The sequence below is a fragment of the Oceanobacillus luteolus genome (genome assembly GCF_023715655.1).
Classification (GTDB): domain Bacteria; phylum Bacillota; class Bacilli; order Bacillales; family Amphibacillaceae; genus Oceanobacillus; species Oceanobacillus luteolus.
Genome location: NZ_JAMBON010000024.1, coordinates 1 through 52,742, shown reverse-complemented (window position 1 = coordinate 52,742; position 52,742 = coordinate 1). Strand labels below are relative to the sequence as shown.

Genomic DNA, 52,742 nt, shown 5'->3' with positions numbered 1-52,742 from the left:
CACTTGATTAGCCTCCTGGTTTATAAGTTTGTCCTATAAATGCCTGCAAGCTTTTGGACTCTCTTATTCTATCAGGAGGTTATTTTTTTACACAACCCGCATTTTAGTTCATTACAGGAATGCTGCCCCGTTAGTTTAAGAACAATCTTTCACATACTTATATTTATTTCCATATATTTCATATCTACCTTTTAAATTTACTTTCCTACATCTATTTTAGCAAGTGTTTTAACAACGTCACAGAACTCTAACTAAAAAAGCGATATACAATAAAAACCCTAACTATAAAAACTTCTTTAATAACTTCACTAATAACCTTACATCTGTTTAATCATTTTCCTTTTTGAATTACCCCGTTTCAAAAAGTACAAAAATCCACACAGCCTATATTTAAGGCTTTCTTTTATGTAAGAATAATTTATTTCCCCTTCTCTACTGCCCGCCGCTTTATATTAAAATTCCTATTGTCCCACATGTCCAGACTTTTTAATTTAAAAATCAGATACATCATCTGTCACTACTATCGTAATTTCCTCAACATCTGTGTTATGAGTTATGCTTATTAAAACCTCATCATTGCTTTCACCTTCAAGCAAGGTAGCTTTTATTGTATTATTTATTTTTCCCTCAACATCCTCATACGTGTATGATACCTTGGCTTGATTGTACCCCTTACCATAAACGTACTCTGATCCATCATCTGAACTAAGGTGATACAAACCTGCTTCATTATCATCTTTCGCATTTTTCAACCAGTCATTAACTTCATCTGAATACTCTTCGTCGAGAGATAAATACTCATACTCAACGATGGAATCACTATTAGTATCATCATCCGAACCTTGTTGACACCCAACTAAAAATAACAAAAAAAATGTAGTGAACCCTACAGCTAATCGTCTTAGTAACATTCTTATCCCGCTCTCGTTTACATTTCTTTCCTCTATCATGTAATAACTTCTTCACCATTTACAGATCTATGAATGATACGACAATGGCAAGCACCATTATTTCCATTAATAATAAAGCAATGAACCCCCGAACTGAATGAAACCTAACCTGAAGATAATAAAAAAAAGACCATACGATAGCTACTGACAATGGAAAAACAAGAATGCGCAAATACTCAAGACCCCCGAAAGCCAATACACCCCACGCAAAATACAGACTAAATCCTATGGTGATAATTCCAAATAAAATATTGAACACATGAATAACAGTCTTACTCATGGAATCCCCCTCAGTTTGTATGTTCTCTCCCTTAAAAGATTAAATCCCTCGAGCGTTTTACCGCTTTCATTTTAACATTAATTTCCAATGCATTCATCGGAATTTCAAAAAATATTTTTTATTATTTTAATGTAGTAAAATTTTAAACTTATATCGAATATATGCTGCTTGAAAAATAATATGGAACGGACATAAAATGGATAAGAGATGATAAAAAAGCAATAATCCTTCTTGGACTACTGCTTCTGTTAATTTAATATTCGTATTGTAAGATCAAAAAGTTATACTAGAAAATATATTGCAACTCCCACAATACCAGTTGTGATAACCCCAGTAACAAGCGTTATTAAATATTCTTTAGAATCTTTTAGGTAGATTTTTTGCATGACGGAACGGAATGTAAATAGAGAAAGCGCAAAGATGATGATGGCTGTTATATTGCCTACGAAGTTGTATGTATCGTTTACAAAGATGAGGACAAATAAAATAACAATTAGCAAAGTATGTAAGTTGGCATGTAATTTATTAACATGGAAATCTGAATTAGATTCCTTTTTAACTCCTAAGACAGTTCTTGTTATCTTTTCAATACCATATAAACAAGCTACTAGAATTAAAGTAATCATAAAAATACCAATTAAATCCTGCAACGTTTACACCACCTGTGACTATTTTCTACAGACCTATCCCCCATACTAACACAATAATAAGTTAATAATGATGACGTCCAAATAAAAAAGGACGATCTGTTAAGATCGCCCTCTATATCTCTCCCTAATATTTTGTTTCAATTAACCTTTGAATTTACTTCTTCCAGTATTGCAACTGGATTGAATCCGGAAATCCATTTTCCATTAATATGAATTTGAGGAACTGTAAACCTACGTGTTTTTCCTATCAATTTCAAGAGTTCTATTGGATGCAAGTCCACATTAACTTCTTTATATTCGATTCTCATACTGGTTAAAAATTCTTTAACCATGCCACATACTGGACAAGTCATAGTGGTATAGACTGTTATATCATTATTCATTACTGACTACCTCAATTTCCATTGATTAATAGGTTCCGGAAAATCGTTTTAAATCCAGGCACTCATGCCACCCTTTACGTTGTAAATCTTCTCAAATCCTTGCTTTTTCAGCATCTTGGCAGCTTTTGCACTGCGCATACCACTTTGGCAGATGACAACAACTTCTTTCTCTTTATCTAGCGCCTCGATCTTACTGGAAAGATGATTCAAAGGGATGTTTATAAACGGTTTGCGATGATTAGTTTTATATTCACCCGGCGTCCGAACATCAATAAACTGTACATCGCTATTCTTAAATTTATCCTTCGCCTCTTGGGTACTTATATTCGTAATACCTTTAACAGGCAGGAATCGATTAGCGAAAAATACAACCACGATAAGCAGGAAAATCCATTCCATTACTCTGTTTCCCCTTTCCAATCCAACATGCCGCCGGCCATATTGGTTACTACATAACCATGTTGGCTGAGAAACTCACACGCTTTACCGCTTCTGCCACCGGACCGACATACGATGTAGTAATGTTCGTCTTTTTCCAATTCACCTACGCGGTCTGGGATTTCACCGAGCGGAATATGTTTTGCACCAGGAATCTTACCAGCAGCAACCTCCACGTCTTCTCTTACGTCGATAAGATTTATTTTATCGTCTGCTGCTAGTTTATCTTCTAATTCTTTTGCTGTAATTTCTTTCATTATTATGCCTCCAATTATCTCACCATACCCTCATGGGTATTATTTCATTTAAAAAGAAAAGTTCACCAACTCTTCTTTCTGTCCCATGAATGGTGAACTTATCTACTTTTGACCAACAGATTGATAGCTTCCTTCACTACCTCTGATGTATTTTCGCCTTTTTCTATATTTTCCCGGACACATTGCTCCAGGTTCGTACTGACAATCACTCCAATGGTGCGGTCAATCGCACTTCTTGAAGCAGACAGCTGTGTAACGACATCACGACAATCTTCATTTTTCTCAATCATCGCTAAAACACCTTTAATTTGTCCTTCAATCCGTTTTAATCGATTTACAATTGATTTATCGTACTCCATTTATGTCACTCCTTCACATGGCAACGAAGATCATGATCTATCTGATATCCTTTGCTTATATATAAGTTAAGCTCTGGCCTAGAGGAATTCAGTTGTAGAACTTTACATAGAGTTATTTTCTCTACAGGGAGATACCCAGAATAACTCCCACTAAGCCTATCAAGATTCATTTTATACCCCACAAGGTATATCGTCAAGCCAACTACATCAAGATATCAAGCCAGATCTTGACAGCTGTACCTGCTATCATCATTGCTAAAATGACTTGTAATATACCTGTTTTCATCCGTTTACCAACCTTTGCCCCCAGTGGCGCTGCTAGTATGCTTGCGATGATCATAATGAGAGCTGGCCAATAGTCCACTTGTCCGGTAACTAGTTTACCAGCGCTTCCCCCAATCGAGGATATCAACGTCACAGCCAGACTCGTCGCAATAGTCATCCGTGTTGGAATGCGGAGGACAGTCAACATGATAGGTACAAGCAGAAAACCTCCTGCTGCCCCTACTACTCCAGAGGCGATTCCTACCACGAAAGCTAAGACTGCTGCAAGTGGTTTATTAAAAGTCACTTCATCTAGTGGTACATCATCCACTTGTTTCTTCGGTATAAACATCATCACCGCGGCAATAACAGCAAGGATACCATACACGATATTCACTGCCTGTTCAGTCAAGTAGCTGGATCCAAAACTACCAATCAAACTACCTATCAGGATGGCTCCACCCATATAAAGGATGAGTTGTTTATTCAAGTAACCGCCTTTTCTGTATGCCCACACTCCTGCAATCGAAGCGAACAACACTTGTACGGCACTGATTCCAGAAACTTCATGGGCTGTGAATGCCGCGAGACCGAACAACGGCGGTATATACAACAGCATCGGATATTTAATAATCGAGCCGCCGACACCGAGCATCCCTGATATAAATGAGCCAATAAATCCAATTGCAAATACGACAATAATAAAAGTTATCTCCATTAACAGTCCTTCTTTCTACTATAGAAAAGCGAGTAGGAACTGCTGCTCTCTATCTGGTTTTTACGTTGCTTTCTGTATATAAAAGTAAAGAACATCGGCTTCTGTTTTTTGCTGGATGATGGTATGACCACCTGCTGTTGCCCATGCAGGGATATCGTTTATTGCACCTTTATCTGTTACAAGTACTTCAAGCACTTCCCCAGAAGAAATGCTATCCATCGCCTTTTTCGTTTTCACGATCGGCATCGGACATGCCAAGCCTTTAGCATCCAATGTTTTCGTAATGTTCATATCGCATTGCTCCTTTATCATTTAAAATGTTTGGTGTAAAAAACCAAATTGGTCTTTTACACCAAACGATTATGACTTTCTAGCGAACCGCACAACGATTCGGTCCGATTTCCATTTCGGTTTGTTCGTCTTCATCAGGAGCGATTTTACCCATGTTTATTTGACGAATCTGTTCATGTGCATTTGGTTGTGGTGGCAGGTTATCTGTCACAGTACGGCGGAATTCGGCTTCGTCTTCGATATTTAAACCATGATTCTCTTTAAATAAATCGCCTAATCTTCTCGCTACGGTACCATCTTCATTCAACTCATCGATGATCATAAAGTGTGCAGGTAATACGACCAGGTCTTCCGCCAACTCACGGTAACGCTTATACAAGGTTTCACGCAGATCGCCGACCCAATCTTCTGCCTTACCAGCTAAATCTGGCCGACCGATGGAGTCCATAAATAAAATGTCACCTGTCAGTAAAAATCGATTATCAATGACAAATGATGTGGAACCGATAGTATGCCCCGGTGAATACAAGGCTTCTACATTGATTTGTGAAGCCCCTACCTTCACGTTTAAACGCTCTGTTAAGGGTGTGTACGGAAATACTACTTCTGTCGCATCCTTAGGCGGCAAATAATACGTTGCACCTGTTTCAGCGGCAATATGACGCCCTCCTGAAATATGATCGGCATGCAGGTGGGTGTCAAACACATGCTTAATATCCACACCTTTTTCTTTTGCAAAATCTAGGAATACATCGGTGAAACGCACCGCATCTATAATGGCAGCCTCTCCATCAGAAATAATCATGTAGGATAAACAGCCTTTCCCAAGGCGAACAAATTGATAAAGTTCTCCGCCATTTTTTAAATCCGCAACTTTAATAGGTTCCAAATAGCTGCTCCAAGCTCGCATTCCACCTTCCAGATAGCCTACTTCACGCCCAGCTTCCGACAGCATTTCTGCCACCATAATGGAAGATCCTTCTTTGGCACATACGACCAACACTTCTTTGTCTGCTGGAATTTTCGTGAGAACCTCATCGACGCCATCCAGCAATTCAAAATAAGGAATGTTTACATACTCAAAGTTTTGTCCTTCTATTTTCCAATCTTCAAATGCATCGGTGTTACGCACATCTAAGATAAAAAGTTCTTCCTGGTCAATTACCTTTCGAGCAACTTTTGCTGCTGTCCATTTGTTTACTGTCATACTTCCCTTTACCCCCCTAGGTATATTTTCCACCAAAATATTTACAGTAGATCATTGCTCTACTGCATGAGTTTTTTCGGTAATCCATTAGAACGTCAGTGTCGGTGCTGCATCTTTCGAAAACTCCAAGAAAGTGACCGCTCCACCAACTTCAATGCCATCCACGAAATCTTCTTTCGTAAGTCCCATGACATCCATCGTCATTTGACAAGCGATGAATGTTACACCCAGTTCTTGCGCCATTTCCACTAATTCTGGGATGGAAGGGATGTTGGCTTTTTCAAATCCTTCCGCAAAATGTTCTTTTCCTTCCGGCATTTCCAAGTTATGCATCGCTTGTTTGTGGATCAAATTCAAACCTTCAAACGTGAAGAAAATCTGCACCTCTTTATCCGAAGCCGCTGCGGCTGTTGCAATATTAAATACTTTGTATGCATCAAACAGTCCACCGTTTGCTGCGATAATAGCTACTTTATTAGACATATTGTATTCCTCCTATATTTCCTTTTCTATTTTTCCGTCCCACTCCGTCATACCTGGCAGAACGTTATATACTTTTTTGAAGCCATTCTTCGCTAAAAGTTGTGCAGCCAAATCAGAGCGTTTCCCTGTCCGGCAAATCACATATACTTCTTTTTCTTTATCTAATTCCGTCATACGAGAATCTAATTCTCCGAGTGGAATGGATATGGCACCTTCGATATGACCAAAGGAATATTCCGCTGCCTCACGAACATCTAAGATTAACCCTTCCTGAGATTGTATTTCATCTAGTGGAATCGTATGTTCAAATGTTTTTTCCACTTCCGGTTCATTCGTACCTTTGCGGATATAATGATAAAGAACATCAGCTTCTTCCACTGTTCCTAAATACTGATGTCCTACTGAACTTGACCAAGCAGCTAAATCTGCTATCGACCCTTTGTCAGTGGCCTGAACTTCCAATACGTGTCCTTCTTCCAGATCGTTCATTGCTTTTTTTGTTTTCACAATCGGCATGGGACAGGCAAGTCCTTTCGCATCAAGATATTGATTAGCTTGAATCATTCGTTTACCCCCCAAGGTATTATTTTGATAAAGCATCTCCACATACCCCGCAGGGTATGTGAGTTAATAAAAAAATATAGTCGTTCGTAACGACGTTTTAAGTTTCCTTGATTTCTCCGCGGGAAATCTATTACAAGATTTATAATATACCCCCGCGGGTATATTGTCAACCTCTATACATTTCTTCCATTTATGATGACTATACAACTGCTTCTAATTTCAACAAAAAAGGGCGCATTTCCTTCCTTGAAATGCTACCCATCTATTCAGCGGATTTAATTAACAAGAGCATTGCCGACCATAATGGAGAACATGACGGTCAATAATATACCAATCAAACTACAAATAATACCTGCAATAGCTTTTCCTTTTCCAATTTGATTGGATTGGTTAACATCTTTTAACCCTAATAATCCAAAAATCAATCCAATAATACCAACTATTACTCCCAATCCAAAAAGAGAAGTAATCATAGAAAAAATACCTAGAATCAGTGCTGCCATACATTTTTTATTATTCTTGATCTCACTATCATATGAAACATCTAAATTGCTCAATTTACCCACCCTTTGTTCTTTCTTTTGTCTTTTACAATAATATCACTTCTAACCGTATTCTTTAACTCTTACAGACTATCAAAAGTAATCTCTTTACTCGGAAGAACATCAGCAAACCACCGCAGCACACCGTTATGATGATCAATAATTTGCTGGGCAGTAATGTCTTCAGAATCCCATGTACTGTGCGTATCAGAAGCTAGCGTGACCTTATATCCCAAACTGAATGCTCTTCTACAAGTCGTATCAATGCACACTTCTGTTTGAATTCCCGAGATTACTAGATGTTCAATCCCCCGTTTTTTAAGTTCTTGATCTAATGAGGTGTCCAGAAAAGAATCAGGATTATGTTTTTGGATGATGATATCCTGATTTTCTGGCATGATATCAGAATGAATCTCCCAAGCCTTCGTGCCATGTTGTAATTCACCATTTGGTTCATTATGCTGGATATAAAAAATTGGTGCATCCGTAGAACGTGCTTGCTTAATCAAATACTTAACATGTTGCAGTAAACTTTCCCCTTTGTAGACAACATCACCTTCTAGAAACATTCCATTCTGAACATCGATAATCAGTAATGCTTTTTTCATATTCTCCTCCTAAAATACTGGCTTGTTTTCTCTTCTTACAAGGGACGCAACCATTAAGAAGGTGCCTGTAATTCTTCTGACTGCAGTACCAAAGCTGTTAAGCCCTTCTCACTCCCGCTTCTATGACCTTCACCTTTGTTCCAAAATACACCGTCTCCACTTTTTAGATATACTCTTTGTTCATCTTCCCCTTCCACCCATCCTTCGCCATTTACTACGATGAATAACTGCGGGACGGGTGCTTGGTGATACCCAACGACACCACCTTTTTCGATATGTATAAATCCTATATTGGTCGGTTCTTCCGTCCGTAACACCTTTGAATAACTAGCTAATATCGAATGATACTTACTAATTTTATTCCCTGCTTCTGATCGAAATGTATATAATTGCAATCTTTTTCTCTCCTTCTCCTGAATGCCCTAAATAAATAATTCGACAAACATGCCGATTCCCCTTTTAGAAAAAGTCCGTTTTAGAAATAATTTCCATCTTCCTCTTGACAGAAGGGAAAAACTAGATTATTCTTTACCTATAAATTTTAAAAATTAAATTAGTTTGATTTTCTTATCCAGAGAGGTGGAGGGACTGGCCCTTTGAAGCCTCGGCAACAGACTTGCTTCATGCAAGAACTGTGCTAATTCCAGCAGGCGTGTGCCTGAAAGATAAGAAGAGCCGTTCGACTATTTTTGTTGAATTCACCCTCTTCTTATATCGAGAAGAGGGTTTTTATTTTATTGAAAACAATCAGGATTGGAGGGTTAATTTTTTTTATAAATCATATTTCGATGGGGAGGTTGGGGCTTGAATAAATATGACCGCACCAAAATTGAACATATTTTAGCGAAGTTGGAAGAGCTCGAATACGGAAGTTTAACGATCACCGTACATGATGGGAAAATTACTCAAATTGACACGACAGAGAAAAAACGGTTTCCATTGCAGGAAAAAGCAATCCGTAAATAAGGCGATTGCATCAACCATGATAGACAATAGCGTTTCCCAGTATGATCGACTTTCCATACAACTTCATTGCCGATTCGACAACGAAAGGTACTTGTGATGAGGATACATTTCTATCCTAATTGCAATGTGCCTTTTTTATATGGCTGAAGTTACGGAATGGGGCGTTTCAAAATTACAGTAATGACGAGGAGAGGATTAGATTGAGTACAACATTAACAACGAAAACCGGGCAATTGGATATTTATTCGGAAGCTTTTGATGAGGTCATTGAGGCGATTCGGGCGGATTATGATTGGAGAAATAAGAAAGGTGGCAGGCAACATCCATGGACAGGGGTGCAGATACTAAAAGATTTCCGGTTCGGCGCCATTACACTGCCGAAGGAGTTGGGTGGTGCCGGAGCTTCTATCGAAGAACTATTTACGGCAGTCATTCGGGTTGCGGAGGCAGATCCGGAGCTTGCACATATTTTCCGGGCACATTTCATGACCGTGGAATTTCTATTGAGAAATAAAACTCCTCATCGAGAGCATTTCTTAAAGGAAATTCGCCAAGGAGCGATCATCGGCAATGCATATACCGAGAATTCGAAACACCAAGCTGGCGGCGGGAAATACGACACCCATTTGGTGAAAGAGGGAGACGGATATATTTTACAAGGGGAAAAAGCGTTTACGACCGGAACATATTATGCGGATTTCACAGAAGTTACTGCGATGCTTGGTGATGCCCCTGTGAATGTGATTGTCCCGGTTAAACGAGACGGAGTGACGGTGCGCGATGACTGGGATGGATTCGGCCAAAAAATGACGGGCAGCGGGACGACAAGCTTTGATCGTGTGCGTGTTTCGGCAGAGGAAATATTTGATTCGAATGACAAAAATAATACCTATGCCCCGATTCCACATTTATATCTTCAAGGGATCATTGCCGGGATTTTGAATCGGATTGTTACGGATGCGGTCGAGCTGATTGGCAAGCGGAAGCGGTCCTTTTCACACGGAAACACGACAGACTTAAAACAAGATCCGCAGTTGCAGCAGGTTGTCGGGGAATTATCGAGCTATGCTTTTGCAGCAGAATCCATCGTGCTCACCGCTGCAAGAAGCATCGATACTTCTCGTGCGGACTACAACAATGCTGAAGCAGATCATACGGCCGCACTGAACGGGTCGCAAGTAAAGGTTGCCATAGAAAAACTTGCGCTCGAGGCAGCATCATTACTCTTTGAAGTCGGCAGCGCATCGGCAACAAAACAATCTGCCAACCTGGATAGACATTGGCGCAACATTCGTACCCTTGCTTCCCATAATCCGACACTGTACAAATCAAGGCTGATTGGAAACTATCATATCAACGGAGAATCATTGCCGACAACGGCTTACTTTTAAAAGAAAAAGGAGAGAAATAACATGAGTAAAACATTATCACTTACTGCATTTGTCATGAATACAGCTTCACATATTGTCCATGGTACGTGGCGCGATCCAAGAGGAAAACAGCGGGATTTCAATGATTTAAGCCTCTGGACCTCACTTGCGAAAGAATTGGAAGACGGCGGATTTGACACGATTTTTCTGGCGGATGTCGTTGGTCTGTACGGTGATTATGAAGGCGGCTGGGAAGCTCACGTTCGAAATGGCCTGCAGGTTCCGAGCAATGATCCGTTTACGCTGGCATCAGCCATTGCAGCAACGACAGAACGGCTTGGAGTAGCAGTGACAGCTGGTGTTTTTCAGCAACCTCCCTACAATTTTGCCAGACAAATATCAACGCTCGACCATCTTTCCCGCGGCCGTGTCGCTTGGAATATTGTGACCGGGTATTTGGAGAACGGCTTTAGAAATTACGGCTACGAAGGGATGCTTCCACATGACGAACGATATGATACGGCGGAAGAATATCTCGATGTATTGTACAAATTATGGGAAGGCTCCTGGGATGATGAGGCGTTGAAAAAAGATCGGAAAACTGGGATTTACGCAGATCCGGCGCATGTTCATAAAATTCATCATGAAAGCAAGCATTACAAAGTCGAAGGTCCGCACCTTGTTTCCCCTTCCCCACAACGGACACCGCTCCTATTCCAGGCGGGTGCTTCAACAAGAGGAAAAGCATTTGCGGCAAAACATGCGGAAGCGATTTTCATTAACACACCGAGTCCGAAAGTTGCGAAAAGCCTTATCGCTGAAGTAAGAGAAATAGCGGTGGAAAACGGAAGAAATGGTGAAGATATTCAATTTTTCCAGGGACAATCTTTTGTGATTGGTGAGACCGAAGAAGAAGCGCAGAAAAAGGCAAAGGAGCTGGATGAGATTACCGATCACAAGATGATGATTGCCCACATCGGCGGAGGCATGGGAATCGACTTCGGCAAATGGGATTTGGATACACCGATTGAGGATATTGAAACTGAGGGTGTGCGCGGCATCTTCAACTGGATAAAACAATCGGTCGAAGGACGAAAACCAACCTTACGTGATGTAGCCGACCACCACGGCAAATCAACAAGAATTGTCGGTACTCCAGAACAAATTGCCGACCGGCTGGAAGAGTGGCTGGATGCCGGGGTATCGGGTATTAATGTAATAAACGCCTTTATCCCAAGTTCTTATACGGAATTCATCGAAAAAGTCGTACCAGTATTAGAAGAGCGCGGGTTGCTGAAAGAGAGGGAAGCAAAACCAGAAACACTACGCGGAAGATTGTTCGGCCAGGATCGTCTGAGCGAGCGTCATCCTGCAGCGAAGTATCGCGGAGCTTTTGGAGGAGTGAGAAGTTAAGTTTGGATCGCGGCTCAGTAATTCTATACGACGCATGGAATCACACCTTGATTCCATGCGCTTTTCATTCTTTTTAAAAGCTCGATACCGTTAGCTCATGAAAAACCCCAATAGAAATGGCATGGCAAACAACAAGATAGAACTTAACACCAGTGTCCTAGTGACAATTTTTGAAAGCTTCATCCTACCTTCTCCTTTATACCACCCGGAGAATTGCAGCTTATTTCGATACAAAACAAATAGAAGTATTAAAATGGCAATTGCACCAAACCAAGAATAAACCTCTGTAACTTCATTAATTCTATAAATATTGCCTACAATGAACCAGCCTAATGCACCCAATAAACTCAATAGTAATATTACCCGAATTAATTCTAAGATTGTCCTCATTTGATTTCCCCCAGATGTTTATTCATAAAAATATTTTACCATTAACTTCAACAAAAAGAGCGATAATCCTTCTTGATATGCTCCCCTTAAAGTAGACAGATTAAAAAATAAATATCTGTTTACTATTGGGGGAGTTTTTTTATGTCTAATATTTACTATTCAATTGATTTTAAATATGAAGTAGTCATGGCTTATAAAGGTGGAGGATATTCACTTTCAAAAATCTGTTCAAAGTATCAAATTCAGAAGAATACCGTGTATAGGTGGAATGAGAAATTTGAATTATTTGGGATGGAGGGATTAGCTGATACAAAAATCCGGAAACAGTATTCAAAAGAATTAAAAGAAGCTGCAGTAAGAGATTACTTATCAGGGGAATATTCTCAAAATGAAGTTCTACGAAAGTATGAGATAGCTAGTATGGGGGTACTCGGAAGATGGATTAAAAAGTATAATAGTCATAGTGAATTAAAAGACACGGGAAAAGGGAGATCGAGCACTATGACTAAAGGGAGAAAAACAACTTGGGAAGAAAGAATTGAAATTGTACAAGATGCTTTAACTAACGGAAAGAATTATCAAGAAACAGCCGGAAAGCACCAAGTATCCTATCAACAAGTATACCAATGGGTACGTAAATATGAAGCTGGCGGATGGGATGCGTTAAAAGATGGACGAGGACGTTCTAAAAGTAAAGAAGAATTAACATCTGAAGAGAAAATGAAGTTAGAGATTCTTCGAATCGAAAAAGAGAATGAGCGTTTACGTGCAGAAAATGCTTTTCTAAAAAAGTTAGACGAGATCGAAAGGAGGCGAAAATAAACCAAGTAAGATATGAAGATAGGTATGTCGCAATTAAAGAACTGTATGAGAACGAGAATCTAAGTATTGTTTTACTATGCGATATCGCAGATATTTCACGTGCTGCTTATTATAAATGGTTAAAACGTAAACCTTCTACGAGAGAGCTTGAGAACGAAGAAATCTTAAAAGAAATGAAGACCCTCCATAAAAAAGTAGAGGGCATCTATGGCTATCGTCGAATGACCTTAAATATCAATAGAATGTTTAATCATCAATATAATCATAAACGTATTTTTAGACTAATGAATATTGCAGGGATTCAATCCGTGATACGGAGAAAGAAACCACAATATCAGCGCTCTATTCCTCAACACATTGCAGAGAATGTATTGAATCGTGAGTTTACTTCTGAAAAGCCGAATGAAAAATGGGTAACGGACGTTACCGAGTTCAAATATGGCTCAAGAAAGGCTTATTTAAATGCCATTTTGGATTTACATGATGGTTCAATTATTAGCTATGTTTTAGGACATTCCAATAATAACAAACTTGTATTTCAAACACTTGATGAAGCAATTGGCCAACTAGATGGTGAACATCCACTCATTCATAGCGATCGTGGATTCCAGTACACTTCTCACGGGTTTAAACGAAGATTGAATCAAGCTGGAATGACACAGAGTATGTCTCGTGTAGGAAAATGTATTGATAATGGACCAATGGAGTCTTTCTGGGGAACTCTTAAGTGTGAAAAATATTATTTACATAAGTATGAGTCATTTGAAAACCTCACAAAAGCAATTGATGAATACATTTACTTTTATAATCATGAAAGATATCAAGAAAAACTAAACGGCCTTAGCCCTGTTGAATACAGAACTAAAGCCGCTTAGACTAAATTTTATTATTTCCACTGTCTACTTGACAGGGGGCAGTTCATCTCAGATTAACGCACCCACTAGTTCAGTAGTTTAATTTTTTAAAGCGCCTTTACGATTTTTATTTACTGTCTGTCCATTATTTCCGGTTATTTCAATACTTCTCTCTACCGAAATAAATATGCTTATAAGATTGAACATATTCCTGCCTAATGATAGATATATACTTGAAGAGATTCATCACCGGCTTTCCGGTATATATGGCCTATGGTTTCATTGCTAGAGGTTACTTTTATTTCTATGTCGTAATAATTATCAAATATATCGTATACTAGGTCGGATACGTGCTGCATAAACCCTGTAAGCTCGGAATTACCAAAGAGCTCAATTGGAATTTCTATTGATAGAGTCTGGAGTTGTTTATTAGTAGAAAATCCGCTCCCAGTCAATCCAGTATAATTTGGAAAATATTGTGCAATTTTATCGCCAAAGCGCTTTACGTTCTCATGTTCTTCCAAATGTTTATGTTCGCTTTCCTCGGAAGGAAAGAGAATATATTCCTCATCAATGGTTTCCCAGTTCGTAATTGTATTTTTATCTGTAACGATTGTTCTTGCTACATAATTTCCAGGTATAGGCGAAGACGGCTCGGACTCGCGATATAAAGCGATCATAATAGGGATGTCAGAAAGTCCTTCCAATTCTCTTATATCATCCACTACTCTTTGTGCTACCTCATATCCCTTCCTCATCATACGATTCATATCAATCTCTTCGGTAAAAGATTCACCATGTAGTGGTGCTTGGAAGCTATATACGGACTTTAACGCAATCCCGATGGAGATTCCTGCCAACTCAACCTCTTTTTCACCAACTCTTTTTAAGTAATTTTGTTCTAGAACATGTGAGAAAACCCGTGGATTTTCCCTATGTTTTTTTCACTCCAATTATCCTTTCTTGCCGGATTAAGTTCGGCAATCCAATTTATAATCGTGTCGTCCGATAAATACTGCCCCTCTTGGAAATAGAATTCACTCGGGTCGAATACATCCATAGAATGACGCCTTAGTCCCACTTCCAATTCATCTATATCTACGCGATTGGATATCTGCGTTGTAATTCTCCCCCTTGCAGCCCCTGTTTTATAGGGAGTAATCATCCGGTACGTTTCTTCTGAGGATTGGCTTCCTAAAACAGGCAGATTTTCCTTCTCATTATCATCTTTTGGTTCTTCCCCAATTTGTGCGCAACTGGATAGGACTACTAAAGCACCTAAAAACCAGATAAGTATCTTTTTCATTTGTAACACCCCTAAGTTTGTCTTTAAAAACTTTATCCCCACAATTCCCCTAGCATCCCAATAATGAGTACTCTAAGGTTTTTTACATACGATTTTAGAGTTTACATTTTTTCCGTTTTTTTCCACACTTCTAATTTACCAGACGGCTATCTAATAATCTATAAGTATATTATTTACTAATTAAAAAACATAATCTATCCTTTCCTCTTTCACTATACTGCCCCTTTTTGCTAAAGAACAATATTTCACAAACACTATATAAATTAGATGCGAATTTCAACAAACATCTTTAGGATAACATCTACACTTTGCTTAAAAACCTGTATGATTTATGGAGCCCATCTCACAAAAACTCCCCTTAGATAAAAATCTAAAGGGAGAGACCGATGCTACTTTCCTATTCGAGAGGAGAAAATATTAGGGACAGAAAAACATCCCTGACGATCAATCAATTCAACAAATCCTTATCTTGCTGTCGAACACAATGAATAATCGGTAAACTGATACAAATAACCAGCAGAAGAATTCCTGTATATATTTCAATCATCGGTATTTTTGTCCATTGATACAATTCATTTTTGAGATAAAATGCATCTTTAAGCACTAGGTTAGCAATGTAAATAAATACAAACCCCACCGGAATGATTTTCATTAGTAATGATAAATAATGTTGACTCGTTTGAGAGAGGAATAAGAGAACTCCGCTAAAAGCCATCCCAATCAAATAAACCAACAAGACAACGTTCACCATCCATTGTGCAAATGTCCATTGATAAAAAGATAGTAATAGAGGATCTTCATTACCGATAAAGAATGAGTTCAATCCATTTGAGAAGTATTGTGTGAAATCAGTAAAATACAGCAAACTTCCAAAAAATCCTACGATACAAGTAATCAATAGGAAACTAGCAATTATGCCACTAGCAAACTGTGTCCAAAGTATTTTTCGTCCATGACGACTGCTCCATTGAATTGTTTGTACTCTTAACAAGCGATCTCTAACAAAAACAGCAGGAATCAATAAAGACGATAGAAAAATAAAAAGTTTAAGAATATCTTCGAAATAACCAGCAAAGGTACGCGATAATTCAGTAGGCAATATGTTGCGCCAACCTTCCTCGGTAAATAATGTTTCCGAAAGTCTTTCTTTTTCATTTTCTGTATAGTATTCATTGCTGAGGAATATGTCCGATGCATCAAATTGCTCCATAGAGTGAAGTAAGCCTTGTAAGACGAAGATTTGACTCACCATTGAATCACCTGTATCCTCTAATAGATCTTTCAGAATTGCATCTTTTTGTTTAACAATTTCTAACTCTTCTTCATTCATTTCGTTGATGGCCCCACCGGAAGCATTTTCTTGATACCATGACTCAAACTCCGCATATTTACCAAGTTGAAGTTGTTTGGCAATAGGGTTCTCCGAGACAATCTTGTCTGCTTTTTTGATAAGGGTACTATACTCCGTTTCTATTTCTGCTATTTCCTCCTCCTCAAGCGTTTGCCCAAAACGATTTTGCCAATCGGAAGCGTGATTATAAATAGGAATCGCATCACCATTCGGCCAATACGTATGGATGAAACTCAGATCTATATTGTAAGACACAATCGTTATCAAGAGTGCTACAAGAAATAACATCGGTTGAAATAACTTTTTAAACTCAACAGAAAACACTATTTTACCTCCTTTGTGGCATAGAACTTACTTGTTAAAAGACCGCCTAATATTAAGAGAAATAGGTTAATGATCGTCGCAATCGATTCTTGCCAAGGAATGATTGAGTAAGGCCCCATTTCTGTAAACCAGTAGCCTTGTACTCTCCATAAGGAAATTGGATGCCACATCAATAGTGAATGCATATTCCACCAACCGAATTGATAAATGAATTGTTCCAATCCCAGAAAGACAACATAAATGACAACGAATACAATAAATCCGCGAAATAGATGATTTGTCCAGATGCCTACAAGAAAATTAAACCCATGACAGAGAATGACCAATAAACCTCCTAATAAAATAGACAATATTGTATAGTTTACCAATGTCATTGGTTGCCAAGTTATAAAGGGGACTTCCAGCAAATAAGGAATATAAACATTTATATGAAATAGTGTCGACATACTCGTTTGCCATAATGATCCAATAGGGTGTAGATGATTAAAAATACCAAACGTCAATATGACCATCATTATGTAAAAAAGACTTGTGATGATAAGGCTCGCTATGTATTTACTTATTTGTGTTTTTCGCCCTGTTTTTGAGGTCATCACTAACATATCTGTTTTCGTGAAACGCTCTGAAGTACTGCCATACAACCCTAGTAATATAGCAAAGATTAGACTCTCTCCTAAAATCGCACGAAATAATCGATTTCTTATAAAGGTGAAAAAGCTCATTGTTTCTCCTGCTGCTCCCACTTCCAAGGCAGCTTGCTCTTCGCCTAATTCACTTGCAACGGGGGTTAATTTCTCGTATTTTGTCTTCATCCTTTCAGCAACTGCACCTTGAATTTTATAAAAACCGATGATCTGTTGTCCCATTGCTTCTGTTGAGTAATCTTGAAAAATATTTTCTAGTTCAGCTGTTTCTGTCAGTAACCGCTGTTGTTTTCTACTCGTAGACTGATTGGAAAGTTTTTCACGGAAATCAGATGTAACTAAATTTCCTGTTTTCAATTCTGTTTCCTGAACATAATTTAAATAGGATTGGTCGAGTCCCGCTGTTAAAATATAGATTGTATTTAACGATAAACAAGCAATAAAAAACAAAAGAATCATAGGCTGTTCAACTAGTTTACGAATTTCAAAGGGGATAATTCGCAACATCCTCAGCCACCCCATCTCGATAAATGTACAGAAATGCATCTTCCAAACTTGGGCGTACTTCCAGTCCTTCCTTTGGGGTGAATGGACTGGCTATTCTCAGTAAATGACCTTCATCGCTTTCTGTCTCACTTAATAGCAATTGCTCCCCCGTTAATTGATAAGTAGCAGGAACTTCAAAAATTTTCCCTTGTACCGATCGAGTAATTTGCGAAGGTGTATCACAACAGTACAAACGATGATTCTTAATCATAATGATTTGTTTGGCAATCGTCTCCACATCCGAAACGATATGTGTAGACAAAATGACAATCCTGTCTTGAGCAAGACGATGGATTAAATTACGAAAACGAACACGTTCTTTTGGGTCTAAGCCTGCTGTCGGCTCATCTAAAATGAGTAACTTCGGGTTATTTAACATCGCTTGAGCAATTCCTACCCGTTGGATCATCCCTCCTGAAAAACGTTTCATTTTCTTGTTTTTCACATCGGAAAGTGCAACAAGTTCTAGTAGCTCATCAATCTTTTCTTTTGCTTCTTGCTTATTCATTTTCTGTAATGCTGCAATATATAATAAAAATCTTGTAGGAGTATAATTGCCGTAATAACCAAATTCTTGTGGCAAGTATCCTATTTTTCCCCGATAGTCCGCTCCAAGTTCTGTAATCGCTTGTCCATTCCATAAGATTTCACCGGAAGTTGGGAATAGAAGAGTTGTAATCATTTTTAATAGTGTCGTTTTTCCTGCACCATTTGGAGACAATAACCCATAAACACCATTTTCAAAAGTCAACGAAATATCCTTCAAAATTAGATTGGAATTAAACTTCTTACTCACCTGATTAAGCACTAACATAGGTAATCGTTCCTTCCTTTTTCATAAAGTAGTTGTGACGCAATAAATAGAAATATAAAACTACTAATACAAAAGTAAGCACTGTGACAATTGAAATTGGCAGATACATCAGAAGCTGAGCAATCCAGTCTTGTTTCCAAACAAAGAGAACTCCCACAACACCCCATATCATTGGAGTCACCCAATGACTGCAACGCATCGGTATTTTGTATTCTAAAAGGAGTTGAATATTCGCAAATAAGAACAAGGAAGAAAACGACAGACTGAACAATCTCATCAACGAAAGTTCTTGACCAAGCAATTGCCAAATCAGTAGATTACTCCCGACAGACACAATTAAAGAAATCCCACTAAACGCCAACATACGTAAAATGAGTAGTTCCTTCAAAGAAACTCGTAGTGTCATTTTTAATTCGAAGGTTCCTAACAGTCTTTCTTTCCACATTCCAAGAAAATACAAGAGTGCATAACAAAGAGGTGACGCCATAAATATAGTAAAATAAATATCATCAAGGTCATTCTCAAGTAAGTGATGTAGATCGGGAAAATATAGTATCCCGACTCCTACCAATAAAAGGCCAACGATAAATAAAATATCTCCCATTCCCCAAAATAGATAGCGGAAACCAACTTCTTGAAAATAAGAACGAAGAAACTGGCTAAACGTTACTGGACGAAGATTGACTTCTTTTAAGATAAAAGCAATGCTTTTTTCTTTTTCATCCTGCGTGAATGGGATATTGTTTTTCTCACTATTCATGTTCAGGAAACTCCTCTCTAATTTTTTTAATCAGCCGATAGTATTGGGCTTTGATTCGCTCTTCCTTTTGAGCAAGTAATGAAGCAATCTCTGGAAATGATAATTCCCCATAGACTCTTAATCGGAAGACTTCCTGAATCTCCGGACGAAAGCTTGCAACATATTGATTAATCGCCCCTAATAGTTCCTTCTGATACAAACTTTCATTAAAATCCTTTTCTTCAATCCACCCTTCATCTTTCAATTCTGACCAAGTCATCTTCACCTTGCGTCGTGCATCAATGACTTTATAGGTTCCAATACGGAAGAGCCATGTTCTAAAGGATGATTTGCGATCATCATATGAACTCAATCCTTTTAAAGCAGCGATAAAAACGTCCTGTGTTAAATCAAGAGCGTCATTTCCGTTACCTACTTGACGATAAAGATAAAAGTACAGGTCGTCGTAATAACGTCGTATCAATTCATCCGCAGCTTGATCCGAACCTTTTTTTAATATGTAACGAATTAAACGCTTATCGGTTAACACCTTTCAGCTCCTTTCTACTTCATTCATACCTATATTCGAAATCCATCTTACAATCGTTGCACTTTTTCCACTTTTTATTTTTTAGAAAATAATCTTGATATCTTTAATCTATTTAACCATAATAAAAAAATCGCTGAGCTGGTGTGAAGATTTTTATTATAGAACTGGCTGGATAATCTATTAGATTTAACCAGCCAGTTTTTGCTCTATCTATTAACCATTGAAAGAAAGTATCCTCAATAATAATAGGCTTTTTTCGACTTATCCCATATAACCCAATTCACAATGAATCCTAATACCAAGAATGCAAATGAGCCTATAATATACACAAACCGAATACCGTATAACTCAGAAAAAACTCCAACTATTCCTGTGAATAGGATAATTAATAATGCCTCTAACACCCCAAAAAAACTAGAGAATCTCCCCATAATTTCGGCATGTACGTTGTTTTGATAAAATGTTAAGAACCCCGTATTTGCGTATGACAAGGCGAACGTTAATATAAAAAATCCTATGGATGCCGTAATAAAACCCTGCGAAAATGCAAAGATCAAATAACCAAGTGGTGTAAAGATTGCACCAAAACCAATAAGCGCTCTCACTTTCAACGTATTAGCGAGCAAAGCATTTGATAGTGAGCCAAAGATAATCCCGATTCCTGCGACACTTACAAGAAAACCATAGGTACTCTCAGATAAAAAAAGAACTTTTGTTGCAAATGCAGCTTCTAAAGAGTCCAACGCAGTCATACAAACTGTAACTCCGCTAAAGAGAACATAAACCAATGTTATATGCGTGTTTGATTTACTAAAACGGAGGATTTCTCTCCAATCATTTTTGATTACGGCAATGCCAACTTTTTGAGAAATAACTTCCCCTTTTAATTCTAAATTGGGAAGTAAAAAGATGATCACCGCTGATATACATAATGCTAAAGCATTTAGCTGGATTGCCAGATATATGATAAATAAACCCCCTGCAATGGAAGGCCCCAAAATAAAGCCACTTGAATTAATGAAATTTCGAAATGCATTAAATCTTTGTCTATCTTTCTTATCTATCAGCTTCGTCATATATACCATAGATGTAGGACCAAAAATGGAACTCGCAATATTGATGATAAAAACCCACACATAAATTAGGATCAGGGATTCAATCAACGGGAGGAAAAATATGAACAATGCTCTGATTATGTCTAAGAAAATCATTAAGTTCCTTTTATTCAACCTGTCAATAAAACTTCCTGACCAAAAATTTGTGCATAAAGCAGCAATCGGTAAAAGGATATAAAGGACAGATACCGCTAATGCCGATCCTGTCATATCCAAAATAATCAAGTTAAGCGCAATCAAATAGATCCAGGCACCTAAATTGGATACGCCAATACCTAATAAAAGTAATAAGGGATTTCTCCACTTCATCAGTTTCAACATGGATTCCACTCCTAAATTCAATATTGATAGCCATTAAAAAAGAGCCCCACCCCCAAGTCATTAGACTTGAGGACGAGACTCCTGAATTCAGAAGTTCGTGGTGCCACCTCAATTTGTTTTTGTGTCGCCACGAAAACCTTTTCGAGTACTTCTGCACAATAGATTGCAGGTCATACTCTATCTCTTTAACGGGAGAAACCGGCACATCATCCATCTAAAACAGACAATTTCCTATGTGCAGCTCCAAGGCTTGGTTCCATGTGCTCCTACATCCTCCATCCCAGCTAACGGAGTTCTCTGTCATGCTTAAGCACATATACTCTCCACATCGCTTTTAGATTTAGGAATATTTTACCACAATTCTATGAAATGTGGAGTAGGATTTTTAGTTGAATGTACAATCCTCTAACACTATCATTCTTATTCCAGATACAATGAGTACACCTAAGAACCCTCCAATAATTAAACTAATCATAAGTTACCGATTTACGTCTTCATTTCCCCATAAACTCATTTCATTTAGTTCAATAAGAACCTAAAAATTCTGTCTGAAGTGTTGCCTCAACAACTTCAGTTTCGAAGGAAACACTATACGCCTTAGCGTTAGGCCTTGAGCTAACTATTTTACTAATTCCTTGTTCCTTGTAATGAATAGCAACTCCATCATCAACCGCGACCCCTGCTTGTATTTCTTTTGATTCGATAAGTTTGTGATATGTAGGTCTTCTATCTATTTCTCCATCGTAATGCGGACAATTACTCCCCTTCAAGAAACCCAAACATTTTATTGGTTCAAGTCCATCTCCATACGAGTCAGTAACTCCTTCTTCAAACCAACAAATGGAACCCGCACTTAACCCAGCTAAAATAACGCCTTGATTCCACGCTTTTCTTAAAATACTGTCTAACCCCCATTCTTTCCACAAAGCTAAAAGATTTTTAGTGTTTCCTCCACCAACGTAAACAATGTCCTTTTCTAAAATAAAGCCCTCAAGATCCCTTGTTGGAGGTTCAAATAAGGATAAATGGGATGGTTTACAATCTTGTTGATTAAAAAAGTTATAAAACCTTGATATATAATTTTCAGAATCTCCACTTGCAGTAGGGATAAAGCAAATTTGCGGATTAACTTTCTTTGCTTGTTTTAATATATACAAATCTAACAATGGATTATTGGGTTCCATTGAAAATCCACCACCACCAAGAGCAATTATTTGTCTCATTTACACACTCCTTTCAGAAGAAAGATTAAGTAATAAGTTCTACAAATCCATATATCATCCCTTCTTCCACAAACTTGCACACTTATTACAATAAATTCGACTAAAAGAGCGTTAGCCCTTCCTGGATTGGCGCCCCCGTTTGTTTAGGAGGAAATTAACCATTCCCCTTAGGGACAATGGTAAGCTGGACTACATTTTATAGTGCTATGTGATCTTGTTTCACTTATCCTAAGAGTATAAAGGCAGTACCTCTTTCTATTTAACGAACGGTAAACATCCAAGTAACTCCGAATTTATCCTTTAATGATCCGTGAAGTTTTGCAAAGAATGTAGGTTGTAGGTCCATATGAATGCTTCCTCCATTACTAAGCATGTTCCAAGCATTTTTCGCACGTTCTTTAGAATCTAATTCGACACTGATCGCGACTCTCCCTGAATCTGAAGACTCCTGCTTCATATCCGCCCCCAAAATGGTAGCAGATTCAGTTATCCTTACCTCTGCATGTAAAATTAGGTCTTTATCATTTTCAGCCACTATGAAATCAGGGTTTGCTGGCATTTCACTATATTTTTGAATCATAGTAATTTCTCCATCAAACGCTTTTTGATACAAGGTGAACGCTTCCTCACATTCCCGATTAAACATTAAATAAGGTTTTATCATTCATTCATTCTCCTTTCTTCTAATTACATATGAACGTATAAGTATGTTCATAAAAGCAATTCCCAAACATTTTCTATAATGCAAACCCGAATCAACTTCATTCAGATTTTTCCCTACTCCCTTCTTTTTGATGTACTAGTATTTTCGTGAATATCAGTAGTATTATATGTAATTTTAATATATAAATATATTTTCTCTTTCACTAACATTATACTTATTCAAATATTAAGTAAATCTATGTTTTCAATTGAATACCTTTAATAGAATTGTAATACTATAGCTTACCGAATTGAGATATAATTAAATAAATTAAGAATTTGGATTATATTCCATAAAATAGGAGGTGAACACGAATTACCCCAAAGCTCCCCCCACTTTACTTGAAGTGGCGAATTATATGAATTGAGGAACGCCAAGCAGACTCGAACTTTTAGAAACGCTTTAGGGGACAGGGGATCTGTAGTTAATTTCTAATCAATACAATACCTAGCGGGAGGTAATAGATAATATGAGAGTGAATTTGCAGTATATTGTATTGGTAATAATGACTTTTTTGCTGGTTGGATTATACGCTTGCGATGATAATACGGATCCAAACTCCAATGCAACTGTAGAAACACTGACCACGGAAGAAAACGCCGATGAGGAAACCAGTGATTCCAACAATAATTCCACTGATGAAGTCACACAAGCGGAAGATATAGAAGATTTGTTCAACCAAGTAAAAAACAACTCACCTACAAGTGAACGAATTCAGGCACTTCGCGATATCGCCATGCATTATTACTGGTATGGAGGAGATCTGAAAGTAGCCGAAGAAGAGATATTTAAAGGGATTACTTTGCATGGTGATTACGATGTGGTGGAGCAAGCTTTCAGACTTGCATCCGAAATCGACCCTTATGATACTGATTTGAAATATTCCCTCGCATCCACTCAAATTTTACAGAAGAAAATACCTGAAGCATTACAGACATACGAAGAAATTCTGAAATTTGATGATAAACATTTTAACGCCCAGCTTATGCATACTATCTATTCAAAAGTAGAAGACAATGAAGAGGATTATCAAGCTGGATTTGATAGATTAAAAGAGCTGGACGAGCAGAAGGCCGCAGCGTATGAGGAGAAAATTGAATTGGTAGAAACAATTACCAAAGAGGAATTGGTAACAGAAATTCCAACTGATTTACCTGAAACCGACCATGCTTTTGTCGTCCTTGGCTATGCTTTATCTGAGGACGGGGAAATGGAAGAGACCCTATTAGAGAGATTAAAAGTTGCAAAAGATGCAGCTGAAACATATCCAGATTCAAAAATAATTGTTACCGGAGGCGTTCCCAAAAAAGGAATTACAGAAGCTGATGTCATGTTCGACTGGCTTACGGAAAACGGCATAGAAGAGGAACGTATTTTTAAGGAAGACAGAGCAACGGATACTGTGGAAAATGCACTCTTTTCAATGGAAATTATTGATGAGGAAGATATCCAGGACATAACAATTATTTCAAGTGCAACACATATGCAGAGAGCGCTCACCATTTTCAACGAAGTTAATCAGATGATGGAAAAGAAAGGTGACGAACAAACAGACCGTGATATTTCAAATATTGTTTACATGGATTTCGAAAGCAATGAAGAGGCCGGCAATGTTTCCAAAGATGAAGAACTTGTTATATATCGCGACTTGATTAGAGCGACTGGCATTTGGCAGTTTCCTGGTGCACAGAGATAACGTGATAGGAGGAGAAGATATATGAGGAAAAAATTACTTTTCATCGTATTAATAAGCAGCCTCTTCATATTGGGGATGTCAGGTAGCGTCTTTGCAAAAGGAAAAGATAAATCTGTCCCCGTAAAGGTGATGTCTTATAACATACATCATGGAGTCGGACTGGATGAGGAACTAGATTTACAGCGTATCAGCAACGTAATTGAGAATACTGGAGCTGAAATTATCGGCATACAGGAAGTTGATAGGTTTTTTGGAGAAAGAAGCAATTTTGAAGATCAAGCAAGGAAGTTGGCAAGTCTCCTGGATTATCACTACGTATATGGAGCCAACCTTGATCTGCTGCCTGAAGAAGAATACGGGAACAACCGACAATATGGAACCGCAATTCTAAGCAAATACCCAATTATCGCATCCGAGAACATTCACTTAGTAAGCTTCGGGAATGAACAACGTGGATTACTGCGTGCAAAAATTAATATTAAAGGTGTCCATATTAATTTTTATAATACCCACCTTGGTCTCACAACTGAGGAACGCATAGTCCAAGTTGAAGAAATTGCCGAAGTTACCTCCTCATTTAACGAGCCAAGTGTATTAGTAGGTGATTTAAACGCGGAACCGGACAGTAAAGAATTTCGTACTTTGCTGGAACGGGCTGTTTTAAATGATACCTTTGCTAACGTGGAGGATGGGAATACATTCCCAGTAAGAGAATCTACTAAGAGGATTGATTATATTTTAACATCACCAACAATAAAGTATTTCAAACAAGAAGTCGTATACAGTGAAGCATCCGATCACCTACCTATCGTCGTAGATTTACTAATTAGAAGGTGAACCTTAGGGAGAACGACTTTTTAGGAATGACTGTTACTCTAACCTGCTTTTGATAGAGTCGATGAGGTGACTAACCATTAATGGTTAGTTACCTCTCAGACCACCGTCCGGTTTTGTAAACGACGGTTTGCCTTTAATATCACGATTCATAGGATGGGGATAGAAACTTTAATTCTATATAAATCCAAAGTTTCCATTTCCATAGAAGAAATTGAAGGTAAATGGCAAAGAAAAAGGATGAATCAGAAAAACCCCCATAAATCTTAGTAAGGATAGGTGATAGTTATGATTTGCATACAATCTATGAGCAAAAAGCTGTTGTTGGTTCTTTTCGGTACGGTACTCCTGATGTTAGCGCCAAACAATGATATAACCCACGCAATGAAGCAAAATAAGGATAATATCACCATTTCACCGACACCTCAACACTTGGAGGTAACGGGTAAAGGCTTTCCAATTACGCCGGTAGTCGGTCTGGTGGCAGGTGAAGACACCGATGAAGCAGCAATAAGAGAAGTCGAACAAGCTTTAAAGGATATAGACGTTAAGCGTATTATCCGCAGCACCCCCGGTGAACCAACACCAAATACGCCTGTAACGATTTGGATTGGGACTCCTTCAGATAATCCTGATATCACGGGCATTTTAAACGAATTAGGAGTTGATGGACCCCAGGCACTGAAGAAAGAAGGATACGTGCTGGCTACAAGCAACAACGGTGCAAAGCAAATCGTTCTTGCCGGGAAAGATAATGCAGGTACGTTTTATGCTGCCAAAACATTTGAACAGATCATTCTGGAGCGACCGGGACGTAGCTGGATACCGTCAGTCAGCATTCGCGATTGGCCTGAAATGCCTCTCCGAGGAACAATTGAAGGATTCTACGGTCAACCATGGTCGCATGAAGACAGGCTGAGCCAAATTGAATTTTATGGTCAAAACAAGATGAATACTTATGTTTATGCGCCAAAAGACGACCCATACCACCTCACCAAGTGGCGTGAACCATATCCTGAAGATCGCTTTAATCAACTAGAGGAACTTGTCCAGAAAAGCAAACAAAACCATGTGCAGTTTGTATTTGCGCTTTCTCCAGGATCGAGTGTTTGCTATTCGGGGAATGAGGATTTTACGCTGTTGATGGACAAGATGCAATCCATGTACGACATAGGCGTCCGCTCTTATGCGATTTTTTATGATGATATATCAGGTGAACTGCAGTGTGAAGAAGACCGGGAACGATTTGGGGATGAAGAAAGTCCGGCTGCTGCAGCTCAGGCATATTTGTTGAATCGCTTCCAGGAAGAATTCATTGAAACACATGAAGATACCGAACGGCTGATTACAGTGCCAACCGAATATTCTGGGCTTAATGAAACGGCCTATAAACAGCATTTCGGAGATCTGGTAAATCCGAATGTGATTGTTGATTGGACAGGCCCTGCTGTCGTATCACCTGAAATTACCGGAGAACAGGCGCAGAAAGCAGCAGACATATTTAATCATGATTTACTGCTTTGGGACAACTATCCGGTAAACGATTTTATGACAAGCCGGCTGTTCCTTGGCCCGCTGGAAAATCGTGATCGTGATCTAAACGAACATGGTGTACAGGGAATAACGGCCAATCCGATGATTCAGGCAGAAGCGTCAAAAATTGCACTCTATACGGTTGCCGATTATACATGGAACCCCGCTGATTACAATCCTGAAGCATCATGGGAACGCAGCCTCAAGGCGTTTGGAGGTGATGCAGCATCTACTTTAAAGTTGTTTTCCGAAAATTCTTATGCCTCCAATCTGAATGGCAACAAAGGAGCCCTTATACTATCAACGTTGATTGACGATTTCTGGGAGGCATATGAAACTGACAACCCTAGGGATGCAGCGAATCAATTGCTGGAAGAATTCAAGAAGTTTGAAGATACGCCAACCCTATTACAGGAGAACTTGGATAATAAAAATTTTCTAGACGAAACATCTGCTTGGCTCAAAAAGCTTGAAATACACGGAAAATCTGGGCAGGAAGCTGTGAAAATGATGATGGCTTTACAAAATAATGACCAAGAAACTGCAGACCAACATCGGGCAAATCTTGATGAGATACTTGCCAATGACACCATTAATCTGAAGCTTGACGAGCCTCGAGTGGCAACCAAAGCCCTTGATGGCGTAAACCGTTTCCGTGGAGCAGCAGAGCTCATACTGTATACACCTGAATACGGCGAGACAACTCGCACCAATATTTATGGCTATGAAATTACCGTTGTGGATGACACAGTAGTCAAAATGGGAGGAAACAACTCACCAATCCCAGATGACGGTTATGTGCTCAGCCTTCATGTCAGTAATTGGCTGGAGGACAATGCGATTATCGGTGCTAAAGTCAAGATTGAAAATGATGAAGTGACCTTAACGATTCCAGAGGGTGAATACACGATTCCGAATACCAAAGTAATGGCTCCGGGTGTAATGCAACCGTTTCTGGAAAAAGCGATAACGATTCATGCTGCTTCAAGTCAGTAAACATGAAAATGTGAACAGAGAAATTCGGGAGATTGGCGGGATAGAAATAAATGAAGCTGAAATGTTTCCTTTATTACCTTCCAATTTAATAGTTAGTTATACGAGGTTAAATAAAGAAAGGTAGAGGACTCTTACAAGAATTCTCTACCTTTCTCTTTTCTAAGCATTAATCTATTTGTCACAGGATGAAAATAGGCATGTAACTATTGCTTTTCGATTGAATAGATGGAGCACTTATTCTTGTGATCGAGAATTATAGTTGAAGAACAGTCATCAAAATCATCACTATACCAAAGACTAGAGAACTCCCTATCATCCATAAGGTGTGTAGATGCACAAAAGATTTCGCTACATGATTGCCCTTTACGATACTTATATTTTCAGCAACCTTTAAATGAAATGGAACAAAATACAAAGAAAAAAGAAATCCTCCTGATAATGATATGGATAAATAAGTTATTACAGAATTAGAGGTCAATTTCGCCACTAAATTGCCGATTATGAAGAATGGAATCCCAGCCCAGATAAAGAAAGTTACAGCTAATAATACCATTGCCATAACAAGCAACATAAAGTTCTTTTTAAATACTTCTAAATAATTATGAAGATATACACTCATTATCATCACTTCCAGATTCTTTAGGAATTGCAGCCTATCATACAAAGAAGTTAATTGTTTGATGTAATTCTCAAATAATATCCATCTGGATCTACTATTCTAAAATCAACCATTCCCCAAGATTGTTTCGTCAACTCCGACTGGATTGAATACCCCTTGGCAACCACATGATTATAAACTTCATATACATCCTCAACCTTTAAAACTATTTCTACACCTAAACCAACTTGCTGATCATCACGGGAAACTTTAAGGGGATGAGTATCAGGTAATTTTTCCATCTTTCCTAATCCTAAAACTACATCCCCTTTTCTAATTGATAGGTAATCTGATTTTATTTCTTTTGGTGCGTTAAATCCCAAAACATCACAATAAAATTCCATTGATCTTTCTAAGCTTTTAACAAACAATTCCAGTCTTAATTCCATTTTTAATCATATCCTTGTTTATCGATATTCATAGCTAATGAGTACTTATTTCAGCAATAAATTCATAATGAACTGTTCACCTATTGGACCGTTTTTTCTCTTGCCTGTATCTATAAAACCAACCTTTTCATAAAGCCGCTGAGCAGGTGTATTCCTATGATTGACTGCTAGTACAATCTCGTCACAATAAGGAAATTCATATTCAACAAAATCTCTTAGCTGGAGCATAGCTTGTTTAGCATATCCTCTTCCCTGCTTTGCGTGATTGATAGACAATGCCGTCAGCAACATGGCATTCGGGTTATCTGAATATTGCTTAACACGTTCCGTTTTATGTAATATAAAGAAACCTACAGGCTCATTATCATCTAATATAACAATCCGATATTCTTCTTTTTTCTCCTCTAAGACCTTGCTTGGTAATGCTGTGAACTTTGCTTGTTCATCAGGAAGATCAAATGAATGTAATGCTTCCACATATTCATCAGTGATATGTTTTAACTTCACCATTATTGCTCACCCCTATTTTTATCAGATGAGATTTTAACTCATATCTCGTTCTTCTAATAATTTCTCTAATTTATATGCAATAAAAATAACTGCCGCTACCCCTGCACCAATCATTACACCATCGGTTAAAAATCCGATAAATGCCCCAACTAAAACGAATGTTGTTATCTGTAATTTCATCATAGATTTTTCCCTTTCTCACCGAATCGTTTTCTTTGTACAACTCATGCTGTTCCTTGATTTAACACTCTCTATAGGCTGGTATATGTAAGTTTTATCTCTTCAACTTTTCTTCTAATTCTTTTTCGATTTCCTCGTTGCTGACTTCCTCTACTTCATCTTCTTGAATATTAAGATGTTTAGATATTTTTTCTAACTGCCTATTTATAGTCGACAGTCTATAACAAACATAGAAGATAATTGGTACGGCAAGAATTGTCCAAATCAATTCTGCAAGACTTATAAACATGTAGATCCCCCTTGTTTCCGTGCACCGTTAATTTAATAGTTTTACCTCCCTTGCCACTAAGCCTGGAGGGTCTCTTAGCGCTGCAATTGGTTGAAATTCAGCTTTAATTCTTTCACCTATTAATAATTCTCTATAGTCAATTTCCTCACCATTTGCATTTATTATTCTAGCGTTCTCTATATCCAATAATGCTCGTTTGTAACTTGGGTTGAATACTTTATTGCTCTCAATCCAAATAAACGTGTCTGTATCTTTTTCAATAATTGTAAATGTCTCTTCCTTTAATAGATCCGCAAATATAAAGAGGATTCCTGAACATAATATTATCGCAAACAACACTTTCACGAGAAGTTTTTTCACATCATGCAATCCTTTCCATTTGTTGAAAAAGAAAAGCTACAGCTTTTTTGAGCTAGCACACTAGATAAATCATCTCTATTTCATACTTTACCATAATTATCCAGAAGAGCATTACATATTTATTTACATTTGTTTATAGGGAGGATATCTTATCTACTGTTTTAATGAAGTGAAGCAAAATACTATTCATTGGCTTCATCCTTGGCTTTTCGGATATACATTCTTATTCCTGATACAATAAGTACCCCTAAGAACCCTCCGATAATTAAACTAACCATAAGTTGCCAATCTACAGCTTCATTTTTCCATAGACTCATTGCAAATATTGCTATAATTACTCCAGCAATATACCCCATACAAATTTTTAATGTATTTCTCACTCCATCCACCTCCAAATATTTAATTTGGTCATATATTTATATACGAATCAGGATTCTCTTTCGTTTCTATATTTCATTTTTTCTTTTTCTACTAACATGTCCATTAGTTGGACAAGAAAAAGAGCCGTCTATGCAGCTCAACGACCTTCAAGTAAAGCCCCTATTGTGCAAGGACCATACAATTTTAATAGATTAATTATTTTCACCTGTGTTGGTCAACAATGTTTTCCGGTTCCTTCTTGTTATTTTTCTTATTTCGCCATGCTTTAAACATTATCAATAGCGAGAATATATACAACCCCATGAAAATTGTATACAGATTGAAATAGGCAGGCAAAACTTCATCTGTACCTTCGACTGAAACAAAAGTATCATACATATTATTATTACGATAAGTAAGTGGCATACTTTCTTTGAAAGCATATTTGTAATACGTAGGTCGTGTTACAGCTTTTTTAGTAACATAATCGTTTCCCTCTTGATCTTGATAGCCAAGGAATAATTCGTACGTGGTGTACGACGCTCCTCTTTGAGTACGAATCTCAAGCAAGTCTCTGTCTAATAGAGTAGCAATTACTTCTGTTTGATTAATTTTATTTAATTTATTGAAAGCATTTGTAGCTGTCATTGTTACAAAGTACGCTCCTATTGAAATATAAGTGGCTAACACAATGGCTTTCAGCATCCTTAAAATTCTATTTAATAGGTTTAAAAGAGTTTGATTACCTTTGATAAATTTTATCTCTCTTAATAAGCCACCACCATATGCGAATACACCGAAATATAGGAATATAAAAATCGGGTTGGACACTCTTTTTTCAAATTGATTATCTTTGATTGTTAAGAAGGTTTCCCCTCTCCTTATTCCAGAAATTTGATCTCCTATTTGGATTGATTCAAATTGTTCTTTCGTAACCCTACTAGGTTGATCAGAGTTTGAAACAACGATTTCAAACCGTGGATATAAATACAAGCCTTTTTTGCTATATTTTTGTTCGATGATTTCTTCTACAGGTTCACCTTCAAAGATATTGATGTTATAGATATAATGGGTAGTAAATCCAGCTGCCATTACAACAAACATCATGAAAGTAGCCACATTTTTAAAGGTGATTGGTATATCTTTCATATCTCAACTTCCTATTACTATTTTTAACGAAAATGATGCCTAAAAGATGAAACCCGCTTGTACGAAAAATAATTTATGTTAGAGCTCCAGATCCTTCAATCTGAGACATCAAATTCTAGTCTTGATTTCCTGAATCCATTAAAAGCACGAAAACCTAGTTCTTCATAAAATGAACGAGATGAACTATTTGCTAGTAATTCAATTCTTGTGGTTGGGTATAGATTATGTAGATAGTAAATAAGTTTTTTCCCGATGCCTAAGCCTCTATACTTTTTATCAATAAGTAATTCACAAATAAATAAACTTATCCGTGTATCTGTAAGTCCCCTTACATATCCGATCACACCATCACCATCTATTTCAACAACATAAGCTACATTGGAATTTTTCCATGCTTCCTTTGTATCGGATTGATTCTCAACCAAATTAGTCCATCCTTCATCTTTGTTTAAATCTTGTATTTTATTAAAGTCTTTTTCTTCATATAGTCTTATTAATGCCTTTTTATTATCTCTTAGACATATTTCCATACTAGAGTCCCCCCAGGAATCTCTAAATTCATTCCCTTAACTATTGCACCCTATAGTTGAAGAAGGAAACAGAGTGCAGCTATATTCTACTTAATATGTACACCAAAAAACACTTTCAGCAATTGGTTCAATTTCCGATACCTTTATGAAATTCATTAAAATATCGGTCTCCCTCATTCCAACATATTCATCTTTATCAACGTTATAATATTGAGCTATTTCAACCTTATAAAATCCATTTTCTATATCGATCTTATATTTGGAACAATTTTCATCAGGAACTTCTTCATCTTCAAACTGAGCAGCCATTGTAAGACAGTCATAGTCCACTAAATATAATTGATTTTCCGTCACTTCTATATAACCTACCGCTCTCCTATAGCATTTCTGAGCAATTTCTTCTCTTCCTACTCTAACATCGACTCTCCAAGAATGTTCAATTCCTTCCTCAGTCATTTGAAAAACTAAAATATGCCCTTGTTTCATCTCATTTCCAAAATGCTGCAATAGATTATCTAACTCCCAATCTTCGTCTACGAATGAGTTGTATGTATCAGCATTTGCTACTCCAATAAAATTTGTATCACCAAAATTCATACAAAATTTCATCTTTCTCCCCCTTTGACACTCTAGCAATATATTACCATAAAATTCAAAACTCCCTGGCTCACTAACACTGCCCCGTCGGAAACCCATTTGAAATAACTCATTCACACAATCTTTATTTTCTTGATACTAAAAAGAGTGGCACTCCACATACAACAACATTGAAATTATTTATTCTTCTTTATTTTACTTTCTGCCTTACTGTTATTTTCATTGACTTTAAACTTTACGATTTCACTAACTAATTCATAAGGAATCGGGTTTCCAATCGGAAATTGTACTGCACCTTTCGAAGTCTTATATCCAGATAATTCCTGTTTAAAAGTAGTGATTCCATTCGGAGTTGACAAACCTTCCCTTTCGTTGATTAAGAAGGATCTTCTATGACATCCTAACTGAAGAATAAGTAAACTATTTATGTAGGTGGTTTTCTATCCACGTCCTCAGCTTTTTAGCATACATTATTCGTTTATCAGGATTGGTTTGAATTCCTTTTGTCAGATAGAATAGATCTTTCTTGTATCTAGGATAAACGTGGAGATGATAGTGCCAAACATCTTGGCTACCGGCTGGTTCATTATGCTGACGAGTAGTAATACCATCACAACTATATGTATCTTTCATTGCGAAAGCTGTAAGTTGTGCGGCTCGATGAATTTCAGCTGCATATTCTGGTGGGAGTTCATAAATATTTTCGAAATGCTGATTAGGAACAACGAGAACGTGTCCTTTATTGTTCGGCCACCATTTACTAGCTACAAAAGCTGTTACATAATCATTTTGGAATATCACATCATTTTGTTTTGTTCCTTTACCTGGTACATCTAAACCCATAGTAACTTGGCAAAATGGACATACATATCCTTTTGGCATATGGGATATTGTTTTCATCATTTTTCTCCAACCCCTACATATCTCCTGAAAATTAAAGTCCTATCCATCAGCTCAATGAATAAAACTCACTCCACCATCTACGATTAAATTCTGCCCTGTGATATAACTGGCTTCTTCAGACAATAACCAAATAACGGCTGCCGCAACTTCTTCAGGTTCGCCTATTCTTCCAGTCGCATTGGAATTACTGTATTTTCCTTCTAATACCTTTGCTTGTTCCATTGTTAAATCTTTTAACTTACTTTCAATCATTGGTGTCCTAATTACACCAGGTGTCACCGTATTTACTCGTATCCCGTAGGATCCATACTCTTGAGCAACAGCTCTTGTTAAAGCAATCACTCCACTTTTCCCGGCCGCGTATGCAGTTGTACCTGCTGAGCAGATAAGTGCATCTAATGAAGAAGTGTTCACTATCGATCCTCCACCAGTTTTAAGCATCTCTTGAATTTCGTATTTCAGGCATAGCCAAACCCCTTTGATTGTAACTCCCATCATCTTATCAAAATCATCTTCGCTATACTCATGTGTAAGAGCTGGTTTTCCTTCGGCATTTCCCGCATTATTGAATGCAAAATCTAAATGACCAAACGTCGATACAGTCTTTCTCACCATATTTCTAACATCATTAGAATTACTGATATCAGCTGATAGATACATAACTTCAGAGTGAATTTCCTTTAATTTTTGTAATGCTTTTTCACCCTTTTCCGCATTTCTTCCAACTATAGCAACCTTGGCCCCTTCTTTCATTAAGCTTTCAGCAACAGAATATCCAATGCCCGAAGTACCACCGGTAATCAATGCTACCTTATTATAAAATTTCATTGTATTACCCCTTTTAATATGTACTTGTTTAATATTACGAATTTCACTAAATTAAAGCGCGCGTTAGAAGTATTCAGTTTGAAATGGTTTTATTCTACTTCAACTTTATAGAGGGAATAAACACACCCTATCCATTCATTCTTATCAAACCACTGTGCTACAACTAAATATATTCCATCATCATTAAAAGACTGGAATTCATTAGTTTCTATCGAAATGCTATAACCTGCACTACTGTCACCTTTTTCAATTTCCGCGATATATCCATACATATCCGCTTCTGGACCTTCATGGGTTATTTGAAAAATGGTATCCTCTTTTATATAATTAATGGATAACGAATTTAGAGTGTAATCATCCATATCATTTAAACTAAAACTACGATCATCATTCGTACAATTACCCCAACACACTACACCCGTAATTTGATCTATGTCATTTTGATTTTCTTTTTGCTCCACACTTAAAGTTGGTGGAACATCTAAAATATCTATAACATTCTCTTCTTCACTATATATAATTAGAATAAACCCCAGAAATATAGCTATGTATAAAACTTTCCTCATCATTCCCCCCCCTAGATTATTAATCTATCTAGCCACAGTAAGTCACTCCTTTTTACATTCAACAAATTAGGGCATATATCCTTCTTTACTATGCTCCTCTTATTGTAATAACGCTTGATAATCTCCTTGTATTCTGATTTTCCAGAAATAGCTAATTAAAGTTTCACTTTGTGGAACTAGATCGATTAATTTTGATAAGCAATTTAAATTACTCTACACTATAAAGTGAAGCCTTGACGCACATATTTCACATAAATTACCAATATATGCCATAATTAATTAAAGAGAGAGCACTTTAAATCCATGCAGAGAACATATCCGTAAAGATCTCCTAACGATAGACTGTAGGTTGATTCTCGGTGTTAATTTAAAATACCTTTTAAATCCCCATAATAAAGGGTATCGTAAGAAAAAAGCATAGGAGGAATTAGGATGAAAAATATTAAATTGAACAATAACGTGGAAATTCCAATTGTCGGCAGTGGTACAAATACATTCGGTAAAGAGGGTAACCAATACACAGGTGCCTTAAGAGGAGACACTCAAGAGATTGACTGGGCCATTGAAAATGGCTATCGTCATTTTGACTCTGCTCAAATTTATAATAATGAAGAAGTTCTTGGAGAAGGATTAAAAAAATCCAACCTGCCACGTGAAGAATTTTTTATCACGACGAAGTTAAATACATATGAAGGATTCAGTGGTGCAGACTGGGCCCATGCTGAAATTGAAAAAAGCTTAGAGAAATTACAAACAGATTATATTGATTTATTCCTTATCCACTTCCCATGGGATAATCAGGAAGAAATCATAGAAGCTTGGAATATTTTAGAGGAGTACTATAACCGCGGTGTGTTCAAATCAATCGGGGTTTCCAACTTTCAAAAAGAACATCTTGATTTAATTCTTGAAAACGGCAAAATTAAACCCGCTGTTAACCAAATTGAATCACACGTTGGTAAATGGAATGAAGAATTAACTGCTTATAATAAAAAGCATGATATCGCAACGGTAGCATGGTCTCCATTAGGCGGGATCAACGAAAATGCTAAGCAGGTTCTTGAAGAAATTGGTAAGCCGTACGGAAAGACATATGCTCAAGTTGTATTACGTTACCTAATTGAGCGTGATGTCATCGTCATTCCTAAGTCACATCATAAAGAGCGTCAAGCACAAGGTATAAATATTTTTGACTTTGAACTAACAGCAGACGATCGTGAACGTATTGCTGCTCTTTAATTAAGGAAAAATTAAAGCATTTCATTTTGGAGGAATCTTCTAAAGTGAAATGCTTTTTATATTCAATAATTCGCAACCTTCCTTCTGTTAGTTGAAGTTAAAATAAGTCTAAATGGTTATTATTTGATAGTCTAATTTTCAATTACAAGTTCCCCTTCACCTTTTGGTGTTTCAAAACTAGTAAGAAAAGAAGTTAAGATTTCTTCTGTAATAGGAAACGCATTAGCATCAAACCGGTTATTTCTTATCTTAAGCCGATCACGCAAATCATCAGGATGAACTTTCAAATAAATAAGTTTCCATTTACCCCCGTTCTTTTCAATAACTTGTTTATACTGGTCTCTGCTTTCACGATTCCAAAAACTGAAGTCAATTACAACATGTCGTTTATCGTGAATCAGCTTGATTAAACGATTGCGCAATTTGCTTTCCGCCTCTTTCTTGAATTCCTCAATCTTTTCAATGGGATAATCAATCCCATAACGACCATTCGTAGCCCATATCTCTTCATCAATAGAAAGACGTACAAAACCTGCTTTTTCTAATTGTTGTGAGAATGTAGTTTTCCCAGAACCAGCCACACCACACATCATTACAACTAAAGGGGTAAAATCATCTCGCTCACGATAAATTAAGTCAAAATTAAACTTTTCAAACATCTGGGTAATCCCCCTTTTTTTGAAATAATTTCATCCTGAATAGCTCAGAACTCGCCCTTACTTTTATATACTATAATGATGGTTTAGTGGTGGATTTACTTTGCTTTGCCAATATACATAATATGTTCTGCCATACTAAGTAAATCTTCCCGTTCACATACCTGCTCTGCCAGATCTAACCAAGCATTTATCACTTCTGGTTTCTGTTGAAGTAATTCTGGTTCACGAAGGTATAAGAAACTTTCACTATTTAGTAAATGAAGTTTATCAAGATTAAACCGTTCGAAAAACGGAAGTACGTTTTTAGGAGATATATAAAAGTTATCTGAGAATCCTTTTCCAGCAAAGTCTTTTCCGTCCACCATTTTATTCAGCTCTACTCTTCTATCGCTATCTAAAATAAATTCTGGGTTACGTATTAGATAATCCCACACAAATGAATAAGAAGAAATAAAAGCTACGAAAAGTATCCCATGAGACTTTAGTTTTTTTAGACATTCTGTTACGATTTTAGCCCTATCATCCTCATTTTTAAGATGGTACATCGGTCCCATACATAGAACGTGGTTGAATTGATTATCTTTAATAGATGTTAAGTCACGTGCATCTACTTGTAATCCATGAAGAGCAAGACCTTGTTCTTTTGCCTTATTCAAGGCAAATTCCACATTTTTTTCCTATAGATCAGCCAACGTTACAGCACAACCAAGTTCAGCGAGGTATAAAGAATACCTGCCAGGTCCGCCACCAAGATCCAGCACTTTGTCCCCTGGCTTTATATATCGGTTCAAATATCGTTTGGTAAGTTCGAATTCGACTTTGTGGCGCTCAAGCCGTTCCCATTCATAGTCTACTGTTTCATCATAAAACTTTTTCACAATTTCTATGTTCTCCATACTTAATCCCCTTTCTTTAATGTTCAATAGGAAAAACTCCCACCCATAAGAAATAATCCTCGAGGACGAGAGTTTTAATCTGTATTAATCATAATCATCTTCTTGATCGACTTTTAAGATTCTTCCTGTTTTTGCAAGAATCTCCACTTCAAATATTCAGTTATCCGGAGTTAAGATAATAACTTCATAAACTAAAACGCCATTCTCTAAATCCATATCTACGTGCTGAATTGTTCCAGGTACCCTTTTTAGGGCGATTTCTTGGGCTTGCTGCATTGGTTGAGGCGAATTACTATAATAACCTTCATACATTTGCAATTTTCCTCCGTTCAGAAAGGTCCACTCATATATTTATATGTATTAGGCAAATTGTCTGTGCCCACATAAAGAAATCTTTTTCCAGCAACCTGCCACTATACTTCTACAAAAATGGTGGAATCTCCTTCTTGAAGAATCGAATCCTTTAACGGAAAAACCTGTACTTTCTAGTTAGTTATTCAACTTGTGAAGCTCAGGTTCGTGATGATAATCTTTTATTCTTCTATTGGCAATGTACGGGGGCGGAGTCATAAAAAATCAAGAGGTAACCTGATTCTATTTTATTTCTAATCAAATTCTAATCTTAATCTCAGCTTGTTCTAAATTGAACTGGTTATAGTAGAAGTAGAAGTTCAAAGGAGGAAGTAAAATGAAAAAGATATTAGTAACCGGAATCGTAACGGCTGGAATTTTATTAGGTGGGGCATCTATCATAGGGGCATCTACCAACGACAGTAATGAGGCCAATATGGAAGATAAAGCTGTTCAAGCAGAAAGTGTAGCAAAAACGGCAAATGTTTCAGAAGAAAAAAACTTGCTTTCAAGTGATAAGATAAAAGAAATTGCGCTATCGGAACAAGATGGTCATATTGATGATATCGAATTGGAAAGTGAAGACGGATTTGTCTATTATGAAGTTGATATTGAAAATGGAGAAGCGGAATATGACATCTATATCGAAGCCTATACTGGAGAAGTTTTAAAAGTAGAAGCGGATGATAATGATGATGATAAAGAAAACGAAACGATGAAGAACATCATCTCTGCTGCCGAAGCGAAGAAAATCGCTATCGATCAAGTTGGCGGCAAGGTAGTGGAATTTGATTTGGATGAAGACGACAATCGTTATGAATACGAAATCGAACTTGAAACAAACCGCGGTGAAGTGGAAATGACGATTGACGCCTTGACAGGTGAAATATTGGAAGTCGACTTTGAAGATTAAATGCAAGGAATAAAGTCATGTTTATGTTAGTACTTCACGTGAAAAAGGACTGCAAAATGCAGTCCTTTTTTATACCTTTTCAAGTAAAGCAGTTTTTTCGAACAATTAAACTTTAGATCTTTCCCTACTATAATCAGCCTGCTGATTACCCTGGCTTCTTTTATAGATGCTTGAACCGGATTCATAGTACTCGCGCCACTTTTTATTTTCTTCCTCGAGTTTTTTATTTTCATTCAACAAATTATCAAATTCCTCCATAAGTGCACGGTTCATCTCAGAAGCCTTTTTAATCGCTTCTTTCATTTTTTGCCGGTCTGAATCATTCATGGGACCCCTCCTTCTCAAAATAAGTTGTTTATTATATCTCTGAACAATGATATCCTTCGTTTTCTATTAGCTAAAACAAATTTTGTTATCTTAATATTTCAACAGAGAATGAATAAATCCTTCTTCTTTACAACTTTTTTAATTTCATTTTTTCACAAATTGTAACTCCATTTAATGAGGCTATTGCTGAACAAAGTCTCACTGCCACAATGTATAGCTTCAACGAAACAGGGGGTCTCCTTCTTTAAAGATCGAGTGATTATCTTGTCCTATCTACCTTTTCAGATTCCTAAAGGAAGCGATTTATAAATACTTTAATTAACCTTGTCTGATACATACCCTTGATATGTATATTCCGGCTCCCAATCTATAATTTCAAGGTGGTAAGTTCCTGGCTTCATGTTGGTGAATTCAATCGTTCCAAAGTTATCGTCTTGAAAGGACTCATACGGAGTACAATCACCTGTAGACGCATTGCAGAGCCTTCCATCTAGAGGAAGAAAATCGCTGGCATAATAAATGCTCTCACCTGTTGCTTTATTCACTTTCCATAGATCTTCCAAATTTATTTGCATATCTTTTTCCGTACCAGTTATTTTCATCGTCATATTCCATCTACTATCTTCTTCCGTAGCAAACCAGGTTGACTGATTATCTGCACTAGCTTGGGTTGAAAAACCAAAAATCAAAAGAAAGCCAACTAATAAAAGAAAAATAGACTTTTTCACTCTTATCTCTCCTTCTCTTGGTCTTTTTGAAGATGTAAATAATGTTAATTGCAAGTGGATATGAAACTTAACGGCAAGGAGCAAATAGAAGAATTTTAAGAGCTAAGCTTGTATAAATTTCACCTTAGCTCCTCCCCTCATTTTCTTTATACTATCTAAGTATAACAATGCGATATTAAATTCATATTGGTAAGTAATGATATCTTGTTAACAAATTATGACGAAAAACGATATAGGTGATTATTGTAATAACCACCTTAATCATGACATTTAGTGGTGTTTATAAGTGGTTATCGAGGGTGTCTAGTGTTTCTTCCTTAATATGATTGTAATATTTTCCATTGAAAAAGCGATAATCCTCTTTGAACTATCGCCAACTGTTTATTTAAAATATCTTACGGAATGTAATCAGATATAACAGATACAAATAGAAAACGATAACGATTGCAGAAGCGATTATTTGGTTTGTGGCAAATGGAACAACCATCATTAAATCAACGATAATCCAATAAAACCCAATATAGCTAGTATTCCGTAAAACCATTTCCGAAACAAAATCATCACCCCCTGTTTATTTCTATGCAGAACTTACCCCTTTAGTTTAATTTATAATAAAGGTGCAATTCCTATATGAATGTTACTTTAAGTTTCTTTATTTACGATCTCCAAAATGGATTGAATGACCATATCTGGTCTATCCGTATGTATAGAATGGCTGGCATTTTTTACGAATACAATTTTACTCATGTTGGAAAGTTTGGCCTGCCTCTTAACGAGTTCTTTCCACTTCGCTTCAAAAATGCCTATTTCCTCTTTTGATAGGCCGCTCTGTGTTCCTACTTGAATGCAATACTCCATATCTCTTCCTAAAACAATTAGCGGAACATGAATAGTATTTCTTATCGTTTTAATCATCTCAGCATCTTTTTTCCAATTGCTTATTTCAGAATACATCGCTTTGTATAAAGAAGGTCTTATTTGAAAGTCTAATAACCTTTGTTTCATCTCGTTAGGTAAGGATTGTAGCTTTTCTGGGAGAGTAGGTTTTAAAATTTTCCTTAACTGCTCTTTTTCCATTAAAGAATACGTTTTACATTTCTCTAACCAAGCTTCATCCGTCTCATCTTCACCCAAATCCAACTCGTCCAATTTGTGTAGGTCTACGGAAGTTGAATCCACCAAAAATATTCCTGCAACTTTGTGAGGGTAAGTTTTAGCAAAATGTTGGACACACAACCCGCCATACGAATGACCAACCAATATAATTGGTTCAGTAATTTCAAGAACGGTAAGTAATTCGGATAATTCATCAACGACAGCCGTTTTATAATACCCTCAGTTTGAAAACAGTTAGAAATCATTAAAAGCCCAATTTACTAGTTGGGCTTTTTAAATAAATCTTTCATATATATCATAATCGGACCCCGCCAACACTAATAAATACACAAAAGAAAAGTTGAAAAATTCCAGTGATCACAAAGTGATTCCGCTACTTCTAACATTGACTTTTACCGTGGGATTCACAAGGATTTGCTCATAATAATTTTCTCCCTTTATTTCCTCCCATATAGATGGATGAAAGGCGATCATTTCTCTACCTAATCCAAGTATGTCACTTTGATTTTCCGCAAGTTTTTTGAAGAGAGCATCCGCTTTTTCAGTGAGAATCTTTGATAATTGTCTTTCTAAAAAGCTGATTCGACTCTGCTTATTTAAATGATCTGGAGGATAGTCAACAATCTCCACGTCCAATTCCAACAAAATGTCAGCATGTACCTTATCTTTTTTCTCCAGTTTAAGTTTTCTAGATACGCTTTTAACATTATAGCTGACGGATACATTAGCTTCTTTGTCTAACTGCTCTGTTAAGAGTGCCTGTTGAGATTTTGTTTCCATAAATAATAATAGCAAAGTACTTTCAGCAGGGGTAAGAAACTGTCCTGTAAAGCTTTGGTCATGAAAAAGAGCAACCCCATTTATTTTTACTTTATTATCCTCGTCCTTGCTCAAATAAGGTAGCATGAAGTCTTTTCCTTCATCAAACAAATAGGTGCGAATGGATCTCAGTGTAATATCCTGAATTTCCGAATTTATTTCACTGCTGTGAATCAATTCGTACAGGTATCCCCCTTTTTCGACTTCATTTTCGGACAAATGGGTAATAATCTCATTTGCACTGTTATCTGTCACAACAATTTTGGCGTTTAAATCCACCCTTGGATCCCGGTAAACAGCATCCAGCACATTATAAATATCACCTTTGGCGACGTCGATTCCTAAGATTAAAGCTCTTCCTTTTGCGGGATCGTAATTACCAGCTACGCTCCTGTCAATTGTCACGCTTGCCTCTTTTATTGAACTTCCATTTCCAGTTACCAGTTTATTCGATATAGAGATTTCCCCCCTGCTTGACTCACTAATATTCATATCTCTAATAATCGAAGTTATTTGATAATCACCATTTTCATTCAAGTCAAAACCTGATAAATACACCGTACGGGAATTCTTTAGAAGTCTTTCATCCCAGCACCCAGCTAGTAATGGAAGAATAAAGAAGAGCAAGACGAGCTTAGTTTTCCTTTTCCTCATCGGTTGATGCCGCCTCTCTTTTAAAAATAATGGTTATGAAAAGCAATAAGATAGGGATAATAACGCCGAAAATTAAACTAAAATGCTTTAACCATTTTTCAAGCAAGGTAACCTCCATATAATAAAATATTATCGAAACGATAAACACGAATGTTCCAGCTAACATCACAGCAAATTTATGTTTGATACGGATTAATTTACTTATTCCCATACTTGCTGAAAAGGAGTAGCTGATAATAGTAGCAAAAACTACCATACACCAGAAAGAAAGAAATATTAAATCTAATCGGCTTAACAATCTTATTTCTACTGCACTTAGTATGTATAGAACAGGTTCCCGAGTGATTTTCATTTCTTCCGGGCTAAGCATCATCGTACTTATCATTACAATATACATTAAAAAAGTGGTTACAAATAATATTGCGAAAAATGCCCCTTTCAGCGCCGAGATACTTTTGGACCGCTTCATAAAAGCAAAATAAATAAGTAACGTCTCATAGCCTATGAAAGATACAAAAGTATCCTTTGTACCTTTAAGAATATTCCATCCACCGCTGTGACCAATAGGGAAGAGATAGCGAACATCTATGGATGGATCATGATAGACAAAAAATGTAATAAGGAATAAAAGCGGGATAAACAAGAATAGAAAAGAAAATAAAGATATCACATTTTTTATCGTACAAATACTCCCATAAATAAGTAGAACGAATAATATCAAAAGTAAAATCCATCCTGGAGTCTCAGGGAGTATCCATCGTTTTAAAGTATCTGTATACACAATGAAGATATAACAAATGATAGTCAGCAGATAAATAATATATAAAAAGTTTACTACCGTTCCAAGCGTTTTCCCCACGATTACTTTAGAAAAATCAAATAAAGTAAGATTGGGGAACTTTCTGCATAGTAACCAGATAATCAGTACAATTAGTTGAATAAAAAATCCAGTAATTAAAATAGAAATCCATCCGTCACTGCCTGCTGTATGATGTGTTTGGTGAGGTAATGATAACAAGCCAACTCCTATCATCGTTTGCGCCAGCACATAAAATAAATTTACAGAACTAATACGGCCCTTCACTGTCATCTAGTTTCCACTTCCTTGATTGTTTTTCCTGCTTGAAATGAGGGGAATCTTTAGGCTGTTTATACATCATCCATGAAGGAATACGAATAATTGTGTCTTTAAAATCCTTTATGTTCAATGGAACAATAGGCGAAAAATATGGAAAACCGAATGAAGTAAGGCGGGACAAGTGAATTAACACACATAACACTCCAATTACAATTCCAAAAAACCCGAATATAGCTGCTATTAGCATTAAAGGAAATCCTAAGACACGAATCGAGCTGCTCATTTCTATATTTGGCTGAACAAAAGATGAGACGGATGTTAATGCAACAACTATAAGACCACCATAGGAGACAATTCCTGCCTCAACCATAGCGGTTCCTACAACTAGCCCGCCGACAATCCCAAAAGTCGTGGCTACGGAAGGTGGCAGTCGAATGGACGCTTCTCTAAGCAATTCAAAGGAAAGCTGCATAATCATCAACTCTATAAATGGCCGAAATGGTACGTAACTCAATGAAGACTGCATCGAATAAACAAGCTCCAAAGGAATGACTTCATAGTGGAATGAAACGAAAGCAATATATAATGCCGGTAGGATAAGTGCAATGATATAGCTGAATAGACGTATAAATCTAAAAAATGACCCTAACCACCAACGTGTAATATAGTCATCCGGCGTTTGAAAGAACGTCATAAATGTCGCTGGCAATATAATTACAGTAGGACTTCCATCTGTAATTAAAGCAACCCTCCCGTCCTTTAAATTTGCTGAAGCTTTATCTGGCCGTTCCGTCAGTAAAAGCTGAGGAAATGGAGTAAGTGTATGATCTTCAATGCAATCCTGAATATCTCCTTCTGATCGGATGGAATCAAGCGTAATACTTTTTATACGTTGTTCAACCTTTTTGATAATTTCCGGATTTGCCATATGTTCCAAATAAACTAGTGATACATTCGTTGTTGTTGAGGAACCCAAAGTATAATTTTTAACTGTGAAATCGGTTGATTTTGTTACAGCACGAAGTAAAAAAATGTTTTTGTCTAAGCTTTCAACAAAACCTACTTTTGCCCCTAGGATTGTTTTTTCTACAACAGGCTCTGAAACTTCTCTATGTGTTGATGCGTTTGTTTTCAACAGGAACCCTTCACTATTCCTGTCTTTTTTTATTAGCAGGCAATATCCGTCTAACAATCCGTTGGTGGCTGTTTTATTACTTTCGGCAGTGCTGATTTCCTGACTATATAGTTCATTTAATATATCGTTGTTTTCCATCTTCGTAAGCGGTTTAATTATCTTTGACTCAAGCTTTTCCTGATCAACTAATGAATTGATGTAAAGGATAATATAGGTTTGACCATTGCTATGTATTTCACGTTCTTTTAAATCGCTGGTATGATTTAATTGACTCTTAATATTTTCTAGGGAGATATTTGCCTGGTTTATCAAAGTTTTTTTGGATTTATTTCTTTTGAGTCGCATCCCCGCACCCCCTTTAACCGATACTTCTTGTTAGTAGTATGTGGAATTTGAATACAATTATGCAAATAGAAGTTGGAAGCTGTTTCAACAAGATGGCAAGGACATCAGTAGAACAAATTACTTGAACATTAACAACGTTCAACAGCCACATAATATTCCAGAATTGGTCTAGTAATCAGGTTTTGAAGGCTAGCTTGGGCTCTTTAAAACTAAACGTTCATGATTAAATTAACCCTTCTCCCTTAAGCATTCATTTCAACCAAGCATAAAACTAGCATGTAATTTTTTCTGATGATGTAGTATACTTAAAACAGATACCCTTAATTACAAATACCTTAAATGATAGTATAAATCGTGGGATAGATGATTAAAATTTTTCAATTTAAGATTTGACATTCTATTTAACGGGAGGTAAGCATCATGGGAAAACCAGATGGTAAAGTAGCAATTATTACTGGTGCAGCACAAGGGATGGGGGCTATGCATGCTCGTAAATTTATAGAAGAAGGCGCAAAGGTGGCAATTACAGACCTTAACTTGGAAGGTGGACAAAAGCTAGCAGATGAGTTAGGTGAAAACGCAATCGCCCTTCAACTCGGTGTAGCTAATGAGGAGAACTGGGTAAACGTCGTAGAAAAAACGAAAGAAGCGTTTGATCCGATAAACGTGCTAGTAAACAATGCTGGAATTGGTATCTTCAAACCATTAGAAGAACTAACTGTAAAAAACTTTGAATTAACCTTTAAAGTGGACGAGCTTGGCGTGTTATTATGAATGCAAAAAGTACTCCCTTCCATGAAAAAAGCTGGTGTCGGTTCCATTGTTAATATTTCATCCGTAGATGTCTTGGTAAGTGCTCCAACTGCTATTGCTTACAGCGCATCCAAACACGCTGTAACTGGAATGACAAAAGGTGCGGCTGCGGAGCTTGGCCAACATAACATCGAAGTGAACTCCGTACACCCTGGAATTATCAAAACACCAATGGCAGATCAACCAGATGTGGAAGAATATTTGAAGCAACTAGAACAAGATATTCCATTAAGAAGAAGAGCAGAAGTAGAAGAAGTATCTAACCTAGTTGTCTATCTTGCTTCCGATGATTCTAGCTACTCAACTGGTGCTCAATTTGTTGTATATGGCGGAATGATTTCTGACCTTTAATAGATACCAAAAGACCCAACGGGGTCTTTTAGTTTGTTATATTCTTGTATCATAATGAAATAAGGCTTTATAAAAAGCATTCATGATTCCTTATACGGTAAAAACGCAGAGGGTTTGAGCTACCCTCTGCATTTTAATGTTCTCAATACTGGTTCTTCACTCTTTCATTATTTTTATTCGAGATAATTCGTATGGAAAGGACTTTCTCTCTCTTCAGTTTGGACAGAAACCCATTGGACGGTAGTAAACTCTTCTAGTGACCATTTCCCTCCAAAGCGGCCAAGTCCAGAATCCTTCTCCCCTCCAAAAGCGATCAACGGTTCATCGTTCACACTTTGATCATTCACATGAACCATGCCGGAAGTAATCTGTTTAGCCGCTTCTACCCCTCTTTCTGGGGAACCCGAATGAACCGCCCCACTCAATCCAAATGGGGTATCATTTGCAATACGGATTGCTTCTTCATCACTTTCTGCGGAGATAATAGTAGCAACCGGACCAAACATTTCGTTTTGAGCTGTCGCCACATCATTTGTACCTGTTAATATATAAGGATGCATGACATTGCCTTCTACTTTTCCTTCCAGCACAACTTTAGCTCCTTGTTTCTTAGCCGTTTCAATTTGTTCCAATATCCGATCAATTGCTTTCCGATTTATCAATGGTCCGATTAGATTATCCTTGTCGCTTGGGTCTCCCACTTTTATTTTCTTCGTCTTTTCCACAAATCTCTCCATAAATTCTTCATATAAATCTTTATGAACGATGATTCGATTAATAGCCATACATATTTGTCCATTATGCATAAATTTACCGAACAATGCGGAATTCACCGCACTTTCCACTTTTGCATCACCAAGCACTACAAGCGGGTTGTTCCCTCCCAGCTCAAGTGCAGCTTTTTTAATATTTCTTCCACATATTTCACCAATATGCCGTCCCGCTGGTGTGGACCCTGTAAATGAAATTAACCGCGGAATAGGGTGTTCTACAAATGCATCGCCGATTTCTTCTAATTTTGGAACAACAACATTAAAAACTCCTTTTGGCAATCCCGCCTCTTCAAATACTTTTGCAAGTAATATTCCTCCGGTTACTGCTGTTTGCTCATCTGGTTTCAGTACGACCCCATTACCGACAGCCAGTGCCGGTGCTACTGACCGCATCGCAAGATACATCGGAAAGTTGAATGGCCCAATTACTCCAACTACCCCTAGCGGCTTGCGGTATATTCTATTTTCCTTTCCTGGAACAAGGGAAGGAACAATTTCTCCATTCATTCTAAGTGGAAAAGAAGCTGCTTCCCTCGTAATCGCAATAACAAAGTCAATTTCAACGTTAGCCTTCAGATGGGATGAACCGCCTTCCCTAATTAAATGTTCAACAAATTCTTCTCTTCTTGATTCAATAATCTGCACTGCTTTTTCCATAATAGAAGAGCGTTCGAATGGATTGTATTTTAACCATTCCTCTTTGGCTTGTTCAGCAGATTGATAAGCTTCATCTACATCTTCTTTACTTGCCGTTTTTATTTTCTGCAGCACTTCATCATTATAGGGATTTTTTACTTCATAAATGGTTTTGCCTGTCCCATCACGCCATTGGCCAGATATATAATTTTTGTTCAGTCCTTCGTATGGTTTCATATGATTACTCCTTTCCAATTATACGGATTAGCTCAATCTTTCCTTACTATAAGTTTTACTCATTCGTACTTTTTATACCCTTTGGAGTCGCTAATCAAAAGTCCATATCAAATGAATCTAGTAAGAAAATATCTCATCATTAAAATAGAGGTCCAAACCTACTCAATCTCTGTTAAACTGAAACTAATGAATAATATTAGGTGATCAAATGACAAACGTAGTGAAAATTTCAGTTAGAAATTTAGTGGAATACGTGTATCGGAGTGGCAGTATTGAGTCTGGCTTTCGTACTGCAGCAACAATGACGGAAGGAACTCGAATCCATCAATTAATCCAAAAAGGCTACCGGGAACACGACGAAAAGGAAGTTTTTGTAGAAGCAGAAATCCCTTACGAGGACTTCGTTGTTCGAGTGGATGGTCGTTGCGATGGATTGCTTAAAGATGGAGATTCCATAACCATTGATGAAATAAAATCCACTGTACACTCCTTGGATGACGTTCACGAGGATTCCCATCCTGTACACTGGGCACAGGCTATTTTTTATGGTTACATTTATGCTGGAGATCATAATTTATCTGAGGTGACGATTCAACTTACGTATGTCCAAGTAAAAACACTCGAACAGAAACAGTTCCGTCGAGTGATGACGTATGAGGAAATGGAATCTTTCGTTGATAAAGTAATTGAGAAGTATGCTCACTTTTTAAAAGTGAAGATCAAGCATAAAAGAATGCGAGATAAGACAAGTAAAACACTGGAGTTTCCGTTTGAAACCTACCGCGCGGGCCAGAGGAAACTCGCAGGTTCCGTATATAAAACCATCGCTGATAAAAAAACATTGTTTGCGAGTGCCTCTACCGGAATTGGCAAAACAATTTCTACTATCTTCCCTGCAGTTAAAGCAATCGGCGAGGGCAAATTAGAGAAGATGTTTTATTTGACTGCAAAAACAATTACAAGAACAGCAGCAGAAGAGGCATTTCGTTTATTAATTGATCATGGCCTGGATATCCATGTATTGACGATAACAGCTAAAGATAAGATTTGTTTCCAGGAAGAAACGATTTGTACAAGTATAGATTGTCCTTTTGCAAATGGTTTTTATGACCGGATTAACGAGGCTATGATAGACATTTTGGAACAGGAACAGCTGATCGACCGGACGATTATCGAACAGTACGCTAGAAAGCATCGGGTTTGTCCGTTTGAATTTTCCATTGAATTGGCTTATGCCGTAGATGCCATCATTTGTGATTATAATTATATTTTTGATCCGAGGGTGTCGCTGAAGCGGTTGATGGAAGATCAGAAAAAGAAAACGGCCATCCTCGTAGATGAAGCGCACAACTTGGTGGATCGTGCGCGAGAAATGTATTCTGCAGAAATTCACAAGTCCGCATTTTTACAGTTAAAAAGAGAATTTAAAACCGGCTCCCTTGCCGCAGCTGCTAAAGCGATCAATGACCACTTATTAGAAGTGAAGAAATCGGAGGACTATTTACGTAAGGACTTGGATACGGAGCTCGTAGCGTTGTGCGAAACATTCATAACGGAAGCTGAAGCTGAGCTTGTCCAGAATGAGCATGAATTATTATTGGATACGTATTTTGCTGCCAAAAACTTTGTGAAAATTGCCGAGCTATACAATGAGCAATTTGTTATCTATATAGAAGTGCAAAAAAGTGAAGTGAGAATGAAACTATTTTGCCTGGATCCTTCCGAGCAAATTTTAAAAATTGGAAAAGGTTTTAGAGCACGAGTTTTCTTTTCAGCCACGTTACACCCGGCAGGTTATTATAAAGATTTACTTGGTGGACAACCGGATGATTATGTAGTCTCTATACCATCCCCTTTTGCAAGGGAAAATATAGAAGTAATCATTCAACCGCTTTCGACAAGGTATCGCGATCGAGAGATGACAATGGAGCCAATGGTACACTTCTTCAAAGAGGTGATGGATAGGAAACAGGGCAATTTCCTAATCTTCTTCCCTTCCTATCAATATATGAGAAATGCATATGAACAATTTACTGAACATTATCCTGACGTGTCTACAATCATTCAAGATATCGGAATGTCTGAAGCAGAAAGGGAAGACTTTTTGGCGGAATTTAACTCGGAACGTGACACAAGATTGGTCGGATTTGCGGTACTTGGAGGAATCTTCTCTGAAGGTGTGGACTTAAAAGGAGACAGATTAGAGGGTGTCATTGTAGTCGGAGTCGGTATGCCACAAATCGGTTTCGAAAGAGATATTATGAAGAATTACTTCCAATCGGTTGGAAAAAATGGCTTTGATTATGCTTACGTATATCCCGGAATGAATAAAGTACTGCAAGCAGGCGGGAGACTGATACGAACGGATTCTGACACTGGCGTCATCGCCTTGATTGATGATCGTTTTTTACAGAAGAAATACCAGGCTTTGTTACCTTTTGAATGGCAGCATTATACGATTGGCCTGTGAAGCTAGCCTCCCACTAGGATACAATATAACATTCAACTTATAAGTAACGGCTTTACTTGTGGTTGCAAAAAATAAATTACAGACAAAATTATATGGTATTTCACAAAGAAAAAGGATTAGTGAAAATTCATCTCTAAGCCTTTTTTCTATTTTCATTATTGCACTAAAGCACCCGTTCGTAGTACGATTTCGCCCGTATGATGGCATCATGTGCACTACGTTTTGGACGAAACCCAAAACTATTATCGGAGAATGTTGGTTCAAATATTGGTTGTAACACTTGGTTGATAGCTTGTTGAAGCATTCGGTCGATGACTGTAGGAACCCCCAGTTTTCTCTTTCCACCATCTGGTATGGGAATTTCAACCCGTTAAACGGGTTGTGGTTTGTACTTTCCTTGATGTAACTGGGTTAATAATTCCTCTTTATGTTCCCTCAAGTATGGAAGTAGCTGGTCGTACGTCATACCGTCCACCCCAGCTGCCCCCTTATTCCTGACTACTTGGAGGTAAGCTTGATTTAAGTTGGTCCTTGATAGGATTCTTTCAAACAGATTCGATACACCATTTTGATTGTTCTGTTCACCATGAAAGGCACTATGCACTTCGACATATCCTTCATGTTCCACATTACTTTGGCATCCTTCACATCATTTTTAGTTGGTGAATTATCGTCTAATTCCTTCGATTTCTTTACGTGAAGTGGGTTAACAGCCACAAACTTAATATCATTTTCTTTAAGAATGTGAGCTAAATTCAGCCAGTAATGACCAGTTGGTTCCATACCGACTATCACTTTATTCATGCCCTGTTCCTGTATAATAAAGGTAATCCATTTAATAAAATCTTGGAAACCATCTTTCGTGTTTTCAAAGTAACATGGCTTTCCATACTCAATTCCTCTAAAATCCTGTGCCCTAGCAACATGCTTGAACTTCGCAATATCGACACCTATAATTAGAGTTTGAGAAGTAATTTGTGCAATCTTTTTGTTTTGGTTATAATTCACTTGATTAGCCTCCTGGTTTATAAGTTTGTCCTATAAATGCCTGCAAGCTTTTGGACTCTCTTATTCTATCAGGAGGTTATTTTTTTACACAACCCGCATTTTAGTTCATTACAGGAATGCTGCCCCTATAGTACAATAACCTCTATCTAAATACTAACATAATATTCCAATAATAAAATCAGAACTTTAATCATAAGAAAAAGGCGACCTCATTAGGATCACCTTGTTTAACTATTGCACTCGTTCGTAATATAAGGTTAGCCAGAAATTACTGGTTGACCTTTTTTTATAAGGTTTTATTATTACGGTAGTCGGGGTAGAACGTCGCACCCGTGGGACTAGATCCCGTCAGCTAAACTGTTCACCCCCTA

Annotated in this window: 59 protein-coding genes, 4 pseudogenes and 1 riboswitch; of the genes and pseudogenes, 11 read left to right on the top strand and 52 right to left on the bottom strand. The window is 37.3% G+C overall.

The window, feature by feature from the left end; all coding sequences use genetic code 11:
- Window positions 1-491: 491 nt before the first annotated feature.
- From M3210_RS13480 to M3210_RS13410, 15 genes are all read right to left on the bottom strand, one after another.
- A complete protein-coding gene (locus M3210_RS13480; RefSeq protein WP_251515411.1) occupies window positions 492-950 on the bottom strand; it encodes a hypothetical protein in 459 nt (152 codons plus the stop codon).
- Window positions 951-969: 19 nt separating this feature from the next.
- On the bottom strand, window positions 970-1,230 hold the full coding sequence (locus tag M3210_RS13475) for a hypothetical protein (RefSeq protein WP_251515408.1): 261 nt from the start codon (window positions 1,228-1,230) through the stop codon (window positions 970-972).
- 281 nt (window positions 1,231-1,511) lie between these two features.
- On the bottom strand, window positions 1,512-1,880 hold the full coding sequence (locus M3210_RS13470) for a DUF4181 domain-containing protein (protein WP_251515406.1): 369 nt from the start codon (window positions 1,878-1,880) through the stop codon (window positions 1,512-1,514).
- A gap of 137 nt (window positions 1,881-2,017) precedes the next feature.
- Window positions 2,018-2,263 carry a glutaredoxin family protein gene (locus M3210_RS13465; protein WP_251515403.1) on the bottom strand — a complete coding sequence of 82 codons (246 nt, stop codon included), beginning with the start codon at window positions 2,261-2,263 and terminating at the stop codon, window positions 2,018-2,020.
- 48 nt (window positions 2,264-2,311) lie between these two features.
- Window positions 2,312-2,662 carry a rhodanese-like domain-containing protein gene (locus M3210_RS13460; RefSeq protein WP_251515399.1) on the bottom strand — a complete coding sequence of 117 codons (351 nt, stop codon included), beginning with the start codon at window positions 2,660-2,662 and terminating at the stop codon, window positions 2,312-2,314.
- Window positions 2,662-2,958 (bottom strand): rhodanese-like domain-containing protein, encoded by a 297-nt coding sequence (locus tag M3210_RS13455; protein WP_251515396.1) that lies wholly within the window; start codon window positions 2,956-2,958, stop codon window positions 2,662-2,664. Before M3210_RS13455 ends, M3210_RS13460 begins: the two co-directional genes overlap by 1 nt.
- Before the next feature lie 98 nt (window positions 2,959-3,056).
- Window positions 3,057-3,317, bottom strand: a complete 261-nt coding sequence (locus M3210_RS13450; protein ID WP_251515394.1) for a metal-sensitive transcriptional regulator — start codon at window positions 3,315-3,317, stop codon at window positions 3,057-3,059.
- Window positions 3,318-3,519: 202 nt separating this feature from the next.
- Entirely contained in the window at window positions 3,520-4,299 is a 780-nt protein-coding gene (locus tag M3210_RS13445) for a sulfite exporter TauE/SafE family protein (RefSeq protein WP_251515391.1), read from the bottom strand.
- 60 nt (window positions 4,300-4,359) lie between these two features.
- The gene (locus M3210_RS13440) at window positions 4,360-4,590 is read right to left on the bottom strand and encodes a sulfurtransferase TusA family protein (RefSeq protein ID WP_251515388.1); all 231 of its coding nucleotides are present in this window, start codon (window positions 4,588-4,590) and stop codon (window positions 4,360-4,362) included.
- A gap of 79 nt (window positions 4,591-4,669) precedes the next feature.
- Window positions 4,670-5,797: an MBL fold metallo-hydrolase gene (locus M3210_RS13435; protein WP_251515385.1), complete on the bottom strand. Its 1,128-nt coding sequence runs from the start codon at window positions 5,795-5,797 to the stop codon at window positions 4,670-4,672.
- 87 nt (window positions 5,798-5,884) lie between these two features.
- Window positions 5,885-6,280 (bottom strand): DsrE/DsrF/DrsH-like family protein, encoded by a 396-nt coding sequence (locus M3210_RS13430; RefSeq protein ID WP_251515382.1) that lies wholly within the window; start codon window positions 6,278-6,280, stop codon window positions 5,885-5,887.
- 12 nt (window positions 6,281-6,292) lie between these two features.
- Complete coding sequence (locus M3210_RS13425) at window positions 6,293-6,844, bottom strand: sulfurtransferase TusA family protein (protein WP_251515379.1); 552 nt, start codon at window positions 6,842-6,844, stop codon at window positions 6,293-6,295.
- Between the two features lie 275 nt (window positions 6,845-7,119).
- Window positions 7,120-7,410 (bottom strand): DUF4190 domain-containing protein, encoded by a 291-nt coding sequence (locus M3210_RS13420; protein WP_251515376.1) that lies wholly within the window; start codon window positions 7,408-7,410, stop codon window positions 7,120-7,122.
- Window positions 7,411-7,469: 59 nt separating this feature from the next.
- The gene (locus tag M3210_RS13415) at window positions 7,470-7,994 is read right to left on the bottom strand and encodes a cysteine hydrolase family protein (protein ID WP_251515373.1); all 525 of its coding nucleotides are present in this window, start codon (window positions 7,992-7,994) and stop codon (window positions 7,470-7,472) included.
- Between the two features lie 53 nt (window positions 7,995-8,047).
- Window positions 8,048-8,389: a cupin domain-containing protein gene (locus tag M3210_RS13410; protein WP_251515370.1), complete on the bottom strand. Its 342-nt coding sequence runs from the start codon at window positions 8,387-8,389 to the stop codon at window positions 8,048-8,050.
- Window positions 8,390-8,558: 169 nt separating this feature from the next.
- A riboswitch (SAM riboswitch) is annotated at window positions 8,559-8,666 on the top strand.
- 132 nt (window positions 8,667-8,798) lie between these two features.
- Here M3210_RS13410 and M3210_RS13405 point away from each other — a divergent pair.
- The 3 genes from M3210_RS13405 (at window position 8,799) to M3210_RS13395 (ending at window position 11,743) form a co-directional block, all read left to right on the top strand.
- Complete coding sequence (locus M3210_RS13405) at window positions 8,799-8,960, top strand: YezD family protein (RefSeq protein WP_251515367.1); 162 nt, start codon at window positions 8,799-8,801, stop codon at window positions 8,958-8,960.
- Window positions 8,961-9,160: 200 nt separating this feature from the next.
- Window positions 9,161-10,351 carry an acyl-CoA dehydrogenase family protein gene (locus tag M3210_RS13400; protein WP_251515364.1) on the top strand — a complete coding sequence of 397 codons (1,191 nt, stop codon included), beginning with the start codon at window positions 9,161-9,163 and terminating at the stop codon, window positions 10,349-10,351.
- A gap of 21 nt (window positions 10,352-10,372) precedes the next feature.
- Window positions 10,373-11,743, top strand: a complete 1,371-nt coding sequence (locus M3210_RS13395; RefSeq protein ID WP_251515361.1) for an LLM class flavin-dependent oxidoreductase — start codon at window positions 10,373-10,375, stop codon at window positions 11,741-11,743.
- Window positions 11,744-11,833: 90 nt separating this feature from the next.
- Here M3210_RS13395 and M3210_RS13390 read toward each other — a convergent pair whose 3' ends face one another.
- Window positions 11,834-12,133, bottom strand: a complete 300-nt coding sequence (locus tag M3210_RS13390; RefSeq protein ID WP_251515347.1) for a hypothetical protein — start codon at window positions 12,131-12,133, stop codon at window positions 11,834-11,836.
- Window positions 12,134-12,274: 141 nt separating this feature from the next.
- On the opposite strand from M3210_RS13390, the gene M3210_RS20740 reads away from it, so the two are divergent.
- Window positions 12,275-13,830 (top strand): IS3 family transposase gene (locus tag M3210_RS20740; RefSeq protein ID WP_379598648.1). Its coding sequence is split into 2 segments (ribosomal slippage): window positions 12,275-12,908 and window positions 12,908-13,830, totalling 1,557 coding nucleotides; the frame shifts between segments, so codons are not numbered across the junction.
- 194 nt (window positions 13,831-14,024) lie between these two features.
- Here M3210_RS20740 and M3210_RS13375 read toward each other — a convergent pair.
- The 10 genes and pseudogenes from M3210_RS13375 to M3210_RS13330 all read right to left on the bottom strand — a co-directional run.
- Window positions 14,025-14,690: pseudogene (locus M3210_RS13375) on the bottom strand (CamS family sex pheromone protein); the annotation flags it as partial.
- Window positions 14,691-14,710: 20 nt separating this feature from the next.
- A complete protein-coding gene (locus M3210_RS13370) occupies window positions 14,711-15,115 on the bottom strand; it encodes a CamS family sex pheromone protein (protein WP_251515316.1) in 405 nt (134 codons plus the stop codon).
- A 448-nt stretch (window positions 15,116-15,563) separates the two neighbouring features.
- The gene (locus tag M3210_RS13365) at window positions 15,564-16,790 is read right to left on the bottom strand and encodes a hypothetical protein (RefSeq protein WP_251515312.1); all 1,227 of its coding nucleotides are present in this window, start codon (window positions 16,788-16,790) and stop codon (window positions 15,564-15,566) included.
- Window positions 16,790-17,941, bottom strand: a complete 1,152-nt coding sequence (locus tag M3210_RS13360; protein ID WP_251515310.1) for a hypothetical protein — start codon at window positions 17,939-17,941, stop codon at window positions 16,790-16,792. Before M3210_RS13360 ends, M3210_RS13365 begins: the two co-directional genes overlap by 1 nt.
- Window positions 17,919-18,794 (bottom strand): ABC transporter ATP-binding protein, encoded by an 876-nt coding sequence (locus M3210_RS13355; RefSeq protein ID WP_251515307.1) that lies wholly within the window; start codon window positions 18,792-18,794, stop codon window positions 17,919-17,921. The genes M3210_RS13360 and M3210_RS13355 overlap by 23 nt, the downstream gene beginning before the upstream one ends.
- Entirely contained in the window at window positions 18,781-19,554 is a 774-nt protein-coding gene (locus M3210_RS13350) for a hypothetical protein (RefSeq protein WP_251515304.1), read from the bottom strand. The genes M3210_RS13355 and M3210_RS13350 overlap by 14 nt, the downstream gene beginning before the upstream one ends.
- Entirely contained in the window at window positions 19,547-20,083 is a 537-nt protein-coding gene (locus M3210_RS13345; RefSeq protein ID WP_251515301.1) for an RNA polymerase sigma factor, read from the bottom strand. Before M3210_RS13345 ends, M3210_RS13350 begins: the two co-directional genes overlap by 8 nt.
- Window positions 20,084-20,319: 236 nt before the next feature.
- Complete coding sequence (locus M3210_RS13340) at window positions 20,320-21,519, bottom strand: MFS transporter (protein ID WP_251515298.1); 1,200 nt, start codon at window positions 21,517-21,519, stop codon at window positions 20,320-20,322.
- Window positions 21,520-22,043: 524 nt separating this feature from the next.
- A complete protein-coding gene (locus M3210_RS13335; protein WP_251515295.1) occupies window positions 22,044-22,742 on the bottom strand; it encodes a Type 1 glutamine amidotransferase-like domain-containing protein in 699 nt (232 codons plus the stop codon).
- 259 nt (window positions 22,743-23,001) lie between these two features.
- Complete coding sequence (locus M3210_RS13330; RefSeq protein WP_251515293.1) at window positions 23,002-23,406, bottom strand: VOC family protein; 405 nt, start codon at window positions 23,404-23,406, stop codon at window positions 23,002-23,004.
- 508 nt (window positions 23,407-23,914) lie between these two features.
- Between M3210_RS13330 and M3210_RS13325 the strand changes: the two genes are divergently transcribed.
- The 3 genes from M3210_RS13325 to M3210_RS13315 all read left to right on the top strand — a co-directional run bounded on the left by M3210_RS13325 (window position 23,915) and on the right by M3210_RS13315 (window position 28,504).
- Window positions 23,915-25,141, top strand: coding sequence for an ElyC/SanA/YdcF family protein (locus M3210_RS13325; protein ID WP_251515291.1), 1,227 nt, complete (start codon window positions 23,915-23,917; stop codon window positions 25,139-25,141).
- A gap of 21 nt (window positions 25,142-25,162) precedes the next feature.
- Entirely contained in the window at window positions 25,163-25,978 is an 816-nt protein-coding gene (locus M3210_RS13320; protein WP_251515288.1) for an endonuclease/exonuclease/phosphatase family protein, read from the top strand.
- Window positions 25,979-26,263: 285 nt separating this feature from the next.
- Window positions 26,264-28,504 carry a glycoside hydrolase family 84 protein gene (locus M3210_RS13315; RefSeq protein WP_251515285.1) on the top strand — a complete coding sequence of 747 codons (2,241 nt, stop codon included), beginning with the start codon at window positions 26,264-26,266 and terminating at the stop codon, window positions 28,502-28,504.
- A gap of 253 nt (window positions 28,505-28,757) precedes the next feature.
- On the opposite strand, the gene M3210_RS13310 is transcribed toward M3210_RS13315, so the two are convergent.
- From M3210_RS13310 to M3210_RS13245, 14 genes are all read right to left on the bottom strand, one after another.
- The gene (locus M3210_RS13310; protein ID WP_251515282.1) at window positions 28,758-29,123 is read right to left on the bottom strand and encodes a hypothetical protein; all 366 of its coding nucleotides are present in this window, start codon (window positions 29,121-29,123) and stop codon (window positions 28,758-28,760) included.
- 50 nt (window positions 29,124-29,173) lie between these two features.
- Entirely contained in the window at window positions 29,174-29,551 is a 378-nt protein-coding gene (locus tag M3210_RS13305; protein ID WP_251515279.1) for a VOC family protein, read from the bottom strand.
- A 45-nt stretch (window positions 29,552-29,596) separates the two neighbouring features.
- The gene (locus M3210_RS13300) at window positions 29,597-30,061 is read right to left on the bottom strand and encodes a GNAT family N-acetyltransferase (RefSeq protein WP_251515275.1); all 465 of its coding nucleotides are present in this window, start codon (window positions 30,059-30,061) and stop codon (window positions 29,597-29,599) included.
- Between the two features lie 33 nt (window positions 30,062-30,094).
- Window positions 30,095-30,244: a hypothetical protein gene (locus M3210_RS13295; protein WP_251515273.1), complete on the bottom strand. Its 150-nt coding sequence runs from the start codon at window positions 30,242-30,244 to the stop codon at window positions 30,095-30,097.
- Window positions 30,245-30,335: 91 nt separating this feature from the next.
- Window positions 30,336-30,530, bottom strand: a complete 195-nt coding sequence (locus tag M3210_RS13290) for a hypothetical protein (RefSeq protein WP_251515270.1) — start codon at window positions 30,528-30,530, stop codon at window positions 30,336-30,338.
- Window positions 30,531-30,557: 27 nt separating this feature from the next.
- On the bottom strand, window positions 30,558-30,890 hold the full coding sequence (locus M3210_RS13285) for a hypothetical protein (RefSeq protein ID WP_251515267.1): 333 nt from the start codon (window positions 30,888-30,890) through the stop codon (window positions 30,558-30,560).
- Window positions 30,891-31,072: 182 nt separating this feature from the next.
- On the bottom strand, window positions 31,073-31,270 hold the full coding sequence (locus tag M3210_RS13280; protein WP_251515264.1) for a hypothetical protein: 198 nt from the start codon (window positions 31,268-31,270) through the stop codon (window positions 31,073-31,075).
- A gap of 202 nt (window positions 31,271-31,472) precedes the next feature.
- The gene (locus M3210_RS13275) at window positions 31,473-32,399 is read right to left on the bottom strand and encodes a hypothetical protein (protein WP_251515261.1); all 927 of its coding nucleotides are present in this window, start codon (window positions 32,397-32,399) and stop codon (window positions 31,473-31,475) included.
- Between the two features lie 95 nt (window positions 32,400-32,494).
- Window positions 32,495-32,929: a GNAT family N-acetyltransferase gene (locus tag M3210_RS13270; protein ID WP_251515258.1), complete on the bottom strand. Its 435-nt coding sequence runs from the start codon at window positions 32,927-32,929 to the stop codon at window positions 32,495-32,497.
- 90 nt (window positions 32,930-33,019) lie between these two features.
- Complete coding sequence (locus tag M3210_RS13265) at window positions 33,020-33,526, bottom strand: hypothetical protein (RefSeq protein ID WP_349774359.1); 507 nt, start codon at window positions 33,524-33,526, stop codon at window positions 33,020-33,022.
- 176 nt (window positions 33,527-33,702) lie between these two features.
- Window positions 33,703-33,885: a hypothetical protein gene (locus M3210_RS13260; protein WP_251515252.1), complete on the bottom strand. Its 183-nt coding sequence runs from the start codon at window positions 33,883-33,885 to the stop codon at window positions 33,703-33,705.
- Window positions 33,886-33,946: 61 nt separating this feature from the next.
- The gene (locus M3210_RS13255; protein WP_251515249.1) at window positions 33,947-34,429 is read right to left on the bottom strand and encodes an HIT family protein; all 483 of its coding nucleotides are present in this window, start codon (window positions 34,427-34,429) and stop codon (window positions 33,947-33,949) included.
- 51 nt (window positions 34,430-34,480) lie between these two features.
- Entirely contained in the window at window positions 34,481-35,257 is a 777-nt protein-coding gene (locus M3210_RS13250) for an SDR family NAD(P)-dependent oxidoreductase (RefSeq protein WP_251515246.1), read from the bottom strand.
- A gap of 89 nt (window positions 35,258-35,346) precedes the next feature.
- Complete coding sequence (locus M3210_RS13245) at window positions 35,347-35,823, bottom strand: hypothetical protein (protein ID WP_251515243.1); 477 nt, start codon at window positions 35,821-35,823, stop codon at window positions 35,347-35,349.
- Between the two features lie 432 nt (window positions 35,824-36,255).
- On the opposite strand from M3210_RS13245, the gene M3210_RS13240 reads away from it, so the two are divergent.
- Window positions 36,256-37,062 carry an aldo/keto reductase gene (locus M3210_RS13240; protein ID WP_251515240.1) on the top strand — a complete coding sequence of 269 codons (807 nt, stop codon included), beginning with the start codon at window positions 36,256-36,258 and terminating at the stop codon, window positions 37,060-37,062.
- 131 nt (window positions 37,063-37,193) lie between these two features.
- On the opposite strand, the gene M3210_RS13235 is transcribed toward M3210_RS13240, so the two are convergent.
- From M3210_RS13235 to M3210_RS13220, 4 genes are all read right to left on the bottom strand, one after another.
- Window positions 37,194-37,721 (bottom strand): P-loop nucleotide/nucleoside kinase family protein, encoded by a 528-nt coding sequence (locus tag M3210_RS13235; RefSeq protein WP_251515237.1) that lies wholly within the window; start codon window positions 37,719-37,721, stop codon window positions 37,194-37,196.
- Between the two features lie 95 nt (window positions 37,722-37,816).
- Window positions 37,817-38,389, bottom strand: a complete 573-nt coding sequence (locus M3210_RS13230) for a methyltransferase domain-containing protein (protein WP_349774357.1) — start codon at window positions 38,387-38,389, stop codon at window positions 37,817-37,819.
- A 9-nt stretch (window positions 38,390-38,398) separates the two neighbouring features.
- Window positions 38,399-38,617 carry a class I SAM-dependent methyltransferase gene (locus M3210_RS13225; RefSeq protein WP_251515231.1) on the bottom strand — a complete coding sequence of 73 codons (219 nt, stop codon included), beginning with the start codon at window positions 38,615-38,617 and terminating at the stop codon, window positions 38,399-38,401.
- A gap of 156 nt (window positions 38,618-38,773) precedes the next feature.
- Window positions 38,774-38,929: a PepSY domain-containing protein gene (locus tag M3210_RS13220; RefSeq protein WP_251515228.1), complete on the bottom strand. Its 156-nt coding sequence runs from the start codon at window positions 38,927-38,929 to the stop codon at window positions 38,774-38,776.
- A gap of 376 nt (window positions 38,930-39,305) precedes the next feature.
- Here M3210_RS13220 and M3210_RS13215 point away from each other — a divergent pair, with 376 nt between their 5' ends.
- Complete coding sequence (locus tag M3210_RS13215; RefSeq protein WP_251515225.1) at window positions 39,306-39,881, top strand: PepSY domain-containing protein; 576 nt, start codon at window positions 39,306-39,308, stop codon at window positions 39,879-39,881.
- A 105-nt stretch (window positions 39,882-39,986) separates the two neighbouring features.
- Here the strand turns inward: M3210_RS13215 and M3210_RS13210 are convergent, their stop codons facing one another.
- From M3210_RS13210 to M3210_RS13185, 6 genes and pseudogenes are all read right to left on the bottom strand, one after another.
- Window positions 39,987-40,208 carry a hypothetical protein gene (locus M3210_RS13210; protein WP_251515222.1) on the bottom strand — a complete coding sequence of 74 codons (222 nt, stop codon included), beginning with the start codon at window positions 40,206-40,208 and terminating at the stop codon, window positions 39,987-39,989.
- 314 nt (window positions 40,209-40,522) lie between these two features.
- Window positions 40,523-40,936 carry a hypothetical protein gene (locus M3210_RS13205; protein ID WP_251515220.1) on the bottom strand — a complete coding sequence of 138 codons (414 nt, stop codon included), beginning with the start codon at window positions 40,934-40,936 and terminating at the stop codon, window positions 40,523-40,525.
- A 642-nt stretch (window positions 40,937-41,578) separates the two neighbouring features.
- Window positions 41,579-42,223, bottom strand: a pseudogene (locus M3210_RS13200) (alpha/beta fold hydrolase); the annotation flags it as partial.
- A 186-nt stretch (window positions 42,224-42,409) separates the two neighbouring features.
- Window positions 42,410-43,525, bottom strand: a complete 1,116-nt coding sequence (locus tag M3210_RS13195) for a Ger(x)C family spore germination protein (protein ID WP_251515214.1) — start codon at window positions 43,523-43,525, stop codon at window positions 42,410-42,412.
- The gene (locus M3210_RS13190; RefSeq protein ID WP_251515211.1) at window positions 43,506-44,615 is read right to left on the bottom strand and encodes a GerAB/ArcD/ProY family transporter; all 1,110 of its coding nucleotides are present in this window, start codon (window positions 44,613-44,615) and stop codon (window positions 43,506-43,508) included. Before M3210_RS13190 ends, M3210_RS13195 begins: the two co-directional genes overlap by 20 nt.
- Entirely contained in the window at window positions 44,593-46,083 is a 1,491-nt protein-coding gene (locus M3210_RS13185; RefSeq protein ID WP_251515208.1) for a spore germination protein, read from the bottom strand. Before M3210_RS13185 ends, M3210_RS13190 begins: the two co-directional genes overlap by 23 nt.
- Window positions 46,084-46,503: 420 nt before the next feature.
- Between M3210_RS13185 and M3210_RS13180 the strand changes: the two are divergent.
- Window positions 46,504-47,247, top strand: a pseudogene (locus tag M3210_RS13180) (SDR family NAD(P)-dependent oxidoreductase).
- 173 nt (window positions 47,248-47,420) lie between these two features.
- Here the strand turns inward: M3210_RS13180 and M3210_RS13175 are convergent.
- On the bottom strand, window positions 47,421-48,893 hold the full coding sequence (locus tag M3210_RS13175) for an aldehyde dehydrogenase family protein (protein ID WP_251515205.1): 1,473 nt from the start codon (window positions 48,891-48,893) through the stop codon (window positions 47,421-47,423).
- Window positions 48,894-49,101: 208 nt separating this feature from the next.
- On the opposite strand from M3210_RS13175, the gene M3210_RS13170 reads away from it, so the two are divergent.
- Window positions 49,102-51,363 (top strand): ATP-dependent DNA helicase, encoded by a 2,262-nt coding sequence (locus M3210_RS13170; protein ID WP_251515202.1) that lies wholly within the window; start codon window positions 49,102-49,104, stop codon window positions 51,361-51,363.
- A 627-nt stretch (window positions 51,364-51,990) separates the two neighbouring features.
- Here M3210_RS13170 and M3210_RS13160 read toward each other — a convergent pair.
- A pseudogene (locus M3210_RS13160) lies at window positions 51,991-52,371 on the bottom strand (IS110 family transposase); the annotation flags it as partial.
- Between the last annotated feature and the right edge of the window lie 371 nt (window positions 52,372-52,742).

Bases quoted from the DNA above. Each gene is read 5' to 3' on its own strand.
- M3210_RS13480 (WP_251515411.1), bottom strand. From the start codon at position 950: ATGATAGAGGAAAGAAATGTAAACGAGAGCGGGATAAGAATGTTACTA.
- M3210_RS13475 (WP_251515408.1), bottom strand. From the start codon at position 1,230: ATGAGTAAGACTGTTATTCATGTGTTCAATATTTTATTTGGAATTATC.
- M3210_RS13465 (WP_251515403.1), bottom strand. From the start codon at position 2,263: ATGAATAATGATATAACAGTCTATACCACTATGACTTGTCCAGTATGT.
- M3210_RS13460 (WP_251515399.1), bottom strand. From the start codon at position 2,662: ATGGAATGGATTTTCCTGCTTATCGTGGTTGTATTTTTCGCTAATCGA.
- M3210_RS13455 (WP_251515396.1), bottom strand. From the start codon at position 2,958: ATGAAAGAAATTACAGCAAAAGAATTAGAAGATAAACTAGCAGCAGAC.
- M3210_RS13450 (WP_251515394.1), bottom strand. From the start codon at position 3,317: ATGGAGTACGATAAATCAATTGTAAATCGATTAAAACGGATTGAAGGA.
- M3210_RS13445 (WP_251515391.1), bottom strand. From the start codon at position 4,299: ATGGAGATAACTTTTATTATTGTCGTATTTGCAATTGGATTTATTGGC.
- M3210_RS13440 (WP_251515388.1), bottom strand. From the start codon at position 4,590: ATGAACATTACGAAAACATTGGATGCTAAAGGCTTGGCATGTCCGATG.
- M3210_RS13435 (WP_251515385.1), bottom strand. From the start codon at position 5,797: ATGACAGTAAACAAATGGACAGCAGCAAAAGTTGCTCGAAAGGTAATT.
- M3210_RS13430 (WP_251515382.1), bottom strand. From the start codon at position 6,280: ATGTCTAATAAAGTAGCTATTATCGCAGCAAACGGTGGACTGTTTGAT.
- M3210_RS13425 (WP_251515379.1), bottom strand. From the start codon at position 6,844: ATGATTCAAGCTAATCAATATCTTGATGCGAAAGGACTTGCCTGTCCC.
- M3210_RS13415 (WP_251515373.1), bottom strand. From the start codon at position 7,994: ATGAAAAAAGCATTACTGATTATCGATGTTCAGAATGGAATGTTTCTA.
- M3210_RS13395 (WP_251515361.1), top strand. From the start codon at position 10,373: ATGAGTAAAACATTATCACTTACTGCATTTGTCATGAATACAGCTTCA.
- M3210_RS13390 (WP_251515347.1), bottom strand. From the start codon at position 12,133: ATGAGGACAATCTTAGAATTAATTCGGGTAATATTACTATTGAGTTTA.
- M3210_RS13370 (WP_251515316.1), bottom strand. From the start codon at position 15,115: ATGAAAAAGATACTTATCTGGTTTTTAGGTGCTTTAGTAGTCCTATCC.
- M3210_RS13360 (WP_251515310.1), bottom strand. From the start codon at position 17,941: ATGTTGCGAATTATCCCCTTTGAAATTCGTAAACTAGTTGAACAGCCT.
- M3210_RS13355 (WP_251515307.1), bottom strand. From the start codon at position 18,794: ATGTTAGTGCTTAATCAGGTGAGTAAGAAGTTTAATTCCAATCTAATT.
- M3210_RS13350 (WP_251515304.1), bottom strand. From the start codon at position 19,554: ATGAATAGTGAGAAAAACAATATCCCATTCACGCAGGATGAAAAAGAA.
- M3210_RS13340 (WP_251515298.1), bottom strand. From the start codon at position 21,519: ATGTTGAAACTGATGAAGTGGAGAAATCCCTTATTACTTTTATTAGGT.
- M3210_RS13335 (WP_251515295.1), bottom strand. From the start codon at position 22,742: ATGAGACAAATAATTGCTCTTGGTGGTGGTGGATTTTCAATGGAACCC.
- M3210_RS13330 (WP_251515293.1), bottom strand. From the start codon at position 23,406: ATGATAAAACCTTATTTAATGTTTAATCGGGAATGTGAGGAAGCGTTC.
- M3210_RS13325 (WP_251515291.1), top strand. From the start codon at position 23,915: ATGAGAGTGAATTTGCAGTATATTGTATTGGTAATAATGACTTTTTTG.
- M3210_RS13320 (WP_251515288.1), top strand. From the start codon at position 25,163: ATGAGGAAAAAATTACTTTTCATCGTATTAATAAGCAGCCTCTTCATA.
- M3210_RS13315 (WP_251515285.1), top strand. From the start codon at position 26,264: ATGATTTGCATACAATCTATGAGCAAAAAGCTGTTGTTGGTTCTTTTC.
- M3210_RS13310 (WP_251515282.1), bottom strand. From the start codon at position 29,123: ATGAGTGTATATCTTCATAATTATTTAGAAGTATTTAAAAAGAACTTT.
- M3210_RS13305 (WP_251515279.1), bottom strand. From the start codon at position 29,551: ATGGAATTAAGACTGGAATTGTTTGTTAAAAGCTTAGAAAGATCAATG.
- M3210_RS13300 (WP_251515275.1), bottom strand. From the start codon at position 30,061: ATGGTGAAGTTAAAACATATCACTGATGAATATGTGGAAGCATTACAT.
- M3210_RS13295 (WP_251515273.1), bottom strand. From the start codon at position 30,244: ATGATGAAATTACAGATAACAACATTCGTTTTAGTTGGGGCATTTATC.
- M3210_RS13290 (WP_251515270.1), bottom strand. From the start codon at position 30,530: ATGTTTATAAGTCTTGCAGAATTGATTTGGACAATTCTTGCCGTACCA.
- M3210_RS13275 (WP_251515261.1), bottom strand. From the start codon at position 32,399: ATGAAAGATATACCAATCACCTTTAAAAATGTGGCTACTTTCATGATG.
- M3210_RS13270 (WP_251515258.1), bottom strand. From the start codon at position 32,929: ATGGAAATATGTCTAAGAGATAATAAAAAGGCATTAATAAGACTATAT.
- M3210_RS13265 (WP_349774359.1), bottom strand. From the start codon at position 33,526: ATGAATTTTGGTGATACAAATTTTATTGGAGTAGCAAATGCTGATACA.
- M3210_RS13255 (WP_251515249.1), bottom strand. From the start codon at position 34,429: ATGATGAAAACAATATCCCATATGCCAAAAGGATATGTATGTCCATTT.
- M3210_RS13250 (WP_251515246.1), bottom strand. From the start codon at position 35,257: ATGAAATTTTATAATAAGGTAGCATTGATTACCGGTGGTACTTCGGGC.
- M3210_RS13245 (WP_251515243.1), bottom strand. From the start codon at position 35,823: ATGAGGAAAGTTTTATACATAGCTATATTTCTGGGGTTTATTCTAATT.
- M3210_RS13240 (WP_251515240.1), top strand. From the start codon at position 36,256: ATGAAAAATATTAAATTGAACAATAACGTGGAAATTCCAATTGTCGGC.
- M3210_RS13235 (WP_251515237.1), bottom strand. From the start codon at position 37,721: ATGTTTGAAAAGTTTAATTTTGACTTAATTTATCGTGAGCGAGATGAT.
- M3210_RS13225 (WP_251515231.1), bottom strand. From the start codon at position 38,617: ATGGAGAACATAGAAATTGTGAAAAAGTTTTATGATGAAACAGTAGAC.
- M3210_RS13220 (WP_251515228.1), bottom strand. From the start codon at position 38,929: ATGTATGAAGGTTATTATAGTAATTCGCCTCAACCAATGCAGCAAGCC.
- M3210_RS13215 (WP_251515225.1), top strand. From the start codon at position 39,306: ATGAAAAAGATATTAGTAACCGGAATCGTAACGGCTGGAATTTTATTA.
- M3210_RS13210 (WP_251515222.1), bottom strand. From the start codon at position 40,208: ATGAATGATTCAGACCGGCAAAAAATGAAAGAAGCGATTAAAAAGGCT.
- M3210_RS13195 (WP_251515214.1), bottom strand. From the start codon at position 43,525: ATGAGGAAAAGGAAAACTAAGCTCGTCTTGCTCTTCTTTATTCTTCCA.
- M3210_RS13190 (WP_251515211.1), bottom strand. From the start codon at position 44,615: ATGACAGTGAAGGGCCGTATTAGTTCTGTAAATTTATTTTATGTGCTG.
- M3210_RS13185 (WP_251515208.1), bottom strand. From the start codon at position 46,083: ATGCGACTCAAAAGAAATAAATCCAAAAAAACTTTGATAAACCAGGCA.
- M3210_RS13175 (WP_251515205.1), bottom strand. From the start codon at position 48,893: ATGAAACCATACGAAGGACTGAACAAAAATTATATATCTGGCCAATGG.
- M3210_RS13170 (WP_251515202.1), top strand. From the start codon at position 49,102: ATGACAAACGTAGTGAAAATTTCAGTTAGAAATTTAGTGGAATACGTG.